The sequence below is a fragment of the Massilia sp. MP_M2 genome, assembly GCF_039123635.1.
Taxonomy (GTDB): Bacteria; Pseudomonadota; Gammaproteobacteria; order Burkholderiales; family Burkholderiaceae_D; genus Telluria.
The window spans coordinates 227,013-284,420 of record NZ_JBCHJF010000004.1 but is presented as its reverse complement, the minus strand read 5'-3'; the positions used below and the strand labels follow the sequence as shown (position 1 = coordinate 284,420).

The following is a 57,408-nucleotide window of genomic DNA, read 5'->3' as shown; positions in this document are numbered from 1 at the left end:
TCGACACCCGCGCCCCGGACGCACCCTCCACGCCCGACCTGGATCCGGCGTCGGATACCGGCAGCGCCAACGACGACAACATCACGGGTGACTCGACGCCGACCTTCAGCGGCAGCGCCGAATCCGGCGCCACGGTCCGGCTGTACATCGACGGCAAGGAAGCCGGCGCCGGCGTGGCGGTGGACGGCAAGTGGAGCATCACCAGCGATGCGCTCGCCGCGGGTGCGCATATGGTGACCGCACGCGCAGTCGATGCTGCCGGCAACACCGGGGAGGCTTCGGGCGCACTGACGATCGACATCGTCGACGGCGCACCGTCGACCCAGGTGGCGACCATCATGCTCTCGGCCGACACGGGCGCCTCGAGCAGCGACTTCGTCACCCGGACCCAGACCCAGACCATCAGCGGGACCTTGAGCACGGCGCTGGCCGTCGGCGAGGTGGTAAAGGTGTCGGTCGACGGCGGATTGCTCTGGAGCCTGGCCAGCCTGGATTCGGCCACCTCATGGTCGGTACAGGCCGAGCTGGCCGACGGCGCGAACACGATCCTGGCCCGCGTCGAGAGCGACTTCGGCGTTGCCGGACAATCGATGAGCCAGGCCTATATGCTCGACCGCGTGGCGCCCGGCGTGACGATCAGCAGCAATGTCGACATGCTCAGGAGCGGCCAGAGCGCCACCGTGACCTTCACCTTCAGCGAAGACCCGGGCGCGTCGTTCACCTGGAATGGCAAGAGCGGCGACGTTCTCGTCGACGGCGGCACGCTGTCGGCGCTCTCGGGCAGCGGCGTGACGCGCAGCGCGCTCTTCACGCCGACGGCCGGCGTCGATGCCGGCACGGCCAGCATCACGGTCGCTGACAGCAGCTATCAGGACCTGGCCGGCAACTTCGGTGGCGCCGGCATCACACCGACCGTGCGCTTCGATACGCAGGCGCCGCCGGCGCCTTCTGCGCCGGCACTGGCCGCGGCCAGCGATACGGGCACCGTCGGCGACGGCATCACCATCAACACCACGCAGGTCATCGAAGGCAGCGGCGCGCTCGCCAATGCCACCGTGCGCCTCTACGACGGCGAGCGCCTGGTGAGCAGCGGGCAGGCCGACGCCAACGGTCACTGGAGCATCACCGCCAGCCTGGCCGTGGGTAACCATGCGCTCAGCGTGACCCAGGACGATGCGGCCGGCAACACGTCCGCCGCCAGCACGGCCTTCGCGCTGACGGTCAGCCGCCCGGCCAGCCCGAACCCGGCGCCGACGCCGACGCCGACCCCGACGCCGCCGACCGTGGTCGATGGCGTGCCAGTGGTCTCCACGCCGGTGGTCCTGCCGGGCGGCACGACCGGCACCGCGGTCTCCATCCCGATCGTCACGCCAGGGCGCAGCGAGACCGATGGTTCGGCCGCGCTGGCCGACATTCCGTTGGTGTCCAGCGGTGGCCAGACTCTGCTGCTGGGCCAACTCCCGGTGGGCTTCGGCCTGTCCTCGAGCGGCGCCGTGGTGGGCGCGTCCGGCGCGCTCGAACTATTGCTCGGCTCGATCCGCGCCGCGACGCCGGGGCATGCGCCGGGCGACCAGGGGCATCTGCTGGAGAATGGCGCGCAATTCCTGGATCAACTTGCCGTCAGCCAGCTCGTCGTGAACACGGTGCGCCCGGTGGGCACGGCTGGCGCCGATGGCGCCCTGGTCCTGACCGGGCTGAATCCGTCGGGAACGCAAGGCACGTCGCTGGTTATCGACACCAGCGGCCTGCCGTCCGGCAGCACGCTCGAGTTGCGCGAGATCGACTTCGCCGCCATCGTCGGCGCGGCCAAGGTCAACGGCCACGGCAGCGGTACGATCCTGGCCGGCGACGCCGCCAGCCAGCACCTGACGGTCGATGCGGGCAGCAACAGCCGGGTGTTCGCCGGCGGCGGCGCCGACGTGCTCGGCTTCGCGTCCGCAGCGGTCGACGCCGGTTCGGCCGATGGCCGCGCCAGCGCGCTGGTGGTGCCGGTTGCCGATGTCACGCTCCTGCACGGCGGGCTAGCGGGCGACACGGCCTCGTTTACCGGCGCACGCGCCGACTTCGACATCGCTTTCCACAATGGCTACGTCGTGGTGGCCAGCAAGGCCGCGCCGGACGCGAAGGCGCTCGTGGTCAACGTCGAAGCGCTGCAATTCGACGATGGTCTGGTGGCAGTCGACAACGCCGCGGGCCTGACCACGCTCGCCGGCATGTACGCGACCGTGTTCGGACGCCAGGCCGACCTGGGCGGGTTCGAATTCTGGGCCGACCACCGCGACGACGGTGTCAGCTGGGGCACGATCGCGCTCGGGATGATCGGATCGAGCGAGCATGCGGCGGACGGCGCCGGCTTCAATGGCGACGCTGCCAGCGACATCGGGCTGTTGTACCAGGCGCTGTTCGACCGCGCCGCCGATGCTCAAGGGCTGGCCTTCTGGCAGGATGCTCTGGCACGCGGCGTGACCCTCGAACAGGTCGCCAGCAGCTTCGTCGAGTCGGCCGAGATGGTGGGTCACCAGCGCGCGGCCGTGGACTGGGACTTCTTTATCTAGGGAAGCACTGATTAATTCATGGAGGCGCACTTGGCGCGGAAAATAGCCACCCTGCGGCGTTGCAAATTCTCGCAATAGCTCGCTATTGCTGCGATTTGCGCCTTGCATGGCGGCTTTTTCCGCAGCCAATTCCATCCCCCAGAATAAATCAGTGCTTCCCTAGCAAGCGGACCCGTTCAGCGCTGTTCGGGCGCGCGGATGTAATCGACCATGCCGGCGCTGGCGCGACTTGGTCGCGGCGTGAGCAGGCTCACCACGATCACGGTGAGCAGCCCGGCCGGCACGCCGAACACGCCGGCGGCCATCGGCAGGATGCCGAACCAGGTCTCGGCTGCGCTCCCGCCCAGGCCCGGGCTGGCGCGCAGCATGTAGTACAGGCACACGGCAAACCCGGTGACCATGCCGGTGATGGCGCCGATGTGGTTGGCACGCTTCCAGAACACGCCCAGCACCAGTACCGGGAACAGCGTGGAACCGGCCAGCGAGAACGCCGCCGCCACCAGCGACAGGATGTCGGCCGGCTTTTGCGACGCCACATACGCCGCGATGAAGGCCACCGCCAGCAGCAGCAGCTTCGAGATCGTCACCCGCTTCTGCGTCGATGCGCCCGGTTCCACCATCTTGTAATACACGTCGTGCGACAGCGCGTTGGAAATGGCCAGCAGCAGGCCGTCGGCCGTGGACAGCGCCGCCGCCAGGCCGCCAGCCGCGACCAGGCCCGAGATCACATACGGCAGGCCGCCGATTTCGGGCGTGGCCAGCACCAGCACGTCGGCGTCAATGGCAAATTCGGCCAGTTGCACGATGCCGTCGCCGTTGATGTCGGCCACGCTGATCAGGGGATTGGCCTTGTCGACATTGGCCCAGTACGAAATCCAGGTGGGCAGCGACGAAAAATCGCTGCCCACGAGCGACGTATAGATGTCGTACTTGGCCAGCACGGCCAGCGCCGGAATCGTCAGGTAGATCAGCAGGATGAAGAACAGCGTCCAGAACACCGACACGCGCGTCTCGTGCACCGACGGCGTCGTGTAGGCCCGCATCAGGATGTGGGGCAGGGCGGCGGTGCCGAACATCAGGCAAAACACCACCGCCAGAAAATTGTTGCGGCGCGCGTCCGAGGCTTCTGGCGTCGCGCCAGGGAAGGGCTGCGCATGCGGCTCGGGCGGGCTGGCCCGTTCCAGGTTGGCGTCACGCCGTTCGAGCCACAAGGCGCGCGCATCGTCGACCGAATTGGGATACGTGGTCAGCGCGCGTTCGGCCTGGCGCACTTCGGTCAGCGACGCGTTGCGCGCCCGCGCTGCGGCCAGCTGGCGCTGGGCGTCGAGCTTGCCGGCTTCCCACGATTCGGGCAGGGCCGCCACGCGCGCGGCGTAGCCATCGGCGCGGCGCAGGAACTCGGCGCGCACCTGGGCTTCGCGCGGGTCCCTGGCCAGTTCGGCTTCGCGCGCGGTGAGCTTGGGCAGCAGCGATCCGTACGCCACCTGCGGGATCGGGTTGTCGGCGTGTTTCACCGACAGCCACATGGTCGGGATCAGAAAGGCGACCAGCAGGATGATGTACTGCGCCACCTGGGTCCAGGTAATGGCGCGCATCCCGCCCAGGAACGAGCAGACCAGGATGCTGGCCAGGCCCAGGAAAATCCCGACCGAAAAATCCACGCCAGTAAAGCGCGACGCGATCAGGCCGACCGCATAGATTTGCGCCACGACGTAGGTGAACGAGACGAGGATGGTCGCGCTCACGGCCAGTGCCCGCACCGGGCCACCACGCCCGCCCGCGCCGCCGCCGTAGCGCGCTGCCAGGAAATCGGGCACCGTGTACTGCGCAAACTTGCGCAGGTAGGGCGCGATCAGCAGCGCGACCAGCACGAAGCCGCCGGTCCAGCCCATGATGAAGGCCAGCCCGTCGAAGCCCTGCAAATACAGGCCGCCGGCCAGGCTGATGAAGCTGGCCGCCGAGATCCAGTCGGCCGCCGTGGCCATGCCGTTGAACATGGCCGGCACGCGCCGTCCGGCGACGTAGTATTCGGTGACGTTCGAGGTGCGGCAGATCACGCCGATGATCGCGTACAGCGCGATCGTGGCGAACATGAACAGGTAGCCGATCCACAGGCGCGGCATGCCTTCCTGTTCGAGCAGGGCGAGGGCTGCCAGGAACAACCCGAAGGCGCCGGTGTACCACAGGTAGTAGCGCGAGAGCTTCTTGAAATAGCCGTGCTTGACGCCGGGTGCGGGGTTCGTGCTCATGCGCGCGGCGCCAGCGCGGCGTGGTAGTCGCGGTCGAGCCGGCGCATGCGCCAGGCGTAGATGCCGATGATCGTCAGCGACACGAGCGCGGCGCCTTGCGCCGCCATGTAGAACGACAGCGGCCAGCCGAACACCTCGAAGCGCGCCAGTTCGCGCGCGAAGAACACGGTGCCAAAGCCCGTGACCAGCCAGACGGCCAGCAGCAGCAGCGACATGCGGCGCGTGCGATCCCAGTGAATCGCGCGGGCGTGCTCGAGGCGCGCGCGCGCAACGGTCTCGAGGCTTGGTTCAGTGATCGGATCAGTCGGCATGGTCGGGTTCGCCTACAGGCGGAGGGAAGGTCAGGCGAAACAGGCTGCCCGGAAAGCGCGGCGAGACGCTGCGTGGATTATTGAAGATGTCGATGTCGGCGCCGTGCTGCTGCGCGATTTCGCGCACGATCGCCAGCCCCAGACCGCTGCCCTGGGTATTGCTGCCCAGGATGCGGTAGAAGCGTTCGAACACGTGCAGGCGTTCGGTCGGCGCGATGCCCGGGCCGGTGTCTTCGACTTCGAGCAACGCGTGCTCGCCGCTGCTGCGCACGCGCACCGTCACGCTGCCGCCGGGTGGCGTGTAGCGCAGCGCATTGTCGATCAGGTTCGACAGCATCTCGCGCAGCATCAGGGGCTGGCCGGCGATCGTCACCCGCTCGTCGTCATTTGCGGGCGGCTCGAACCCCAGGTCGATCTGGTGGGCGAACGACGCCTGCACCCAATCCTGCACGGTTTCGCGCGCCACCGTGGCCAGGTCGACCTCGTCGAACGCCAGGCCCACCTGCGGCTGGTTCTCGGCGCGCGCCAGGGCCAGCAGCTGGTTCACCAGACGGGTGGCCGATTCCGAGCTCTTGGCCAGTTGCTCGAGCGAGCGGTGGATCTCGGCCGGGTCGACTTCGCGCAGGGCCAGTTCGGACTGCATGCGCATGCCGGCCAGCGGCGTCTTCATCTGGTGCGCGGCGTCGGCGATGAAGCGTTTCTGCATCTCCACCGTCTTGCCCAGGCGTTCGAGCATGTCGTTGAACGAGCCGACCAGCGGCGAGATTTCTTCGGGTACCTGGCGCGGATCGATCGGCGACAGATCGTCCTGCGGCCGCGCGCGGATGCGCTGCTGCAGCTCGGCCAGCGGACTCAGGCCGCGCGAGAGCGCGAACCAGACCAGCGCCAGGATCACCGGCAGGATGATGAACTGGGGCAGGATCACGCCCTTGATGATTTCATTGGCCAGGTGTGCGCGCTTGTCGAGCGTTTCGGCCACCTGCACCAGCGCCAGTGATGGCGTCGGCGAGGCCGTGCGTTCGTGCAGCGGATCGAGATTCACATAGGCATAGGCCACGCGGATCGGCGTGCCGTGGATGGTGTCGTTGCGAAATTCGACCGTCCCGCTGCGGGCCGGCTCGCCGGCGCGGTTGGCGCGCGGGCGCGGCAGGTCACGGTCGCCGTCCAGGTGTTCGCCATCCGGGCCAGCCAGCAGGTAATACACGCTGTCGACGTCGTCGGCGCGCAGGATGTCGCGCCCGGCAGTGCGCAGCTGGCCGACCGTCTTGCCACCCACGCTGCGGATCTGCTGGCCCAGCACCGTGACCCGGTCTTCGAGCGCATCGTCGAACGGTTGGTTGGCAATCGACTTCGCCACCAGGTAGGTGATGGCGATGCTCATCGGCCACAGCAGCAGCAGCGGCGCGAGCATCCAGTCGAGGATTTCACCGAACAGCGAGTGGCGGATATTTTCGTCCGGCTCGGGATTGGGCGGAACATACAACGGCTCGAACGACGTCGGCACGTTCATGTTCGGCTGCGGCTGCGGCTGCGGCTGCGGCTGCGGCTGCGGCTGCGGCTGCGGCTGCGCGGGCTCGGGCCCGGGCGTGAAGCCGGCATTCACTTGTCGGCGGCGGTGGTGGCGATGCGGGCGTCGTTCGCGGCCGCCGCGGCAGCAGCAGCGGCGCTGGCCTCGGAGAATTTCTCGAGGCAATACCCAAGGCCGCGCACGGTGGCGATGCGCACGCCCCCGACCTCGATCTTCTTGCGCAGGCGGTGCACATACACTTCGATGGCGTTGTTGGAGACTTCTTCGCCCCATTCGCACAAGTGGTCGACCAGCTGCTCTTTGGAGACGAGGCGCCCGGTGCGCGCCAGCAGCACTTCGAGCAGGCCCAGTTCGCGCGCCGACAGGTCGAGCATCTGGTCGTTGATATAGGCACTGCGCCCGACCTGGTCATACACCAGCGGGCCATGGCGCACGACCGCTGCGCCGCCGCCGGCGCCGCGCCGGGTCAGCGCGCGCACCCGCGCTTCGAGTTCAACCAGCGCGAACGGCTTGGCCATGTAGTCGTCGGCGCCCAGGTCGAGGCCCTCGACGCGCTTTTCGACCGAATCGGCGGCGGTGAGAATCAAGACCGGCAGCAGCGAAGCGCGGGCGCGCAGGCGGCGCAGCACTTCAAGCCCGGACATTTTCGGCAGGCCCAGGTCGAGAATGAGCAGATCGAATTCCTGCGTGGACAGGGCGGTATCGGCATCCTGGCCGTTCTTGACACAATCGATGGCATAGCCGGATTGGCGCAGGGAGCGCGTCAGGCCGTCGGCAAGTACGCTATCATCTTCGGCGAGCAGAATTCGCATGGGGCACCTCTCATAGACGTTGTCGCGTGTTCATCGAACAGGCGTGATCGAACCGGTTCTCATTGTGTTGGATTTGTCGTCACAATGCGAGCCCCGAGCGATTGTTGGTAAAATAACCACGTCTTTTCGCTTGCAAAAACCACTGGATTTTTATACAGTACTGGCTCTTGAAGTGCGCGTGACCGCCCACACCTTGCCTACTCCACGACAGAAAGTACACCATGGACGACAAAAAAACCGCATTGAACGCCGCTGAAAAGGGCAAGGCGCTGGCTGCCGCCCTGGCACAGATTGAAAAGCAGTTCGGCAAGGGCTCGGTGATGCGCATGGATGCGAACACGCCGGTCGAAGAAGTGCAAACGGTCTCCACCGGTTCGCTGGGCCTGGACATCGCGCTGGGCGTCGGTGGCCTGCCGCGCGGCCGTATCGTCGAAATCTACGGTCCTGAATCGTCGGGCAAAACCACGCTGACGCTGCAAACCATCGCCCAGATGCAAAAGCTGGGTGGCACCTGCGCGTTCATCGATGCCGAGCACGCACTCGACGTCACTTACGCGCAAAAGCTGGGCATCAACCTGAGCGAACTGCTGATCTCGCAGCCCGATACCGGCGAGCAGGCGCTTGAAATCACCGACGCGCTGGTGCGCTCGGGCAGTGTCGACCTGGTCGTGATCGACTCGGTCGCGGCCCTGACGCCACGCGCCGAGATCGAAGGCGACATGGGCGACTCGCTGCCCGGCCTGCAGGCGCGCCTGATGTCGCAAGCGCTGCGCAAGCTCACCGGCTCGATCAACCGCACCAACACGCTGGTGATCTTCATCAACCAGATTCGCATGAAGATCGGCGTCATGTTCGGCAGCCCAGAGACCACCACCGGTGGTAACGCGCTGAAGTTCTACGCATCGGTGCGCCTGGACATCCGTCGTACCGGTTCGATCAAGTCGGGTGACGAAGTAATCGGTAACGAAACCAAGGTCAAGGTCGTCAAAAACAAGATCGCCCCGCCATTTAAAGAAGCGCACTTCGACATTCTTTATGGCGAAGGCACGTCACGTGAAGGCGAAATTCTGGATCTTGGCGCAGATAACAAAATCGTCGAGAAGTCGGGCTCGTGGTACAGCTATAACGGCGAGCGTATCGGTCAGGGTAAAGACAACGCGCGTCAGTTCCTGCGTGACCGTCCAGCCCTGGCGCGCGAGATCGAAAACAAGGTCCGTACCGCACTGGGTGTGCGCGAGCTGCCACCGGCGCCGGTTGGCGCCGACAAGCCGAAAGTGCAGGCGGTTAGTGAATAATCAGCCTGGCGCGGGGCGCGGTGGCAGCAGCTTGCCACCGGCGCCCGGCGCCACGCTGATGGGCTGACGTTATCCATGCGAACACCCGTACTCAGTCTCAAAGGCCGCGCGCTGCGCTATCTGTCGCAGCGCGAGCACAGCCGCTTCGAATTGCGCCGCAAACTGTCCAAGTATGCGGAAGAGGGCGATGACGTCGATGCCCTGCTCGATTTCCTTGAAAAAAATAACTGGTTGTCGCAGGAGCGCTTTGCCGAATCCCTGGTCAACCGTAAAGCGAGCCGTTATGGCGACAGTCGCGTGATGGCCGAATTGAAAAGTCATGGAGTAACGGGCGAGGCGCTGGTCGACATCAAAGCCGGGCTGTCCGACAGCGAAACCGCCCGTGCGGTCGAAGTCTGGCAGCGCAAGTTTGGCACGGTCGCGGTGGATGCCGCAGCGCGCGCCAAGCAGATGCGGTTCTTGCTGCAGCGGGGTTTTTCGCAGCGCGCCGCACGCACAGCGATGCAGGGCACACCCGACGATGACGAGTTTCCTGACTAGTCATCGCTGACCCCGACTAGTTATTGCTATCGTCATCGCATCCAGTCACGACCTGACGCTGTCTCCAGGCGCCAGCGTGGAGCGTCATCCCCGATATGCCAAGGCATATTCCTCAACGGGCGATGGCGCTGCACGCTGGCGCTTTTGTTCGTCGGCAGTGTCCAACGACCAAAACCCATATCCCTCATTCGCTTCATGAATGGCAGCGGTAATTGGCTATCCTCCATGCGCATACCATATGCGGCAAACACGCTGTCAAGCCCCTGCCAAGTCCGTGCATCTCCCGCGACGCAGGCAGTGCTGTGCCCTTTTAGCGATGCGCCGGTCGGGACGCTGTGATAAACTTTACGGGTTTAAGCAGCGCCGCATGAGCGGTTGTCGCCGCAGAAGCTGCGTTGACGTGCACTAGCACACCGGCTGCATCACTAACCGCCGTCTCGACGGCACTGGTATTTATGCCTTTGTCTCTTCCCGTATCGCGCTCGCTCCGGCATACGCGCGCCATCACAGTCGACGCCTATGCGCGCGACGATGGCATGTGGGATCTTGATGCCAGCATCCGCGATGTGAAAACGCGTACTGTTGAACTTGCTTCCGGCGAACGGCCTGGCGGCACGCCAGTGCACGACCTGAAGCTGCGCGTCACGATCGACCGTGACCTGAACATCGTCGATGCCGAAGCCGCATCCGATGCCGTCCCGTATCCGGGCTTTTGCGATACCATCGGCCCTGCCTACAAGAAGTTGATCGGGCTCTCGCTCGTGAACCATTTCCGGTTGCACCTGAAAGACCGCCTATCCGGCGTTCTCGGCTGCACCCATCTGACCGAACTGGCCCAGGTGCTGCCCACCGCAGCGCTGCAAGCCTTTGCTGACGACACTGTCGATGCCCCAGGCGGGCAAGGCGTCACGTCATCCGACCGTCCATTTGAGCTCGACCGTTGCCATGCCCTGCGCAGCGACGGCCCCGCCGTGGCCAAATATTACCCGCGCTGGTCCATCAAGGCCGTGTCGGGTTAAGTCGTCGTTTGTTTTTTTTGTAGTTCAACCGTTTCTAATTCAGTAATAGATAGAAGGGAAGCCAGCATGAAGATCCATGAGTATCAGGGCAAAGAAATCCTCCGAAAATTCGGGGTGACCGTTCCGCGCGGCATTCCGTGCATGTCGGTCGAAGAGGCTGTCAAAGCTGCTGAAGAACTGGGTGGTCCGGTCTGGGTCGTCAAGGCGCAGATCCACGCTGGTGGCCGCGGCAAGGGCGGCGGCGTCAAGGTCGCCAAATCGCTCGAGCAGGTCAAGGAATACGCTGACCAGATCATGGGCATGCAGCTGATCACGCACCAGACCAGCCCGGAAGGCCAGAAAGTCCGTCGCTTGATGGTCGAAGAAGGCGCCGACATCAAACAAGAGCTGTACGTCTCGCTCGTGACCGACCGCGTCAGCCAGAAAGTCGTGCTGATGGCCTCGTCGGAAGGCGGCATGGACATCGAAGAAGTCGCGCACAGCAATCCGGAAAAAATCCACAACCTCGTGATCGACCCGAAAATCGGCCTGACCGATGAGCAGGCTGACGACATCGCCGCCAAAATCGGTGTGCCAGCCGGCTCGATCGCCGACGCACGCGCGAACCTGCAAGGCCTGTACAAAGCCTACTGGGAAACCGATGCATCGCTGGCCGAAATCAACCCGCTGATCGTCACCGGCAGTGGCAAGATCATCGCCCTGGACGCCAAATTCAACTTCGACGCGAACGCACTGTATCGCCGTCCTGAAATCGTCGCTTACCGCGATCTGGACGAAGAAGATCCAGCGGAAGTCGAAGCATCGAAATTCGATCTGGCCTACATCTCGCTCGACGGCAACATCGGCTGCCTGGTCAACGGCGCCGGCCTGGCCATGGCCACCATGGACACCATCAAGCTGTTCGGCGGCGAGCCAGCCAACTTCCTCGACGTCGGCGGTGGCGCCACGGCCGAGAAAGTGACCGAAGCGTTCAAGATCATGCTGAAGAACCCTGACCTGAAAGCCATCCTGGTCAACATCTTCGGCGGCATCATGCGTTGCGACGTCATCGCCGAAGGCGTGATCGCTGCATCGAAAGCCGTGTCGCTGCAAGTGCCGCTGGTCGTGCGCATGAAGGGCACCAACGAAGACCTGGGCAAGAAGATGCTGGCCGAATCGGGCCTGCCAATCATCGCCGCAGACACGATGGAAGACGCAGCGAAGTCGGTCGTCGCCGCCGCTGCCGGTCAAGCCTAATTGCTAAGGAAATAAAAAAATGTCGATTCTGATCAACAAAGATACCAAAGTAGTCACCCAGGGCATCACCGGCAAGACCGGCCAGTTCCACACCCGCATGTGCCGCGAGTACGCAAACGGCAAGGAAGCATTCGTTGCTGGCGTGAACCCGAAGAAAGCCGGCGAAGATTTCGAAGGCATCCCGATTTTCGCAACCGTTGCTGAAGCGAAAAAAGAAACCGGCGCCAACGTGTCGGTGATCTATGTCCCGCCAGCAGGCGCAGCCGCTGCAATCTGGGAAGCCGTCGAAGCCGAGCTGGACCTGGCAATTTGCATCACCGAAGGCATTCCAGTCCGTGACATGATGGAAATCAAGGACCGTATGGCCAAGTCGGGTTCGAAGACCCTGCTGCTGGGCCCTAACTGCCCAGGCCTGATCACCCCTGACGAAATCAAGATCGGCATCATGCCAGGTCACATCCACCGCAAGGGCCGCATCGGCGTCGTCTCGCGCTCGGGCACCCTGACCTATGAAGCAGTTGCACAGCTGACCGCACTGGGCCTGGGCCAGTCGTCGGCAGTCGGCATCGGCGGCGATCCGATCAACGGTCTGAAGCACATCGACATCATGCAGATGTTCAACGACGATCCTGATACCGACGCGGTCATCATGATCGGCGAAATCGGTGGTCCGGACGAAGCCAACGCGGCTTACTGGATCAAGGACAACATGAAGAAGCCAGTCGTCGGCTTCATCGCTGGCGTCACCGCGCCACCAGGCAAGCGCATGGGCCACGCCGGCGCGCTGATCTCGGGCGGTGCGGACACCGCGCAAGCCAAGCTGGAAATCATGGAAGCCTGCGGCATCACCGTCACCAAGAACCCGTCGGAAATGGCGCGTCTGCTGAAGGCCATGCTGTAATCCTGACGATCTGTTGATCGAAAGATAAAACGGGGAGCGCGAGCTTCCCGTTTTTTATTTAGTGCGCCGCTTTTTGTTGATATCGATCGCATGTGACAAAAATTGCCGTAAGGCACTGACAAATTTTGTCATCCAGGGTGCCGTTTTTTGTGCTGGGACAGGCGTTTGTTGGCTTGTTGTTCATAAAATCGACCGTTTTACGCCATTTTTGGGCTGGCACAGCGCTTGCATATAAGAAAGCGTAGCAGTGAGCAGCACAAGATACGTAGGTCCACTTTTTTGAAATACCCACCTGGAGATTTAAAATGAACTTCAAGCAAATGCCAAGCAAAAAAGCCGAAGGCGGCTTCACCCTGATCGAACTGATGATCGTCGTGGCAATTATCGGTATTCTGGCGGCTGTTGCAATTCCACAGTACAGCAACTACACCATCAAGTCGAAGATCGCTGCAGTGCTGGGCTCGGTCGCTTCGCTCAAGACTTCGGTCGGTGTCTGCATCCAGGAAAACGGCGGCGTCAAGAGTGAATGCGATAACGGCAAGCCAGGCATCCCAGCAGCTACCGACTTCAAGGCAACCAAAGAAATCGCCAGCGTTGCAGTGACTGATGGCGCAGTGGCGGTCACGCTGGGTACCGGCATCGGCACCGGCGTCGATGGTCTGATCATCACCATGACACCAGATGAAACGGGCGAATCGGCTGTGACCTGGACCAATACCACTACCGTGACCAACGCTGTGGCTCTCGCGGAAATCCAGAAAAATAATCCACCTGCTGCTGCAGCAGCCGATTAATTTCCCCCAGTAAGCCAAAAAAGCCCGCTTCCCAGCGGGCTTTTCCTATTCCAGGATCACTTCGCTGGCTGCGCTTTCAAAAACCGATCCAACCACCCATTCACCGTGTGATGCCACTGCACCGAATTGGCTGGCTTGAGCACCCAGTGATTCTCATCCGGGAACACGAGCAACTTGCTCTCGACCCCTTGACGCTGCAGCGCCGTGAACGTGCCCAGTGCCTGCGCCGTCGGAATCCGGAAGTCCAGATCGCCCTGGATCACCAGCATCGGCGTCTTCCACTTGGTTACGTGATGAACCGGATTGAAGCGCTCATGGTTCTCCGGCACCTTGTAGTACGGCCCGCCATTTTCCCAATCCGTGAACCACTGCTCCTCGGTCGAGTACGCCATGCCGCGCGTGTCGAACACGCCGTCGTGATTGACGATGCACTTGAACTCATCCGACCAATTACCGGCGATCCAGTTCATCATGTAGCCGCCGTACGATGCACCCAGTGCGCAGTCGCGTGAGCGATCCAGCCACGGGAACTTCTTCAGTGCTGCGTCGTAGCCCTTTTGCAGGTCGACCAGCGGCTTGCCGCCCCAGTCGTTGCTGATCGAATCGGTGAACTTCTGGCCGTAGCCGGTCGAACCGTGGAAGTCGATGAACACGGCGGCGTAACCCGCACCGGCATAGGTCTGCGGATTCCAGCGGTAGCTCCAGCCGTTGCCGAAGCTGCCTTGTGGCCCGCCGTGGACGATGAATGCGACCGGGTATTTCTGGCCCGGCTGCGCATTCCACGGTTTCATCACGTAACCGTACACGGTGTCGCCATTGGCGCCGGCAAACGAGAACTGCTCGGCGTCGCCCCAGCGCACATCTTTCAAGCGCTCGGTGTTCAACGTGGTCAGCTGCTTTGGCTTGGCGCCCAGCTTCATCGAAAACAATTGCGCACCTGCTGACAGGTTCGCATGGGTATAGACCAGCGTATCGCGGCGCAGATCGAACGCGCCCACAGCGCCGGTATCGGTCAGCGGCGTGACCTTGCCACCGGCCACGTCGATGGAGAACAGGCGATGCTGGCCGATGTCTTCCGCATCGACGATGAGCGCCTTGCCATCGGCGCGCCAGACCAGGCTGCCGGCCGAGCGGTCCCAGTTTGCTGCCAGCGGGCGCTTGGCGCCGCTCGCCACATCCATCAGCATGATCTGGTAGCGGTCGGCCTCGAAGCCGGGGCGCGCCATCGCCAGGTAAGCCAATGTGCGGCCATCGGGCGAGAACGTGCCCTTGGTATCCCAGGCCAGATTGTCCGCCGTCAGGTTGCGCGGCGCGGCGCCGCCGGCAGAAGGCACGCTGTACAGGTCGAAGTTGGTCGACCAGGCTTCGGTCTTGCCGGCGATGCGGGCCGAGAACACGACCGTCTTGCCGTCCGGGCTGAAGCGGTATTCTTCGCGGTCGCCAAAGGGCTTCGAGGGCACGTCGCCGTCTAGGGAACCCGACAGGCTGACCGGCTCGCCGGTGATCGCGCCTGCTGCGCCGATCGGCGCCGAGAACAGCACCGCATTGCGGTGGTCGCTCCAGGTATCCCAGTGGCGCGCGAACAGGCGGTCATAGACCTTGCCGGTGGCTTTTTCCTTGTCCTTTGCATCGAGCCGGGCCTTGGTGCAGGCCAGGTCGGCGCAGTCGCGGAACACTGCCAGGCTGAACGCCAGGCGGTCGCCCGTGGGCGCGACGCGGAAGTTGTCGACGTCCAGCGGCAGGTCGGTGACCTTGACGGGCGCGCCGCCGGCCACCGGCTGACGCCATACCTGCGACGAGCCCGAGCGCGCCGACAGGAAATACACGGCGTCGCCCGATGGCGACCATTCCGGATCGGCGCTGCTCGACGCATGGTCGGTCAGGCGCTGCGGCGTCGGCTTGGCGGCGCGCAGGTCGATCATCCAGAGTTGGGTGTTGCCGCGGTTCTTTTCCATGTCGGTGCTGCGCACCGTGTAAATCACGCGCGTGGCGTCGGGCGATACGGCCGGGCTGCCGACCCGCTCCATATTGACCAGGTCTTCTACGGTGAAGCCGCGCGGCGCAGCCATTGCGGTGGTGGCGGCCAAGGTCGCCGCTGCCACCGTCATCAAACGAAATTTCATGCCATCCTCGTCGATCAGTCCCGCGGCCGGGTGCCGCAGGCGAGCCGGGAATGTACCATGCGCGCCGGGCCAGCCCATACGACAACGCCCCCGCCACCGGCAATGCCGGGTGCGGGGGCGTCTCAACGTTCCCTGGCGTACGGGAAGTTTTTATTATTTTGGCATGATGACCGTGTCGATGACGTGGATCACGCCATTGTCGGCCATGATGTCGGTCTTGGTGACGGTAGCCTTGTCGACCATGACTTTGCCGCCGGCGACCTTGACTTTGAAGGCGCTGCCTTCAACGGTCTTGACGTCGCCTGGCTTGACATCGGCTGCCTTCACGGTGCCTGGCACCACGTGATAGGTCAGCACCTTGGTCAGCGCAGCCTTGTCTTTCAGCAGTGCGTCGAGCTTGGCTTTTGGAATCTTGGCAAATGCCGCATCGGTCGGTGCGAACACGGTGAACGGACCCGGACCCTTGAGGGTGTCGGTCAGGCCGGCAGCCTGGACAGCCGTGACCAGCGTGTTGAACGTGCCAGCCGATTTGGCGGTATCAACGATATCTGCTGCGTTGGCGGCGCCGAAGGCGAGGGCGAGTGGCAGTGCGATCAGAAATTTTTTCATCGTGACTCCATGTAGTTTTTGCAGTTCGATATGAACCGCATTGATTCTAATGTAATCCTTTTTTTTTGTCTTGTCGAACGTGTGCACCGTTTCTGTAGCATAATAAAGGTTCAATCAAGGGACGAAATTATGGAAAACTCGCTAAGATCACACCATGAACCGATCATGTACCGGACCGGCGCTGCTGCCCGCCTGGCCGGATTGCCGGTAGAAACGCTTCGGGTGTGGGAGCGTCGCTACAGTCTGTCGGATGCGCAACGCTCGGAGCGCGGCCAGCGCCTGTATTCGGCCGAGCAGGTCGCGCGCCTGGGCCTGCTCAAGCAACTGGTCGATCAAGGGCATTCGATCGGCGTGCTGGCCGGCCTGAACCGTGAGCAGCTGCAATCGATGCTGGGCCTGGATGGGCAGGCGAGGGCCATTGCCACGTCGCCAGCGCGCGTGCTGCTGGTCGGCGCCATGCTGTCGCGGCGTATCGCTGCCACCGGGCAAACGACGCTGGGTCTGGACGTGCGCGGTCATTGCGGCACCCTCGTGCAGGCGCTGGCGTTGCCGCGCGACGTCGGGGCCGACGTGCTGGTGATCGAGCAGTCCGAACTTGACGATACCGGCATCGCGCCGATTGCCGCCGCGCGCGAGGCCAGCGGCGTCGCGGCTGTCGTGGTGTTGTACCGCTTTTGTTCCAGCGCGACGATTCGTGCGTTGCGCGCGCAAGGCTGCCTGGTGGCGCGCATCCCGGCTGACTTGTCCGAACTCGCGTTGTTGTGCCAGTCGGCCCTGACCGGCCACCGGCCACCGCTGCAGGAGCAGCCGCTGCCCCCTGTGGCTCCGCCCCGCTTCGACGAAGAGTCGCTGAGCACCATCATGGCGGCGGCCGCCAATCGCCTCAACTGCGAATGCCCGCGCCACTTGTCCGAGATCCTGATGATGATTTCCAGCTTCGAGCGCTACAGCGACCAGTGCGCCCACCGCAATCCGGACGACGAGATATTGCATGCGCGGCTGAAGATGGCGGCAGGGCGGGCACGCGTCGTGATGGAAGATGCGATGGAACATCTGGCCATCACCGAAGGGTTGCCGTTGCCGAAAGGCTTTGGCTGAATCAGGTCAGAGCGCGGGGAAAGGCGTAAAAGGCTGCCGCGCCCGTCAAGCGTCGATGGCGGCGGTCCAGTCCCCACTCTTGCCGCCATGCTTTTCCATGACCCGGATATTGGTCATGACCATCCCGCGGTCGACCGCCTTGCACATGTCATACACGGTCAGCAGGCCCACCTGCACCGCCGTGAGTGCTTCCATCTCGACGCCGGTCTTACCGATGGTTTCCACCTGCGCCCGGCAATGCACGCTATTGGTGGCGGCATCGATCTCGAAATCGACCGCCACGCGGGTGATCGGCAACGGGTGACATAGCGGCACCAGGTCGCTCGTGCGCTTGGACGCCATGATGGCGGCGATGCGCGCGATGCCGATCACGTCCCCTTTCTTTGCGCTGCCCGACGTGATCAGGGCCAGCGTCGCCGGCTGCATGCGGATGGTGCCGGCCGCGACGGCGATGCGGTGCGTGTCCTCTTTGGCGCCCACATCGACCATATGGGCCTGGCCGGTGGCGTCGAAGTGGGTCAGATGGTCTGCGGTCGGGGTGGAAGGCGTCATGACGGGGTCGGTATCGTTGGGTAACAAAGTGTTCTGGGAGCAGCAGGGTGCGTGCGGATACGGTTATGATAGCACCGTGAAATCTGTCGTCCGACCAGCATCCGTGCGCCGCTGGCGCCCCGTCCTGACTGCCATCGCCCTGTGCACGGCGGCGGCGTGCGCCGTGGCCGCCCAATCCGATCCGCTCAAGCGCGCCGATCACGTGCACCTGCCGACGCTGGGCGACACCGCGCGGGTCGACCTCTCGCCGGTGCTCGAGCGCAAGCTTGGCGAAGAGATCATGCGCGACATCCGGCGCGACCGCGATTACCTCGATGACGAACCGATCGCCGAATACCTGAACAACTTCGGCAATGGCCTGGTTGCCGGGGCGCCGGGCGCGCGTGGCGAAACCAACGCCGACTTTCACTTCTTCGCCGTGCGCGATGCGGCCCTGAACGCGTTTGCGCTGCCGGGCGGCTTCATCGGTGCGCACTCGGGCCTGGTAATCGCGGCCCAGACCGAATCCGAGCTGGCCGGCGTCATGGCGCACGAGATCGGCCACGTCACGCAGCGCCATATCGCGCGCATGCTGGGCCAGCAGCGCCAGGATATCCTGCTGCCGCTGGCGTCGATGATCCTGGCGGCGCTGGCCGCCAAGGCTGGCTCGGACGCGGCGATGGGCGTACTGATGGGCGGGCAGGGCCTGGTGGTCCAGCGCCAGCTGAACTTCAGCCGCGAAGCCGAGCGCGAGGCCGACCGCGTGGGCTTTCAGATCATGGAGGCGGGCGGCTACGACACGACCGGCATCGTCGCGTTTTTCCGGCGCCTGCAAAATGCCTCGAAGCTATACGGCGACCTGCCGGCCGGCTTGAGCAACCTGAGCAGCCACCCGCTGACCCAGGAGCGCATCAGCGACATGCAGGCGCGTATCCGCGAGATGCCCAAAAAGCAGCGCGTCGATGGCCTGGACTTTCACCTGGTGCGCGCACGCATCCGCGTGCTGCAGGAGCCCAGCGAGCAGGGGCAGCGCAACACGCGCAGCGCGTTTCACACCCAGCTGAAGGAAACGCACCGCCAGCAGCAGGCCGGCGCCCAGTATGGCCTGGCCTACCTGGCGCTCAAGCAGGGCAATCTGGCCGACGCGCAGAGCTGGCTCGACAAATCGCGCGAGACGATGAAGCCACGCGACGGCGTGCTGTCGGTGGCGTCGAATGCCGGCGATGGCGCGACCCTGTACGCCGGTCTGGCGATCGAGATCAAGATGGCGCCCGGCCAGCCGCAATCGGTGCTGGCCGAGGCCGTGAAGGAAGCCGAGACGATGCACGGGCGTTTTCCGCTGTCACGTTCGCTGGCGCACCAGTACGCCGACGCCATGATCGCGACCGGTAAGCTCGACGAAGCCACGCGCTTCCTGCGTGACCAGTCGCAGCAATACCGCGAGGAATACAAGCTGCAGGATCTGCTGGCCAAGGCCTATGCGAAGCAGGGCAAGATCGCGCTGCAGCACATGGCGCTGGCCGAATCGTATGTGCTGGCCGGTGCCACGCCGGCCGCGATGGCGCAGCTCGAGCTGGCGCGCAAGGCACGCGACGCGTCGTTCTACGACCAGGCCGTGATCGATGCGCGTGCGCGCGAACTCGAGGCGCAGCAAAAGAAAGACAAGGAAGAGAAGGACGACTGAGGGCCCGCCAGATCAGCCAGCCCCAAAATGGAGCGGGTGACGATCGCAACGGTAGAGTGGACGGGTTCGCCGTCCACGCGGTGATGGTTGGCAGCGAGATCATCCGGCCCGGAAGCGGCGCCGGTAACAATCACCGCGTGGAAGGCAGAGCCTTCCACCCTACGTGGCGCGGGCGGATTGGCAGCCAGATCACCTGGCCACCATCACCTGCTCAGGGCGCCGGCGTCCTGTTGAACCCAAACCGCTTTTCCAATTCGGCGCCCGCTACCCGTTCCACGTCAAACACCTTGCCCTGCCACGGCAACGACAACGTGCCGGCGCCGCCGCCCAGCCACGCCATCACGGCCTCGTCCGATGCGCTGCGGCCATCCAGCGTGAACTGGCCCAGCACCTGCGCCACATCGCGGTCATCGATCTGCGCCACGACCTCGCCGGCCACGAACAGCACGGCGCCTTCATTGCTCAGAACCACGTGCTCGACCGCCGTCAGTGCCTGCCCCGTCTGCAACAGCAAGCCCTGCTGCGGATCGGTGCGTGCAATGAATGGCGCTGCCTCCAGATTCACGTACACGCGCTGCGGCCCGTTCTGGAAATACCAGTTGCCGCGCTCGTCGTGCAGGTAGTTGCGGTTGATGAAGCCCATCAGTTTCTGGTTCTCGAGCCGGTCGCCGGGCAAGTCGGCCTGCTGGGTCGCTTCGTCGCGCATGCGCCAGTGGCCGCGCGCATCGAGCGCGAGCCAGCCGTAGCAGTGCGGCACGTCCGGCCACTTGGCCATTGCCTGTTTTACGATATCGTCCATAGTGTCAGCCAGCATCGCACAGTTCGGCGTCGCTCAGCGCGCGGGTGCCGGACACGCGATCGAAATGCTGCAGGATGCGCTGCGCCAGCCAGTCGATCCGCCCGGGAAACGGCCCGCTCGGAAAGCCCACATGCCCGCCGGTGGCCGGATACTCGAGCGTCACCGCAGCCGATGCCGTCGGCGGCAGGTGGATCCCCGGCAGGAACGGATCGTTGCGCGCATTGAGCACGAGCGTCGGTACGGTGATGGCGTCGAGTACGTGGCGCGCGCTGGCCCGGTGCCAGTAGTCGTCGGTATCGCGGTAGCCGTGCAGCGGCGCGGTGACCACATTGTCGAATGCATACAGGTCGCGCGCGGCGAGCAGCGCGGCGCGGTCGAACAGGCCCGGAAACTGGTCGAGCTTGGCCAGACACTTGGGTTTGAGCGTCTGCAGGAACATCCGGGTGTAAATCATGTTGAAGCCCGACGACAGCGCCGCGCCGCCGCGCGCCAGGTCGAGCGGGGCCGAGACCGCGCACGCCGCATCGACAATCGATGCGTCATGACCCGATTCGCCCAGCCAGCGCAGCAGCGCATTGCCGCCCAGCGACACGCCGGCCGCGTAGAACACACCGGCATGGCGCGCCCGCAGCGAGCGCACGATCCACTCGACTTCGGCAGCGTCGCCCGAATGATAGAAGCGGGGCGCCAGATTCGGCTCGCCCGAGCAGCCGCGAAAATGCGGCACCACGCCCGACCAGCCGCGCGCGGCCAGGGCCGCCATCAGCGCACGTGCGTAATGGCTGTCGGACGAACCTTCCAGGCCGTGAAACAGCACCACCAGCGGCCGGCCCGGCTGGCCGTCGACAAAATCGAGATCGACGAAGTCGCCGTCCGCACTCGTCCAGCGCTCGCGGCGGTAGGCAACGGGCGGCCTGGCGATGCAGGTCGCCGGATAGATGGTCTGGAGATGACCGCCAGGCAGCCAGCGTGGTGCGCGGTAGGGCATGACGAGGTAAGGAGAGGGGAGGGGCGGCAGTTGCGCACGCCCCGAAATATCAATGGTTCTTGAGCACCGTGCCTGGCGCCAGGCGGTAGCCGGTGCCGCAGTACGGGCACTTGGCATCGCCGTGGTGGTCGAAGTCGAGGAAGACGCGCGGGTGCGACGACCACAGCGGCATGGCCGGGTTCGGGCAGTGCGCCGGCAGGTCTTTGGCCGTGAGTTCCACGATCGGCATCGTCTTTTGGGTCATCTGGTGTCTCCGTCTGGCAGGTGGGCAAAGACAGGATTCTAACGGATTCGCTCTATTGTCGAAATGACCGTAAAATAATGCGCTGAACATATTGAGCCCAAGCGCTCCTTTCTCAAGTGGCGTCGACCCATTCCATGCGTTTCATGCCCCACTGTTTCCAGACCACCGCTGTCGTCCCAGCCGTCATGCCGACGCCTGGAAGTTGCATGAACGCCACACCGTCATGTCCGTGAACGCCGGCGAGCCGGCTGGCCAGCTCCCGGTCACCATCGGTGACACGCCCGATCGCGATGCGTTTCGTGACGGCTTCAAGACTGGCCTGCCGACGCTGTTCGGTATCGCCGCCTGGGGCCTGGTGGTGGGTATCGCCATGGTCAAGAGCGGTCTTTCCGTACCGCAGGCGCTGGGCATGACGCTGCTGGTGTTTGCCGGCTCGGCGCAACTGGCGTCCCTGCCATTGATCGCGGCGCAGGCGCCGATCTGGGTCATCTTTGCCACGGCGCTCGTCGTCAATCTGCGCTTCGTGATTTTCTCGGCGCTGCTCGCGCCGCATTTTGCCCACTTGCCGTGGCGCCAGCGCCTGTATCTTGGCTATATCTCGGGCGATATTTCCGTGGCCTTGTTCCTGCAAAAATATCCGAGTCCGACGCCAGCGGTGGGCAAGCTGTCGTATCTGAAGGGCTTGATGTTCCCGAACTGGGGCGCCTGGCAGACCGGCTCGGTGATCGGGGTGTTCCTGGGCAGCACCGTGCCGGCCGAGTGGGGCCTGGGCTTTGCCGGCACACTGGCCATCCTTTGCATCATGGTGCCCCTGATGATCAACCGCGCCGCGCTGTGCGGCGTGCTGGTGGCGGGCACGGTCTCGGTGCTGGCCTACGATTTGCCTTACAAACTGGGCCTGCTGCTGGCGGTGCTGGTCGGGATGGTGACGGCGATGGTCATCGAAGAAACAATGGACAAGATAAAGGCGCGCCGTGGCTGATTGGGAAATCTGGGTCGTGATCGGTGTGCTGTGCGTGGCCACGGCCGCTACGCGCAGTTCGTTCTGGCTGATCGGCCACCGCGTATCGATTCCGCCACGGGTGCAGGAAATGCTGCGCTATGCGCCGGCCTGCGCGCTGGCGGCCATCATCGGGCCCGATTTTTTGATCGATCCGCAGGGCGGGTTGCAGTTCACGCTGGCCAATCCGAAGCTGCTGGCGGGGCTGGCCGCGTTTGCGTTCTATGTGTGGCGCCGTAACATGTTGCTGACGATTTTATTCGGCATGCTTGTGTTTACGGCACTGCGTGTACTCCACGTTTTTGGCGCCGCAGCCTAATGTACAATGACGTTTTTTCACTATTGCCACGCTGACCAATGGACGCTTCCCGCCGTTTCACCCGTTTGCAAGACCTGATCGATCAGAACGCCCTGCAGGGCAAGCGCGTCTTCATTCGCGCCGACCTGAATGTGCCACAAGATGACGCCGGCAACATCACCGAAGACACGCGCATTCGCGCGTCGGTGCCGGCGATCCAGGCCGCCATCAAGGCGGGCGCGGCAGTGATGGTGACGTCGCATCTGGGGCGGCCGACCGAAGGCGCGTTCAAGCCGGAAGACAGCCTGGCGCCCGTCGCCGCGCGCCTGTCCGAGCTGCTCGGCCAGCCGGTCGAACTCAAGCAACACTGGGTCGACGGCGTCGATGTCGCGCCGGGTTCGGTCGTGTTGCTGGAAAATTGCCGCGTGAATGTGGGCGAAAAGAAAAACAACGACGAACTGGCCCAGAAAATGGCCAGGCTGTGCGATGTGTACGTCAACGACGCCTTCGGCACCGCGCACCGCGCCGAAGCCACCACCCACGGCATTGCCAAGTATGCACCAGTCGTCTGCGCTGGCCCTCTCTTGGGCGCCGAACTCGATGCGCTGGGCAAGGCCCTTGGCCAGCCGCAGCGTCCGCTGCTGGCAATCGTCGCCGGCTCGAAAGTCTCGAGCAAGCTCACCATCCTGCAAAGCCTGGCCGACAAGGTCGACAACCTGATCGTCGGCGGCGGTATCGCCAACACGTTCATGAAGGCCGTCGGCCTGAACATCGGCAAGTCGCTGGTCGAAAACGACCTGGTGAACGAAGCCAAAGCGATCATCGACAAGATGGCCGCGCGCGGCGCGCAAGTGCCGATTCCCGTCGACGTCGTGTGCGCCAAGGAATTCGCGCCAACGGCTGCCGCCACCGTCAAGCTGGTGGCGGACGTGGAAGACGACGACATGATCCTCGACATCGGCCCGCAGACCGCCGCCACATTGGCCGCGCAGGTCGCCACGGCCGGCACGATCGTCTGGAACGGTCCGGTCGGCGTCTTTGAATTCGACCAGTTTGCCGAGGGCACCAAGACCCTGGCGCTGGCCATCGCAGGTTCGCCGGGCTTCTCGATCGCCGGTGGCGGCGACACGCTGGCCGCGATTGCAAAATACAAGATTGCCGACCAGATCGGCTACATTTCGACCGGCGGTGGCGCCTTCCTGGAATTCCTGGAAGGAAAAACGCTGCCGGCGGTGGATATCCTGCTGCAACGCAGCGCGCAGTCCGCCCCATAAATGAGACCCTAGCGCAGCCGTGGCTGCGCTTTGTTTTTTACAAGGACACTTCATGTACCGTGGCACCAAGATCGTCGCAACCATCGGCCCAGCATCGACCGACTTCGATATTCTCGTCAAAATGATCCGCGCCGGCGTCGACGTCGTACGCCTGAACTTTTCGCACGGGAAGGCCCAGGATCACATCGACCGGGCCACCTTGGTACGCCGCGCCGCCGCCGAGTGCGGCCGTGAAGTGGCCATCATGGCCGACATGCAGGGTCCGAAGATCCGCGTCGGCAAGTTTGAAGAAGGCAAGATCTTCCTGACCAATGGCGACCGGTTCATCCTGGACGCCAAGTGGGGCGAGAACGGCGAACTGGGCAACCTGGAGCGCGTGGGCCTGGACTACAAGGCGCTGCCGCGCGACGTCAAGCCGGGCGACAAGTTGCTGCTCAACGACGGCCTGATCGTGCTGATCGTCGACCGCGTCGCCGGCCACGAAATCTGCACCACCGTCAAAGTTGGCGGCGAGCTGTCGAACAACAAGGGCATCAACCGCCAGGGCGGCGGCCTGACCGCGCCGGCCCTGACCTCGAAGGACATGGAAGACATCAAGACCGCGATGAGCTTCCAGGCCGACTACCTGGCCATTTCGTTCCCGAAAAGCGCGACCGACATGGAAATGGCGCGCCAGCTGGCCAATATCGCCGGTGAGCCGTACGGCCACAAGCCGATGATGATCGCCAAGATCGAGCGCGCCGAAGCGATTCCGCTGCTGCAAGAGATCCTGGACGCTTCCGACGGCATCATGGTCGCCCGTGGCGATCTGGCCGTTGAAGTGGGCAACGCCGCCGTGCCGGCGCTGCAAAAGCGCATGATCCGCATGGCACGCGATTCGAACAAGCTGGCCATCACGGCGACCCAGATGATGGAGTCGATGATCGTCAACGCCGTGCCGACCCGCGCCGAAGTCTCGGACGTTGCCAACGCCGTGCTGGACGGCACCGACGCCGTCATGACCTCGGCCGAGACTGCATCGGGCAAGTACCCGATCGAAACGGTCGAGATGATGGCGGCAGTCTGCCTCGAAGCCGAGATGTCCGAATACAACAAGATCGACGTCGACTTCCTCAACAAACAGTTCACCCGCATCGACCAGACCATCGCTTACGGTACGCTGTTTACTGCGCACCACTTGCGTGTGAAAGCGATCGTGGCGCTGACCGAATCGGGCTCGACCGCGTTGTGGATGAGCCGTCACAGCATCGACACGCCGATCCTGGCGCTCACCCCGCTCAAGACGACCGAGCGCAAGGCAGCGCTGTACCGCAACGTGCGCGCCTTCCACCTCGAGCAGGAAGGCGGCAGCCAGGCCGTGCTGCGCAAGGCCGAAGAGCTGTTGATGAGCGAAGGTTATGTGCGCAAGGGCGACCTGATCGTGGTGACGTGGGGCTCGCCAATGGGCGAAGCCGGCGGCACCAATGCGCTCAAGATCGTCCGTGTGGGCGAATATGATTAACGGGACACGGCGCCGCGCCTGATGCGTTCACGGCATGCTGACTGTTCGGCATGCCGCGCTCGGTGCGCACCGCGTCCCGACAAGTTTCTTTATTGTTTTGGAGTACTACCATGGCACTCGTATCACTGCGTCAGTTGCTGGACCACGCCGCCGAAAACGGCTATGGCCTGCCGGCATTTAACGTCAACAACCTCGAACAGGTGCAGGCCATCATGGCTGCCGCCGACGCTGTCAACAGCCCGGTGATCATGCAGGCATCGGCCGGCGCGCGCAAGTATGCGGGCGAAGCCTTCCTGCGTCACCTGATCGACGCTGCCGTCGAAGCCTATCCGCACATCCCGGTCGTCATGCACCAGGATCACGGCCAGTCGCCGGCAGTCTGCATGGCCGCGATCCGTTCGGGCTTTTCGTCGGTGATGATGGACGGTTCGCTCGAGGCCGATGGCAAGAGCGTCGCCAGCTACGAATACAACGTCGCCGTCTCGCAAGAAGTCGTCAAGTTCGCGCACTCGATCGGCGTGACCGTCGAAGCCGAACTGGGCGTACTCGGTTCGCTCGAGACGATGATGGGCGACAAGGAAGACGGCCACGGCGCCGATGGCGCCATGACCCGCGAGCAGCTGCTGACCGACGTCGACCAGGCGGCCGACTTCGTCAAGCGCACCGGCTGCGACGCCCTGGCGATCGCCATTGGCACCTCGCACGGCGCGTACAAGTTCACGCGCAAGCCAACCGGCGACATCCTGGCGATCGACCGCATCAAAGAGATTCACGCACGCATCCCGAACACGCACCTGGTGATGCACGGTTCGTCGTCGGTGCCGCAAGAGCTGCTGGCAATGATCCGCGAATTCGGCGGCGACATGAAAGAGACCTACGGCGTGCCGGTCGAAGAGATTCAAGAGGGCATCAAGCACGGCGTTCGCAAGATCAACATTGACACCGACATTCGCCTGGCGATGACGGCAGCGATTCGCAAGTACATGTTCCAGAATCCGTCGAAGTTCGATCCACGCGACTACCTGAAGCCGGCGCGCGAAGCGGCAATGGACGTGTGCAAGGCGCGCTTCCTGTCGTTCGGCTGCGAAGGCCAGGCCGGCAAGATCAAGCCGATCCCGCTGGACAAGATGGCCGAGCGCTACAAGGCCGGCGAGCTGACGCAGATCGTTCAGTAGGGTGGACGGGTTTCCCGTCCACGCGTTCGACCTGTGCCTGCGTTGTAATGACATCTGGTGCTGTTGGACGCGTGGACGGCGAAGCCGTCCACGCTACGTCTGATCGTTGGCTGCATCGCCTTTTGATAGGCCGCCTGCACCAGATTTTGACGTAAAATATCGCATTGGCCAGGCCTGCATTGCCTGACTTTCTCAACCGGCGGCCCGTTCCGCCGGTTCCGCTTTCCTGATACCCCATCTATGAACAGCCTCTACCAATCCTCCATTCAGTCCCTGCCACTGCTCGGTCACGGCAAGGTGCGCGATAACTACGCCGTTGGCGACGACAAGATCCTGATCGTCACCACCGACCGCCTGTCGGCCTTCGACGTGGTCATGAACGAGCCGATCCCCGGCAAGGGCAAGGTACTGAACCAGATGAGCGATTTCTGGTTCGAGAAGCTCGGTCACATCGTGCCGAACCACCTGACCGGCGTCGCGCCGGAAAGCGTGGTCGCGCCGAACGAGGTCGAGCAGGTGACCGGCCGCGCAGTCGTGGCCAAGCGTCTCAAGCCGATCATGGTCGAAGCCGTCGTGCGCGGCTACATCATCGGTTCGGGCTGGAAGGATTATCAGCAAAGCGGCGCCATCTGCGGCATTTCGCTGCCGGCCGGTCTTCAGCAGGCTGAAAAGCTGCCGGAGCCGATCTTCACCCCGGCTGCCAAGGCCGACCTGGGCGAGCACGACGAAAACATCTCGTTTGCCCAGATGGAAGAAAAAATCGGCGCCGAGCTGGCCGCCAGGATGCGTGACATCAGCATCAAGCTGTACAAGACCGCCGCCGAATACGCGGCCACGCGCGGCATCATCATTGCCGACACCAAGTTCGAATTCGGCCTGGACGACAACAACGTGCTGCACCTGATGGACGAAGTGCTGACCGCCGATTCGTCGCGCTTCTGGCCAGCCGACTCGTACGCGCCGGGCATGTCGCCGCCATCGTTCGACAAGCAGTTCGTGCGCGACTATCTCGAAACGCTGACCGACTGGCCAAAGACCGCACCAGCGCCAAGCCTGCCGCAAGACGTCATCGACAAAACCCAGGCCAAGTATTTCGAGGCCATCGAACGCCTGACCGGCGAAAAGCTGAAGGCATAAGCGATGACCGAGCAATCCAAACCGCTCGTCGGCGTCATCATGGGTTCGTCGTCCGATTGGGACGTGATGCAGAACGCGGTCGCGATCCTGAAGCAGTTCGGCGTGCCGTTCGAAGCCTCGGTGATCTCGGCCCACCGCATGCCCGACGAAATGTTCACCTACGCCGAAACAGCCCGCGCGCGCGGGCTGCGCGCGATCATCGCTGGCGCCGGCGGCGCGGCGCACCTGCCTGGCATGGTGGCCGCCAAGACCATCGTGCCGGTGCTGGGCGTGCCCGTGCCATCAAAGTACCTGCGTGGCGAAGATTCGCTGCTGTCGATCGTGCAGATGCCCAAAGGCGTGCCAGTGGCGACGTTCGCCATCGGTGAAGCGGGCGCCGCCAACGCGGCCCTGACCGCCGTGGCGATCCTCGCCGCTGGCGACGACGCATTGGCCGACAAACTGGAGCAGTTCCGCCGCGACCAGACCGCCGCCGCCCAGGCCATGACCTTACCTGTTTGATCCGATGACCCAAGCGCAGCAGACTTCTTCTCCAATCCTTCCATCAGCCGATCCGTCCACCTGGCTCGGCGTGATGGGCGGCGGCCAGTTGGGCCGCATGTTCGCGCACGCGGCGCAAAGCATGGGCTACAAGGTCGCCGTGCTCGAACCGAGCGCCGATTGTCCGGCCGGGCAGGTTGCCGACCGCACCATCGAAGGCAATTACGATGATGCGGCGGCGCTGGCCGAACTGCGCGCGCTGTGCGCCGCCGTGACGACCGAGTTCGAGAACGTGCCGGCCGACAGCCTGCAACTGCTGGCCGAAGGCAGCTTTGTCGCACCGGGCGCGTCGTGCGTGTCGATCGCCCAGGACCGCATCGCCGAAAAGCGCTTCTTTGTCGAGTGCGCGCCAACCTCGAAGGTGATGCCGGCGCCGCACAAGACGATCGCCTCGCACGCCGACATCGACGCCATCGATGACGACCTGCTGCCGGGCATCCTGAAAACCGTGCGCATGGGCTACGACGGCAAGGGCCAGGTGCGCGTGCGCACGCGCGACGACGTGCGCGCGGCGTTCGACGGCATGGACGGCGTGACCTGCATGCTCGAAAAGATGCTGCCGCTGGCCTATGAAGTGTCGGTGCTGACCGCGCGCGGCCATGACGGCGCCTCGGTCGTGTACCCGATCGCCGAAAACGTCCACCGCGACGGCATTCTGTTTACCACCACCGTGCCGGGCCCGAACGTGTCGCCCGCATGCGCGCGCCAGGCCCAGGATGCAGCGCGCGCCATCGTCGCCCAACTGGGTTACGTCGGCGTGCTGTGCATCGAGTTCTTCGTGCTCGACGACGGCACGCTGGTCGTCAACGAGATGGCGCCGCGCCCGCATAACAGCGGGCACTACACGATTGACGCCTGCATCACGAGCCAGTTCGCGCAGCAGGTGCGCGCGATGGCGCGCCTGCCGCTGGGCGACGTGCGCCAGCATTCGCCGAGCGTCATGCTCAATATCCTGGGCGATGTCTGGTTCGAAGATGACGGCGACAGCGTACGCGAACCGGCCTGGGACCGCGTGCTGGCGCTGCCGGGCGCCAACCTGCACCTGTACGGCAAGGACGATCCGCGCCGCGCGCGCAAGATGGGCCACGTGACGTTCGTCGCGCCCACGCTCGGCGAAGCGCAGGCCAATCTGCGCGCCGCCTGCGTCATCCTCGGGATCGACGCGTAGCCATGATCGACCTGCAGATCGACCAGTCGGTCATCGACACCGCCGCCCGCCTGCTCGAAGCGGGCGAGCTGGTCGCGTTCCCGACCGAGACCGTGTACGGCCTGGGCGCCGACGCCGAAAACCCGGCCGCGGTGGCCGCCATCTACGCCGCCAAGGGCCGTCCGCAAGACCATCCCGTGATCGTCCACCTGGCGCCGGAAGCCCCGCTCGACTACTGGGCCTGCGATATCCCGCCCGAGGCCGCGGCGCTGGCTGCTGCCTTCTGGCCCGGCCCGCTGACGATGATCCTGCGACGCGCGCCGAACATTCCCGATGCCGTCAGCGGCGGCCAGGACACGGTCGGCCTGCGCTGCCCGTCGCACCCGGTGGCGCTGGCGCTGCTGCGCGCGTTCAAGGGCGGCAAGGGCGGCATCGCCGCGCCGTCGGCCAACAAGTTCGGGCACGTCAGCCCGACCCTTGCCGATCACGTCATCGACGAATTCGCGATGGATGACACGGTGGCCATGGTGCTCGATGGCGGAGCGTCGCAGGTCGGCATCGAATCGACCATTGTCGATTTGTCGCGTCTGGACACGCTTGGCCCGGTGCTGCTGCGTCCTGGCCACATCAGCGCCGAGGCGATCGCGGCCGTGATCGACCGCTTGCCGGGCGCGGCCGATGCGGCCGCGCCGCGCGCCTCGGGCACGCTCGAATCGCATTACGCGCCGCACACGCCGGTTGCGATGCAGGAGCGCGCCGTAGTGCTTGAGACGATCGCGCAATTGCACGCAGCCGGGCGCAAGGTCGCGCTGATCCACGTCAGCACCATGCCGCAAACCCACGCCGCGCAGCGCCTGCCGCCGCAGCCTGCCGGCTTCGCCCACGCGCTGTACGCCGCGCTGCGCGCGATGGACGGGCAGGGCGCCGACGTCATCCTGGTCGAATCACCGCCGCAGCAGGGCGAATGGCTGGGCGTCAACGACCGCCTGCGCCGTGCTGCGCATGGATCGACGGGCATCGTCCACGGGCTTCTTAACAGCCAGCCTGACGTCTGATTTATATCAACCAGTCGATGCTGGGGCATCCGCTCCCCAGCATCGTGCCGCCGCAGTTACAAATTCCCCACTTTCTGCGGGGAACATGCTGGTTATAATCCGACCCCGACAGCCAGACCTATCGGACCTACTAGGTACGAATCGCAATAGCCATTAAGCAATGGATTTTGCTATACATGGGAAATGAACGCTGGCATAGTAATGAAGCGGCGAATAGCACGAGCGTTCGTTTAGAAAAAATTCAACTCAGGAGACACAATGCGTCAAACCAAATTTGCGCTGGCCGTGCTGACGGCAGCGCTGCTGACCGCGTGCGGCGGCGGCACGAGCCCGGCGGGCGGCGACCAGGCGACCAAGGTCACGTTCACCAACCAGGTCTCGTTCGGCGACAGCCTGTCGGACGTCGGCACGTACCGTGTCGGCGCCGTGGCAGCGGCCGGTGGCGGCAAGTTCACCATCAACGGTGACAGCACCGCCAAGAACGAAGACCTGAACGGCAAGATCTGGCTTGACTTCATGGCTGCCCAGCTCAAACTGCCGGCGCCATGCGCTGCGCAGACCGGCCTGCAAGGTGACGCGTCGCTTGGCTTCTCGGTTCCGATCGTCAACAATCCGAATTGCTTCAACTACGCCCAGGGCGGTTCGCGCGTGACCAATCCCGTCGGTCCGGGCAATGCCGCGACCGGCTCGCCGATCGGCGAAATGACCACGCCGCTGGTCACCCAGATCGCCAACCACCTGGCCAGGTCCGGCAACAAGTTCACCGGCACCGAGCTGGTGACGGTCCTGTCGGGCGGCAATGACGTGCTGATGCAACTGGCAGCCGTGACCAACGCCGGCACTGCCGCCGGCGCGCAAGCCTTCGCTGGCGCCCTGGCCACCCGCCTGGGCGCAACTGCCACGAACCCACAAACCGCCACGCAGGCGATCCTGGCGGCGATCGCCACCGAGAATGCCCGTCCAGGCAAGACCGATGCAACGCTGGTCGCGGCTGCCGTGCGCGCTGCCGCCACCCAGCCAGGCAACTCGGCTGTTGCCGCACCTGCCGTGAATGGTCCGATCGTGATCGCCGCGCAAGCAGACGGCACCGCTGCCGGCACCGCCGCCGCCGGCGCCTACGCCGCTGCCAACGGTACTGCGATGGTGACGGCGCTGGGTACCGCCGGTGCGCAGATGGCTGGCCTGGTCAAGACCGAGCTGCTGGCCAAGGGCGCGAAGTACGTCATCGTCGCCAACCTGCCTGACGTGGCCAGCACGCCGACCGCGAAATCGCGTCCGGCCGCGATCCAGTCGCTGGTCGCCGCGATGGTCAATGCCTTCAACACGCAGCTCAAGGCCGGCCTGGGCGCCGACGATGCGCGCGTGCTGTACTCGGATCTGTACTCGGTCAGCAACGACCAGGTGAAAAATCCTGGCCCGTATGGTTTGACCAACACCAGTACCCCGGCGTGCGCCAACAACGCGCTGGGTGGGACTTCGCTGATCTGCACCGCCAACAACACGGTGGCCGGTGATGTGAGCCGCTACATGTTCGCCGACGGGATCCACCCGACCCCGTTCGAGAACGACCTTATCGCCCGCTACGTCTTCAAGGACATGGCCATCAAGGGCTGGCTGTAAGCAGGTTCTCAGCAATCAGCGGCGGGCCTGCCCTGGTGGCGGGCCCTCACACACCTATCAGGAGAAGTCATGAAAGTTCGTTTTAGCAGTATCGCCAAGGTCGCGGGTGTGGCTGCCGCACTGGCGTTCGCCACCGGCGCGTCGGCGCAATCGGCCGGCCAGATCACCGCCAAGGTCGGTTTCAACCGCCTGATGCCGAAAGTCGAAAGCGGCGACATCAGCGCGCCGGCTCTGCCAGGCACCAAGGCCGACGTCGGCAACGACATGCAGCCAGTGGTCATCCTGTCGTACAGCTTCACCGACAATCTGTCGGTCGAGGGCGCGCTTGGTACGCCATACAAGCACCAGATCTACGGTGCGGACGCGATCGCCGGCGTGGGTTCGGTGGGCACGGTCGAAGCACTGCCGCCGACCGCGTTCTTCCAGTACCGTTTCTTCGCGCCGACCGCAGCCTTCCGTCCGTTCATCGGCGTGGGCCCGACCTACGCGTACTTCATGAAGGAACGCGGTACGGGCAAGCTGACCTCGATCACCAACCCTGGCAGCAACGTGCCGACCACGTTCAAGATCGACAACAAGCTGACCTACAGCGCGCAAGTGGGTATCGCGATGAACTTCGACGAGCGCTGGTTTGCCGATGCGACGGTCATCAAGACGCGCCTGCGCACCGACGTGCACTTCTCGACCGGCCAGACCCAGTTCATGAAACTGGATCCGGTGGCGATCGTGCTGGCGGTGGGTTACAAGTTTTAAGCACGGCGCAAGCCGGTTGACGAGAGCCCGCCGCGTGCGGGCTTTTTTTATGGCGCGCCGGCGCTTGGGTTGCCCGTTATACTTGCTGATCGCCATTGCCAACGCTTCCAATGACACGATTTCACTGTATCGCTATCTGGCCGGTACTGGCCGCGTTAGCGTTGCCGGTTGCCGCTGCAACGACCGGCAACGCGCACCGCATCGCCAACATCGAGCGGGGCCTGCGGCCTGCTCAGGCACTGACCGGCGCCCCGGTGACGCTGAGCACGCTCGAGGCTGAGATGCGTCGTCTTCACGTACCTGGCTTGAGCATCGCAGTCATCGATGATGGTCGACTGGCCTGGGCGAAGGGTTACGGCGTGGTTGGTCCGGGCGGCGGGTCTGTGACGCCGGAAACGTTGTTTCAGGCGGCATCGATCAGTAAGCCCGTTGCAGCGTTTGGCGCCATGACGCTGGTTCAGTCAGGAAAGCTGGACCTGCATGCCGATATCAATACGCAGCTGCGCAGCTGGAAATTGCCTGCGGCATTTGGCGGCGCACCAGTGAGTCTTTTGCAACTGCTGTCGCATACCGGCGGCCTGAATGTCAGTGGTTTTCCCGGGGTATGCGCCAGGCATGCCCGTGCCAACCGTGTTGCAGGTTCTGGACGGCGCGGCGCCTGCCATCACGGCGTTGGTACGCATGGCCTCGCCACCAGGCGGCGCGTGGCAGTATTCGGGAGGCGGTTACACGGTGTTGCAGCAGATGATGATGGATGTCTCAGGCCAACCTTTCGAGACGATCATGCAAGCGCGTGTGCTCGCCCCGTTGGGAATGACATCCAGCCATTTCAGTCAGCCAGCCAGCGCCGCCACCCTCGGGAAGGCCGCGTTGCCGCATGATAGCGCCGGCAAACCGTATGCCGGTGGCCCGTCCACCTATCCAGAGCTCGCTGCGGCCGGCATGTGGACGACGCCAAGCGATCTGGCCCGGTTCGTCATCGGTGTTCAGGCGTCTGCGGCTGGGCGCAGCCAGGTGCTGCAACAACAGAACGCGCGCAGGATGCTCGCCGCGGTCCGTAACGATTACGCCCTCGGCTTCGAGACCGCCGGCAGCGGCGCCGCCGCGTCGTTCGCCCATGGCGGCAGTAACCGCGGGTATCAGAACTATCTATTGGGCTACGTCGATGGCGGCCGTGGCGCGGTGGTGATGACAAACGGCGACGCTGGCGACGAAGTGGCCCGCGCGACCATGCGTGCCATCGCCGCCGAGTACGGCTGGCCCAGCTATCAAACCGTGCTGCGCGCAGCAGTGCCGATCGATGCCCTGATGGCGCAACAGATGACCGGGAAATACGCTATCCCCGGGTTGGGTGACTTCGATATCACCGTGCAGGACGGACAGCCGATGTTCTGGATCAAGGCGGGCCAGGGTGAGCGCCTGTACCGCCAATCTGAAACGAGTTTTTTCGTGCTGTCGCAACAACTTGAATTGCGCTTCGATGCGCTGCCTGGCGATACGGGCCAGATCGTCGCCGGGCCTTTCGATGTACGTTTCAAGCGCGTACCGTAACCAGGGGCGACTTTTGTGGCAAATTCGGGCGACAATTTTGGGCGCGTTGGAACGCACGGGGACATGCACGGCGCTCTCAGTGCACGTCTGTCGCGTACTGCGTGAATGTGTCGCCACTCACCGCCCGCTGGTACAGGAAGCCCTGATAGAGATGGCAGCCTGCGTTGGCCAAAAACTGGCGCTGCCCCGCTGTTTCCACGCCTTCGGCAATCACCTGCAGGCCCAGGCTGTCGCCCAGCGCGATGATCGAGCGCACGATCGAGGCGTCGTTCTGGTCGGTGAGGACGTCGCGCATGAACGAGCGGTCGATCTTGAGCTGGTCGAGTGGCAGCTTGCGCAGGTAGGCCAGCGACGAGTAGCCGGTGCCGAAGTCGTCCAGCGAAAACGAGAGACCCTGCCGTTTGAGCGTGGCCATTGTCTGCGCGGTCAGCGTGAAATCGGTCACCACCAGGCTTTCGGTCAGCTCCAGTCGCAGCCCTGACGGCTGCACGTCCGTCTCGGCAAAAATCGTCGCCAGCAGCGTGACGAAATCCGGTTCGGTGAACTGGCTCGCGCTGACGTTCACCGACAGCGTGAGGCCGGCCGTTGCGGGCTGGCGCTGCCAGCGCGCCAGCTCGTGGCAGGCGGTGCGCATGACCCAGGCGCCGATCTCGATGATGAGTCCGCTTTCTTCGGCGATGCGGATGAACTCGGCCGGTAGCAGGACCTTGCCATCGGGCTGGCGCCAGCGCAGCAGCGCTTCGGCCCCGATCACGTGCCCCGAGCCGTCGAGTTGCGGCTGGTAGTGCAGCATGAATTCGTGGTGCTGCAGCGCGCGCCGCAAGCCGCTTTCGAGTTCGGCGCGCGCCAGCCACGCGGCCTGCACCGCCGGATCGTGAAAGCGAAACGTGTTGCGCCCGGCCGCCTTGGCCTGGTACATCGCGGCGTCGGCCTGGCGCAAGGTCGATTCGACCGTGTCGTGCAAGCCGCACAGCGTGACCACGCCAACGCTGACCGACAGCGTGTAATGCAGCTCGCCCAACTGGAACGGCGCCGCCAGCGCCGCGACCACTTTTTTGGCAATCGTCTCGGCCTGCGCCGCAGCCACAGCGCGCGAATCCTCGACGGGCCGGATCAGCACCACGAACTCGTCGCCGCCCAGGCGCGCCACCATGTCGGTGTCGCGCACGCAGCCTTCGAGCCGGCGCGCCACTGCCTGCAGCAGCAGGTCGCCAGCGGCGTGGCCCTGGCTGTCGTTGAGGTACTTGAAGTTGTCGAGGTCGCAGAACATCAGCGCGCCGCACTTGCCGTTGCGGGCGCTGCCGAGCAGCGCGCGGCGCAGCTGGTCGAGCAGGTTGGCGCGGTTGGGCAGGTCGGTGAGATGGTCGAAGAACGCCAGCCGGAAGATCCGCGCTTCGCTGGATTTGCGCTCGCTGATGTCGGTGCCGATCACCAGGATCTTCTGGCTCGTGCCCGGCACGGCATCGGGCGCCAGCAAGGTCCAGCGGGTGTCGGTATCGACCGTCGAGCCGTCGCGCCGCACATGCGCCAGTTCGCCAGACCATTCCCCATTGGCCAGTGTGTGCGCAAAGGCGGTTTCGTAGTGCGCCTGTTCGTCGCACAGCAGCTCGCCAAACCGCTTGCCGACCGCTTCCTGTGCACTCCAGCCGTACAGGCGCTCGGCGCCATGGTTCCAGTAGCTGATGCGCGAGAGCATGTCCATCGCGATGATCGCGTCGCGCGCCCGCTGCAGAAACGACGCCTGCTCGAGCATGACCAGATCGGCGTGCTTGACCCGTGTGAAATCGGCCAGGAAGCCTTCGAGCATCCCGGCCTGCCGGTTCAGCGCCCCTTGTTCCCAGATCCAGCGAATGTGCCCCTCGGCAGTGCGAATCCGGTAAGTGACTTGGAACGGCTGGTTCTGGGCCAGTGCGATCGCCACTGCCGCATGCATCTGGTCGCGGTCTTCCGGCAGGATGATGCTCGCAAACGACAGGCCCGGTTGACCGGTGAACGCTGCAGCCGAATAGCCGCTCACTTTTTCGATGCCGTCGCTGATGAACACCATGCTCCACTCGCTGTCATTGCGACAGCGGTACGCCGCGCCCGGCAGATTACTCAGCAGCAGGTCGAGCGACAAGGCATCGCTGCGAGTGGATGCGGACGGATCGGATATGGGTTGCGTCAAGCTCATCATGCCTCTGCCGTGAATCGCGCCGGCCCGTGCAGGCCATGCGACATGCAACATGCATTCGATGGTAGCGCAAATCGGGCCGGTAGGAAGTGCCAAGTACGAACGGCAAGACGAATCGTCATCAGATGCATTCGGTTTGCCACGGAACGTGAAGCCACCTTGCCAGATTCTCACAATCGAGGGGCGCAGTTGACCATGGGAACGCAGCATCCGCTGCCCAAAAAGTGTTCTCTTTGGCAAGCCGCATGCTAGACTTGTCGGCTCCCTTTTACGGCGCCACGCATGTCTCCCGCCTCGTTTGCCTGTCTCGGTCTGTTCCTCTGTGCTGCCCTGTATGCGCGCGATGCGCATGGTGGCGGCCTGCGCGCGCTGCGCATTGCTGCCGGCGACACGCCGACGATCAACGGCGCCCTGGATGACCCCGCATGGCGCGGCGCGCCCGTCTACCAGGACTTCCACAAGCACCAGCCGCGCGACGGCACGCCTGCGCCTGGCGCATTGAAGACCAGTGTGCAATTGCTGGTCGACGACACCGCGCTGGTGTTCGGTATCCGCGCTTGGGACGACGCGCCGCACCTGCGCCGGGGTCTGCTGGCGCGGCGTGACAAGGTCGCCGCCGACCAGGATTTCATCGGTATCTGGATCGACCCGGCCGGCCATGGCCGTAATGCCCAGTTCGTGCGCATCAACACGGCCGGTGTGGTCAGCGACGGCATCCATCGCGCCGAGGATGACGAATCCGATCTGGGGCCGGATTTTCCGGTCGAGACGGCCGTGACCATCCTGCCCGACGGCTACAGCATGGAAGTGCGCTGGCCGCTGTCGAGCCTGCGCTTTCCCTACGCCGATGGTCGCAACTGGCGCCTGATGGTCGAGCGCAGCATCCCGCATGCCGACGGCATGCTGCTCGTGACGGCGCCATTTCGCATCGACGCGCTCAGCCACCTGAGCTTCCTGCAGGAGATCGACGGCATGGAGACCACCGTGCAAGCGGTGCGCGACCGCAGCTTCCTCGAGCTGCGCCCCGAACTGACGGTGCGCAGCGAACGTGCCGCCATGCCGGGGACGCGCACGCGCGGCAGCCAGGCCGAACTGGGCCTGGAGATCAACGCCCGTCCGCGCGCCGACTGGGTCTTCAATGCCACCATCAATCCTGATTATTCGCAGGTCGAGATCGACGAGCCGGTGTCGCAGGGCGCCGGCAATATCGCGCTCTCGCTGCCCGAGAAGCGCGGGTTCTTTCTGGAGAGCGCGGACGTGCTTGGCCTTCCGCTGCCGGCCTTTTATTCGCGCACGGTGAACGATCCCGAATACGGCCTGCGCGCAACCTGGCGCGCGGCGCAGGCCGACGCCACGGCGATGAGCCTGCGCGACGAGCCGGGTGGCCTGATCCTGCGCGGCAAGCCGTATGAAACACTGGAATACGGCCAGACCATGCGGACGGTCGCGAGCCTGGTGCGCGCGCGCTGGCACGGGGAAGGCTTGCTGCTGGGCGCGTTTGCCTCGCAGCGCGATTACCACCGCTTCGGCGGCAATGATGTCGTCGGCGTTGATGCGCAGTGGCGCGGCGAGGGGGACGATGGCGTACAGCGGCAACTGTCCGGCGTGGCGATGGTGTCGCGCACGACGGCGGGCTTTGTCGACGCCGATGTGGCGGCGCGGGTGGCGGGGCGCTCGGGCGGCTACCTGTGGGGCAAATCCCTGCGCAAGTCCGAGCGCTGGTGGTACGAGGCCGAGGTCGAAGCGATCGCGCCCGGCTTCGTCAATGACAACGGCTTCGTGCCGCAGGCGGGCATCGCCCGCGCCACCGGTTCGATCAACCGCATCCTCGGGCCGCAATCCTTGGGCGGGATCGAGCTGTACGAGTTCGAGACCTACCTGGTCCTGCACGAGATGCGCACGCTGGCCGATCGGGTGACGGGCCAGGCCGGGGGCGAGACGGTTGAGCGCAAGCTGCGTCCCGGCGTCTGGCTGGCCGCGACCCGACGCACGAATCTATGGGCCGAGCTGGGCTTCGACCGCCAGCGCGCGCGGCCCCTGGGGCGCCTGCACGATACGCGCGTCATCAATGTCGGCATCGAAACGACGCCCGCACCATGGATCTCGAAGATCGCGCTGGAAGCGGCGCTGGGGCGCCAGCTGGACGCCGATGCCGACCGCGTGGGACCGGGCGGGAACGTGATCCTGGACGTGGGCTTGCGCTTTCCCTTGCCGCGCGGCTGGTCCCTCGAGCTCGACAACCACGTCAACCGCGCCTGGGTCCAGGGCACACTGGGCCAGCCGGCGTTTTCCGACACGGCCTGGCGCGCGCTGGCCATCGTCCATTTCAGCCCGCGCGATTCGGTGCGGCTGCTGGCGCAGAACACCTGGGCCGCACGGCGCGACGATGGCGTGACGCAGCTCGAGGCATGGAACGACCGCCAGGTACACCGCTCGCTGCTCTACCGCTACCAGTGGCGGCACGGCCGCACGGTGTCACTGGGAATCGTCGATGACAAACTGCCGCTGGTGGACGAGCGCAGCCGCTCGCTGACCTTCAAGCTGCAATGGGAAGTGTAACCAGGCAAGGAGCTGGTCGTGATTCTGACGTGCGCTACGCAACCCGTGGCTCGGTGCTATGCTTTCACCATGACTACTGATACCGATATTGAACTGTCCGGCGCCTTCCAGGCCAAGGACAGCAACGGCCGTACCCTCGACGTCAAGGCGATCCGCATTTTCGACGAGGGTTACGGGATCATCGATGTGTACGTGGAGTTCGCCGCCAAGCTCGACCCGGATGCCTACAAGGACACCGTCCTGGTGCGTCAACTCGTCGAGCGCCTGCGCACGCTTGGGTATGTGGGGCCTGATTTTGGCCACAGCGACCCGGGCCTGCAGGAGAGCCGACTGATCGTGCTCGAGGCGCCGGAAGAATTTTCCGCGTTTGCCAAGAGCCGTGGCTGGAAGAATCTGGCGGAAGAGTTCGACGAATAAGCTGCAGCAATAACGTGGCGAAAAAATGGGGCCGGGTTCGTCATCGAACCCGGCCCCATTGTCGTAGAACCTGCGCCGTGCTTATGAACCCAGGCGCAGTTGCAGTCCCGTGTCGGTGTAGGTCGGCGTCACGCTAAAGCCGTCAACCGTGATGGTCTCGAACTTGCCCTTCAGGCTTGCCGCACTGATGACGGTGAGCGTGTCGCCCACGGCCGGCTTGACGCCGTCCTGGAACTTGATGCGCAGCGTGCCGCCGCCGATGGTGGCAGCGCCCGTGACGCTCAGGCGCCCGCCCTGGGCCGCGCCCAGGCGCAGTTCCAGCGCCGCGCCGGTCAGCTGCGTGTACTTGCCGCCCACGACCAGCGTGGCCGGTGCGTTGCTGATCACGGTGCCGCCGCCGGCCACATACACGTCACCCGTGCCGAAGGCCGTCGTCGACAGCGCTTCGAGGCTACCGGCGTCCACTTGCGTGCCGCCGGTCCAGGCATTCTTGCCGCCCAGTTTCAACGTGCCCGTGCCTTGCTTGACCAGCTTGCCTGCGCCGGTGATGTCGTTGCGCCAGCGGTCCGCTGCGTGGAAGCCACCCTTGGTCGCGTCCATGTTCAGCACGACGTTGCCGGCGAAGACTGCGTAACCCTCGGCCGCAGCGAACAGATTCAGACGGCCCCAGCCTTCAGCATCGTCCAGCGTCGGATAACCCGAGCCGATCGCGGTGGTTTTCAGCACCACGCGGCGCTGCGCGTCGGTCAGGTATGGCAGGCGCGTTTCGAGCAGCACTTCGGCACCTTTCGGCACGACGGCCGGCGCGGTGGTCGAGCCGATCAGCGGCAGGCCGTAGGTCATGCGGCGCAGGTAGTTGGCTTTGCTGGTCGCGTAGTCGGCAAAGCGGTCGTTCGCCGGCGTGCCCGAGATGGCGTAGCTCGGGAAGGTGCTGGCGGTCGTGCCGGTCAGCTTTATCAGCGTGCTCTGGGCCTGCTCGCGGGCGGCAGCGCGCGTGGCGGCACCGGCAGCGACCAGGTTCGCGGCGGCGACGGCTTGCGCCTGCACGCGGCCACTGATCACGTCCAGCGGTGAGTGCATGCCGGCGTAGATGCGGCTCTCGCCCAGTTCCAGGCCACGGCCGACCAGTTCCTGGTAGCGTTCCGGCAGCACATAGGCCATCGCGACAGCGTTGCGCACCGCCTCGGCCGAGTGGCCGCTGGTAAAGCCGCCATCGGTGCCCGGTGTCGTGCTCTTGGCCGGTTCGAGTTGCGGCACGACCTGCACCGCGCTGCTCCAGCGGTAAGGGCGCGCGTACTTGTAGAAGCGCTTGGCCGGCTCGGTCGAACCGTTGCCGCCCATCGCATTGACCAGGTCGACGACCTTGCCGAATTCGGCATTGGCGGCGCCGCCGACGCCGTTGTTGTTGCCGCCATCTTCGTACTTGACCTTGGTGGCATCGGCCGGCATATCGTTGATGGTGGTGGTCGCGCGGGAAGCGCTGCGCCACGCATCGGTCAGCGGGCCCATGCCGCCGGTCACGCTGTAGCCCTTGCCGCGGCGGTCGTCCAGATACGCCAGCAGAGCCTGCTCGGCCGTGCGGCTGGCGGTGGCCTTGACCACGTAATCGATGTTGGCATTGTGCACGGCGGCGTTGACGATCGTGCCGCCATTGGTGCCATCGTTCGGCACGCCGGTCCAGCTCGATGCGGCGACGGCCGGGAAGCCGTCAACGGCCGGGGCCGTCTGACCTGCATCGACGAGTTCGGTCGAAGGCTTCCAGATGGCAAGCATGCCGCCCAGCACGCGCACGCCGGCATTGGTGGCCAATGTGGCGTAGCGCGCGTCGCCGCGCTGGTTGGTGGCAGCGGTGTCGACAAAGGCAAGCGCTGTCGGCACCGGCGCCGTGTCGGCCGCGCCCTGGTCGGCTGGCGCGGCCGGGATGACGATGGCGACATCGGCGGGAGCGTCGTCATGGTGGTCGGAACCACCGCACGCGGACAGCGCAAGGGCGGCGCCGATGGCAGCGGCGAGCGGAAGACGGCGAAGAACGACGTGGTGCATGCAAGACCCTTCAATGGTGGTGAGGCGAAAAATTGAAGGGATGATAAGAAGTGCATGTGACGTCATGATGACGTGCGGCCGGTGGCGCCCGCTCACCGGCGACGGGCCCGTCCAGGCGCCCGCCCGGCGTCAATCGACCGTCACCCCCGCGTCCTTGACCACTTTGCCCAGCTTGACCGATTCGGTGCGCATCAGGGTGCCGAACGCTTCCGGCGTACCGCCGACGACCGGCGTGCCCAAGTCTTCCCATTTCTTGCGGAAGACCGGATCGGCGAAGATCTCGTTGAGCGCCTGGTTCAGGCGCATCACCACCGGCTTGGGCGTGGCGGCAGGCGCCACGATGCCGTGCCAGCCCGTGACGTTGTAACCGGTCAAGCCCGCTTCGGCCAGGGTCGGCACGTCCGGCAAGCTCGGGACGCGCGTGGCCGTCGTCACGGCGATGGGATGCAGCTTGCCCGTCTTGATATATTGGACCGAGCTGCCCAGGATGTCGAACATGACGTTGACGTGCCCGCCGAGGACATCGTTCAGCGCCGGGCCGGCGCCCTTGTACGGGACGTGCTGCAGCCTGGTGCCCACCGCAGTGTTGAACAGTTCGCCCGCCAGGTGCTGCGGGGTGCCGTTGCCGGCCGAGGCAAAGCTCAGCATCTCCGGATGCTCTTTTGCCATGGCAATGAACTGCTTGACGTTCTTGACCGTGACCGAAGGGTGCACTTCGAGTACCAGCGGAAACGCCGAGATCTGGATCACCGGGGCGAAATCCTTCTCCGGGTCGAACGGAATCGATTTGTACAGCGTCTTGTTCACTGCCATCGGCCCGCTTGCCGCCAGCAGGATCGTGTAGCCGTCCGGCGTCGACTTGGCCACCATGCCGGTCCCGATATTGCCGCCGGCGCCGCCCCGGTTGTCGATAATGACCGGGACCTTGAACTTCGCCTGCAGCGGCCCCTGGATCAGGCGCGCCATGGCATCGGTCGGCCCGCCTGGCGGGTAGGGCACGACGAAGCGGATTGGTTTGGACGGATACACGTCGGCGGCCCCGGCGGCGAGCGCCTGGGTCATGAACAGCGTTGCGAGAAATACCTTCTTGAGCATGCTTTGTCTCCGGTTTGTCTTGTTTTGTTTTGGTGGGGTGGTACGTTGTCGCTCAGAGCGCCTGCTGCGCCAGGCGCCGTTTCAGTTCATGCACGGCGCTGTGCACGGTGGTCAGCACCGGCGCACCGGCTGCACGGACACAGGCGTCATGCGCGCGCGCCATGCTGAATTGCGCCAGTGCGATCGTCGCGCAGCCGTCGTCGATCAGCCGGCGTGCGCTGTCTGCGATGAGCTCGTCATGCAGTTCGACGTCGCCCCGGTTGAGCGCATCGAGCGCGCCTTCGGCCAGCGCGCAGCGCAGTGCCACGCGCGCCGGAAATTCCGGGGGCATCGAGGCCAGCGTGGGGCCGAACGTTGCGATCAGACCCACCGGGCCGGCCGCCTGACCGGCGTCGGCATCGGCAATCATGGCCTGGTTCGGCTTGAGCACGGGAATATGCGGATAGCGCTGCGCCACCGCTTCGATGCAAGGGCCAAAGGCGGAACAGGTAAACAGGATCGCTTCGGCGCCGCTGCCAAGCGCGTAATCGGCCAGATCGGCGAAGCGCTTGTGCATCGCAGCGTCGAGGCCACGCCCGGATCGTGCCAGGTCGGCCGACAGCGAATCGTCGAGCAGATTCATGCGCGTGGCCTCGGGCCATTGCTCGGCCATGAAGGCGTTGATCGGCTCGACCGAATGGCTCAGGGCGTGGATCAGGGCGATGCGCGGTGCCGGGCGGTTCGTCGCTGAAGGGGGGGCAGACATGATCATTGGTCCTCGATCTGTGGCAGTTCAGGCGCCAGCAGGCGCAACCCGGCCATCAACAGGCCATCGTAACGCGCGCGCTCGGCGGCAATGGTTTCCGGCGTCCAGCGATAAAAACCTTCGCCCGTCTTCATCCCGTAGTGGCCGGCGTCGTAGCGCTGCGCCAGCACGCGGGCCGGCGTGGTGTTGGCCGCCAGCGACGGGTACATGGTAGCGGCTGCCGGGAAGTGCACGTCAATGCCGGCATGGTCGCGCTGCAGCACGGGGCCGGCCGCAAGGTAGCGAAAGCCGAAGCCGAAGCGCACCGCGGCGTCGACGTCTTCGGCCGTTGCAATGCCGGCGTCGATCAGCGCAAATGCTTCGCGCGCGAGGGCGTGCTGCAGGCGGTTCGCCAGGAAGCCCGGCAGATCCTTGCGTACCAGCACCGGCACCATGCCGCAGGCACGCATGAAGGCCATCAACGCCTCGGCCAGCTCGCCCGACGAATTCGCACCGAGCACCACCTCGACCAGCGGCACCAGATGCGCTGGCATGAAGAAATGCAGGCCCAGCATGCGCTCGGTGCTTTCCAGGTGTTCGCCGATGGCCGAAATCGGAAAGCTCGAGCTGTTGCTGCACAGCAGGGTATCGGGGCGCGCGCGCTGGACCAGCTCGGCAAACAGTGCCTGCTTGAGTGCCAGCTTTTCTGGAATGCACTCGATCACCAGGTCGATTGCTTGCCAGTCGAGTTCGTCGAGGCTGGCGCAGGTCGTGATGCGCTCGCGCTTGTGTTCCAGTCCCAGCTTGCGCAGGTTGTCACCAAAATAGGTATCGAGCGCGTCGCGGCGCGTGGCGCCAGGTTCGAGCACGATCGCGCGGCAGCCGGCACGCGCCAGCACGATGGCCACGTCGGCGCCCATCGTGCCGCCACCTGCGACGAGGGCCAGCGCTTGCGCTGGCTTGGGAAGTGTCGAGTTTTCCATCATCATTTTTTTGAGAAGAGAATGAACTTAGTTTGCGCTTCATCAAATTATCTGGGAAACGCATTTTTTCTATAAACTTATCGATTATGGAGATAAATCTATCAGCACGTGAATTGCGGGCCTTCCTTGCCCTGGCGGACACGCTCAGCTTCAGCAAGGCGGCGCAGCAGGTCTGCCTGTCACAGTCGGCCCTCTCGACACTCATCGGTCGTCTCGAGGAAGGCTTTGGCAGTCGCCTGTTTTCGCGCACCACGCGCTCGGTCGCCTTGAGTGCTGCCGGCGAGGTGCTGGTTCTGCACGCCCAGCAATTGCTGGCCGATATCGAGCGCTCGGCCGCGGCCGTGCGCGACGTGACGGCGCTGCATCGTGGGCGGGTGGCATTGGCCGCGATGCCGTCGCTGGCAGCGCGGCTCGTGCCGCGCCTGTTCCGTGTCTTTCATGCGCGCCATCCCGACATCGCGCTGTCGCTTGCCGACACACTGTCGGAACCGGCGTTCGAGCTGGTGCGCCAGGGGCGCGTCGATTTCGCCATCACCGCCGCCAATCCGGCCTACCAGGATCTGGAGTACATCCCGCTGACAACGGATGAATTCGTCCTGCTGGCGGCGCCAGGGCATCCGCTGGGCCGCGACAGTGGCCCGATCCGCCTGCCCGAGACGCTGCCGTATCCGCATATTTCGATGTCGCGCCATACCAGCGTGCGGCAATACGTGGACGCGGCCGCGCTGCAGGCGGGAATCAATTTTTATCCGGCCTTTGAAGTCGATCACCTGGCCACGATTGGCGCGATGGTGGTCGAGGAACTGGGTGTGGCGGCCTTGCCGAGCCTGGCGGCCGATGTGATTGCCAGCGCCGGGCTGGTGCGGCGTGAGCTGGTCGATCCCGTCATTCGCCGCTCGATCGGCGTGGTCCGGCGCAGCGAAGGCGTGCTGACGCCAGCGGCGCAGGCGATGCTGGCGCTGTTGCAGGAGCAGATTGCGGATGGTTCTTGAGCGGCGCGGCGATTGCCGCGCCGTGGGAGACTACATGATCAGAACGCGGCGATGCCGGTCTGTGCGCGGCCGAGAATCAGCGCGTGGATGTCGTGCGTGCCCTCGTAGGTGTTGACCACCTCGAGGTTGACCATGTGGCGAATGATGCCGAACTCATCCGAAATGCCGTTACCACCCAGCATGTCGCGCGCCACGCGGGCGATATCGAGCGACTTGCCGCACGAGTTGCGCTTCATGATCGACGTGATTTCCGGCGCCGCCGTGCCTTCGTCCTTCATGCGGCCCAGGCGCAGGCAGCCCTGCAGGCCGAGCGTGATTTCGGTCTGCATGTCGGCCAGTTTCTTTTGCACCAGCTGGTTCGCCGCCAGCGGTTTGCCGAACTGCTGGCGATCCATCGTGTACTGGCGCGCCGTGTGCCAGCAATCTTCGGCCGCGCCCAGCGCGCCCCAGGCGATGCCGTAGCGGGCCGAATTCAGGCAGGTGAACGGGCCTTTCAGGCCGCGCACGTCGGGGAACGCATTTTCTTCGGGGCAGAACACATTGTCCATGACGATTTCGCCGGTGACCGACGCGCGCAGGCCAAATTTGCCGTGGATCGCCGGGGCCGACAAACCCTTCCAGCCTTTTTCCAGCACGAAGCCGCGGATCGCGCCTTCGTCGTCCTTCGCCCACACGACGAACACGTCGGCCACGGGCGAGTTGGTGATCCACATCTTGGCGCCGGACAGGCTGTAGCCACCCTCGACCTTGCGCGCGCGCGAAATCATCGAGCCAGGGTCGGAGCCGTGGTTTGGCTCGGTCAAGCCGAAGCAGCCGATCCATTCGCCGGTGGCCAGCTTCGGCAGGTATTTCTGCTTGGTCGCTTCGTTGCCGAATTCGAAGATCGGGACCATGACCAGCGACGACTGCACGCTCATCATCGAGCGGTAGCCGGAATCGACGCGCTCGACTTCGCGCGCGATCAGGCCGTAGGCCACGTACCCCATCGCCGGGCCGCCGTATTCTTCGGGAATGGTCGGACCGAGCAGGCCCAGTTCGCCCATTTCGCGGAAGATCGACACATCCATCGACTCGTGGCGAAACGCCTCGAGCACGCGTGGGCGCAGCTTGTCCTGGCAATAGGCAGCGGTGGCGTCGCGCACCATGCGCTCTTCATCAGTCAGCTGGCTGTTCAGCAGCAGCGGGTCATCCCAATGGAAAGCGGCTTTCTTGGGCGAGTCGGTACGGGTCATCGGAAATCCTGTCTCTGAATTCTGGTTAGAAGTTACCTGACCATTATAGAAACGTGGCGCAGCCCGATCTATTCAAACTGCGACAAGCATTTTCATTTTTGACTGGCGGTGCTGCCGAACTTGCCGCCGTGGAAGATCAACGCCGGCTGCGCTTGCAACTGGCATTCTTCGACCTCGCCGACAAAGATGACGTGGTCGCCTTCTGGGTAGCGGCTGCGGTTGTGGCATTCGAACCAGGCCGACACGCCCTTGAGGATCGGCAGGCCGGTGCGCGAGAGTTCGTAGTCGACGCCCTCGAACGGGTTTTCGCCGCGACGCGCAAAGCGCATGGCAAGGTCTTCCTGGCCGGCGGACAGCACATTGATCACATAGTGCGAGTTGCCGCTGAAGATCGGCATGCTGTTGGCCGCGGCGCCCAGGCTCCACAGCACCAGCGGCGGATCGAGCGAGACCGAGTTGAACGAGCTGGCCGTCAGGCCACGGAAGGTGCCATCGGCCAGGCGGGTGGTAATCACGGTGACGCCAGTCGCAAACTGCGACAGCGCCTGGCGGAAATGGGTCGTATCGAAGCCGCGTGTGGTGGCGCGGTCAGAAAGTGTATTCATGGTGTTCCTGGAACTGTGGCGCTTATTATGCCACCGTCCCGTCCAAGCCTGCGGCGGGATGCTGATTGTGGACATCGGCAGCGGGTCAATACAGCGAAAAGCCATGCTTTGCGCTACATTAAGCTTATCGAAATTTTAAGAATGCAAGGTCCATCATGAGTGAGCAAACAGCGGGCGACGTCGCCATCCTCGGGGGCGGCTGCTTCTGGTGTATCGAGGCAGTGTTTCTCGAAGCACGCGGCGTCACGCGCGTGGAATCGGGCTATATGGGCGGCCATGCCGATCAACCGACCTACGAGGCCGTCTGCAACGGCACCACCGGCCACGCCGAGGTCGTGCGCCTGGAATTTGATCCGTCGGTCATCAGCTATCACGACATTCTCGAGATCTTTTTCACGATCCACGATCCGACGACCTTGAATCGTCAGGGCAATGACGTCGGCACGCAATACCGGTCGGTGATTTTCACCACGTCGCCGGCGCAGGACGCCGTCGCGCACACCGTGATGGCCGAGATGGCCATGGTGTGGGATGCGCCGCTGGTGACGCAAGTGTTGCCGCAGCAAACCTGGTTCAAGGCCGAGGACTACCACCAGAATTACTTCGCGCAACACCCGCTGCAGGGCTATTGCGCGTTCGTCGTGGCGCCGAAAGTGGCGAAGTTTCGTACTACGTTTGCTGAACGACTCCGGTAGCGTGGATGGCTTCGCCATCCACGCGGTGATCGATACCGGTGCCGATCAAGCACCGGATGATCTCGCTGCCAACCATCACCGCGTGGGAGGCCTAGCCTCCCACCCTACGGCTGAAGACGGCTACGCGTCCAGCTGCCGTCCGGGTGGCGCTGGTAGACGATCCGGTCATGAAAGCGCGAGCGCCGGCCTTGCCAGAACTCGATGCGCTCCGGCACCAGGCGGAAACCACCCCAGTTGGCAGGGCGCGCCGGATCGTCGCCGGCAACCTGCGCCACGGCGTCGTAATTTGCTTCGAGCGCGGCGCGGCTTGCAATCGGGCTGCTCTGCTGTGAAGCGATGGCCGCCACCCGGCTCTTGAGCGGGCGACTGCGGAAATAATGGTCGCTTTCTTCGCTCGAGGTCATTTCGACGCGGCCTTCGATGCGGATCTGGCGTTCGAGTTCGCTCCAGAAGAACAGCAGGGCAGCCTGGTTGTTGGCGCCCAGTTCCTGCGCCTTCTGGCTGTCGTAATTGGTGTACCAGGTAAAGCCGCGCGGATCGAATTGCTTGATCAGCACGATGCGCGAGCTCGGCCGGTTGCCCGGGCCGACGGTTGCCAGCGTCATCGCATTCGGCTCGTTCACTTGCGCTGCCAGTGCCTGCTCGAACCATGCCGTGAACTGCGCGATCGGGTCGTCCAGCACATCGTCTTCGTTCAGGCTGGCCTGGCCGTAATCCTGGCGCAGGTCGGCCACTGCCTGGCCGACGCCGGCTGTCTTGGCCGATGTTGTGGCCGATGCCGTGGCCGATGCCACCGGCTGGTCAAACGCCTCGGGTGCCAGCAGGCCACGGCGGCGCTGCATTGCCTGGCCCAGTTGCGCCATCTGTTCAAGCGAGAACAGGCGCAGCGCCATCGGCGCCAGCGTGCTTTCTTCGCGCGCCATGTGCGCCGTGTAGCGGGCCACGAAATGCTCGACCGCCGTGCTGGAGAGCATGGTTCCAGTGCCGGCTTCGATTGCCCTCAGTTGCTCGTGCAGGTCTTGCCACAGGGCGTCCATCTCGTTGTGGTCCTGCACGATCGTCGGCGCCAGCGCCTGCAGCGTGGCGGCGTCGTCACCCTGCGCGGTGGCGCGCAGCATCGGGATCAGGTCCTGCTCTTCGTCGTCGTGGTGCATGTGCGCGGCCTTGTCGAAGTAGCGCAGCACGGCGCCGGCGGCGTCGCGCGCCTGCTTGTCGACGCCGTGTTCGGCCAGGTGCGGCAGCAGCTTTTCGAGAGTGGACAGTTGTTTGCGGATGCGGTCATGGCAATGCTTGAGCACGGCGATCGGCTGGGAGAAATCGGGGGCGGTGTCGGGCAGGAGAGAGGTCATTGGGCTGTGGGAGACACGCAGGTTATTTGGTTGACGAACGATTATTCTAGTGTAGTCGCGAAAGACCTGTCCGCTACAATATCGGGATGAATCAATTACTTGAGCAAGGGGCGGCGGCGACGCCCACGGAGGATGGCGACTTTGCGCGCCGCTTCGGCGGCATCGGGCGCCTGTATGGTGAGCCTGCGCTGGAACGTTTCCGCGCGGCGCACGTTTGCGTGATCGGCGTGGGCGGCGTCGGTTCGTGGGTGGTGGAAGCGCTGGCGCGCAGCGCCATCGGCCACCTGACCCTGATCGATCTCGACAACGTGGCCGAATCGAACATCAACCGCCAGATCCAGGCCCTGACGTCGACCATTGGCATGCCGAAGATCGAAGCGCTGCGCCAGCGCATCGCCGAGATCAATCCGTTTTGCCAGGTGACGCTGGTCGAGGACTTCATCGACCTGGAGAACATCGAAACGCTGGTGGCCAATCAGGGCTTCGACTACGTGGTCGATGCGATTGACAGCGTCAAGCCGAAAGCGGCGCTGATCGCCTGGTGCAGCGCCAACCAGATGCCGCTCGTGGTCGTGGGCGGCGCGGGCGGCCAGATCGATCCGACCAAGGTCGAGATCCGCGATCTGGCGCGCACCGAGCAGGAGCCGCTGCTGAAAAAAGTGCGCAAGCTGCTGCGCGCGCAATACGGTTTTTCGCGCGGCGAAAAGCAGAAGTACCACATCGACGCCGTGTTTTCGATGGAGCCGCTGCAGTATCCGGAGACGGGCGACGCCTGCGAGATCGATGACAGCGGCATCACGGGGCTGAACTGCGCCGGCTTCGGTTCGTGCATGGTGGTAACCGCCACCTTCGGCATGGTGACGGCCGGACAGGTGCTGCGCCGGCTGGCCGAGGCGGCCAATGCCCGGGCTGCGGCAGCTGCCACGGCCGGGCAAACTGTGCAAGCTGAGGCTGCCTTGCTATCATAGGTGCAGATGCAACCTCCCGGTTGCGACCTTTTGATGGAAGAGCACACATGATTCGTCGATCCGCAGTCATCGCCCTGCTCCTGGTTGCAGGCAGCGCCCAGGCCCAGGAAGGCGCACAGGACGCCAGCAAGCCCGCGACCCAGCCGCCGGAAGCGCAGCAGCCAGCTACTGCGCCTGCCGTTGCCCCGGTCACGCCGCCGGTTGCCGCTGAAACCCAGGCGCCGCAGGTCGAGATCGTCGATCGCGTGGTCGGCACGGGCAAGGAAGCCTCGCTGGGCAGCAATGTCGTCGTCAACTACACCGGCTGGTTCCACAAGCCGCTGGCCAAGCAGCAGCGCGGCCGCAAATTCGATTCGTCGCTCGACAACGGGCGCGATCCGCTGGAATTCCAGCTGGGCGCGGGCCGCGTGATCAAGGGCTGGGAGCAGGGCGTGGCTGGCATGAAAGTCGGCGGCAAGCGCACGTTGATCATCCCGAGCGCGCTGGCCTACGGCAAGCGTGGCGCGGGCGGCGGAATGATTCCGCCGGACTCGGATCTGATCTTCGACGTCGAACTGCTCAACGTGAAGTAATGCGGTCCTGGCGTGGCCCGGTTCCGCGCCACACCCGTCTTTCAGTGCGCAGGCCCGTGCAGCGTGCAGTGATGATGGGTCGTGCCTTCCTCGACCTGCAGCGTGCAGTGATGAATCGCGAACTGCGCGCTTAACCCGTCCACCATCGCATCGATCGCCGCGTCGCCCGGATACCCGGCGGGCATCACGACGTGCGCCGTCAGCGCCGTCTCGGTCGTGCTCAGCGCCCAGATGTGCAGGTCGTGCAGGTCGGCCACGCCGGGCTGCGCGAGCAGGAAGGCGCGTACCTTGTCGGCATCCACGCCGGGCGGCACGGCCGCCATCGACAGCTGCACCGATTCGCGCAGCAGCGACCAGGTACCCAGCACGATCACCACCACGATCACCAGGCTGACGGCCGGATCGATCCAGGTCCAGCCCGAGAACAGGATGACCAGGCCCGAGATCGCCACGCCCAGCGACAGCGCCGCATCGGCCGCCATGTGCAGGTAGGCGCCGCGGATGTTCAGGTCGCCCTTGCTGCCGGCCAGGAACAGCCAGGCCGAAAAGCCGTTGATCAGGACGCCGATGGCGGCAACGATCGACACCGTGGCCCCGGCCACCGGCGCCGGTTCGGCGAAGCGCTGCACGGCTTCCCAGGCGATGGCACCGCACGCCACCATCAACAGCAGGCCGTTGCCCATTGCCGCAAGGATTGACGAGCCGCGCAGGCCGTAGGTGTAGCGGCCGGTGGGCACGCTTTTGGTCAGCACGGCCGCGCCCCACGCCAGCACCAGGCCCAGCACGTCGGACAGGTTGTGGCCGGCGTCGGCCATCAGCGCCGTCGAATGCGCGATGAAGCCGTAGGTGAATTCGATGATGACGAAGGCCATGTTCAGGCCGATCGCCAGCGCGAAAGCGCGCCCGTTGCCTTCGGGGGACGGCATGTGGTGATGGTGATGACCGAAGCCGTGGCCATGATCGTGGTCGTCATGGCTCTCTTGCTTGTGATCGTGCTTGTGCTCGTGACCATGGTCGTGGTCGTGGTCGTGGCCGTGGTCGTGCTTGTGGTCTTGGCTCATGCGTCCATTCCGGTGGCGGGTTCGGCAATGTGCTCGAACATGGTGGAAAGCAGGCTGCTGATGTGGGCATCGGCAGCCGCGTAAAAGACTTGCTTGCCCTGACGCTCGGCCTTGACGATGCGGGCCGCGCGCAGCAGCCGCAGGTGGTGGCTGACCAGTGAACTGGACAGCGACAGCGCGCTGGCGATGTCGCCCACGGCCGTCGGCTGCGTCAGGCAAGCCAGCACGATGCGCAGACGCGTTGCATCACCCAGCAGGTGGAACAGGTCGGCCAGCTGGCCGATCGCTTCTTCGGGCGGCGGGGCGATCGGCTCGGCGGCCGGGTGGGTGCTTTCGTGCATGCCACTCTAACATGTGAATAGGTGTTCATATGTTAGAGCAAAGAACTGTGCCGGGCAAGCACGGCGTGGCGCGACACGTGTTTAGTGAGGAGGCTTGTCGCGCACCTGCCCATCGGCGTCGCGAATCTCAGGCTGCCCCAGCCCAAGCTTCTGCAACTGCGGCAGGATCTTGCGCCGTTCACCCACTGCCACCACGATCATCCGGTCCGGATCGAGCCAGCGGCGCGCGACCGCCTGCACGTCGTCGACACCGACATTGGCCAGGTGCGTGGCCAGGCTGTCGTAGTAATCCGCCGGCAAACCATAGACGAACAACTCCGTCAGACTCGCGCCGATGTCGGCGTTGGTCTCGAACTGCCCCGGCAGCGACAGCAGTTGCGCATTGCGCGCCGCGGTCAGTTCGTCGCTGGAGATCGGCTGCTCGCGCAGCAGCGCGACTTCGCGCAGGATTTCGCGCACCGCTTCGCCGGTCGCGTTCTGCTGCACGCTCGTTTCCACCGAAAACGGCGCCGGCTGGCGGTCGTAGTCGAAGTGCGAGTGGATGCCGTAGGTCAGCCCGCGCGTCTCGCGCAGGTTGTTATTGAGCCGGCTCGAGAACATCCCGCCCAGCACACCGTTCATGATTTGCAGCGCCGGGAAGTCGGGCGTGTCGCGCGCCGGGCCCATGGTCGCCACCTGCAGCGCCGTCTGGCCGGCGTCCGGCTGATCGATCACGACCAGGCGCGCAGCCGTCGGCTTGGCCGGGACGGGCAGGGCAGGCGGCGCATCAACCGCCGTCCAGTCGCCGAACTGCGCCTGCGCCAGCGCTTCGAGTTCGGCGCGCGTGATGTCGCCCGTGACCACCAGTGCCGCGTTCGACGGCACGTAATGGCGGCGCCAGAAGCCCGCGATGTCGTCGCGCGTCGTGCGCCGGATGGCCGGCTCCAAGCCAAGCTGGCCATAGCCTTTCGGATGGCCGGCGCCGAACAGCGCGCCCGCCGCCGCCAGTGCGGCCACGGTTTCCGGGTCGTCGCGCTGCTGCGTGAGCGCGCCGAGGCGGTCCTGGCGCTGGCGTTCGATCTCGGCGGCCGGGAACGCCGGGTGCTGGACGATGTCGGCGACGATGGCCAGCGCGCGCGCGAACGTGGCTTTGAGCGCCAGCAGCGACACGGTGGACACATCGTCGCTGCTGCCCGTGTCCATGAAGGCGCCCAGCTGCGCGATGTCGTCGGCAATGGCCGGCGCGCTGCGCGTGGCCGTGCCTTCTTCCAGCATCTGCGCGGTGAACCCGGCCAGGCCGGGCAGGTCGGGCGGATTGGCGGCCCCGCCGCTGCGCACCACGAGCTGGCTCGACACGAGCGGCAGCGCTTTGTTCTGGTAATGGATCACGGTCAGGCCATTGGCCAGCGTGAAGGTCTCGCCACGCGGCTGCTTGAAGCGCGGCGTCGGGCCTGCTTTCGGCGGCGTTGCGCGCCACGCTTCGGCCACGTTGACCGGGGCCACCGGCGTCGGCGCAGCCGCGGTGCGGGCGGCCTTGCCAATGCGGGGATCGTCCACCTTCGGCTTGCCCGGCACGCCCGTGACGACGGCGCGTGCCTGCTGCGGCAGCCAGGTCTGCACCGCGCGCTGGACGGCGGCGGCGTCGATGCGGCGCAGGCGCGCCAGGTCCTGGTCCAGGTAGCCCGGATCGCCCGTGTACAGATTGTAGTGATTGAGCTGCTCGGCCAGGCCATCGCCGCCCAGCTTTTCGAGCGATGCCAGCAGCGACGTTTCCAGGCTGTTGCGGGCGCGTTCGACTTCGCGCGCGGTCGGGCCTTCGGTGCGCAGCAGGGCGAGCTCGGCGTCGATCGCCGCTTCGATTTCTTGCGGCGTGTGGCCGGCGCGCGCCGTCACGTCGATGACGAAAGTGGAGGCCAGGCCCAGCGAGCCTTGCGTGGCCGACACGTCCTGCGCGATCTGGCGTTCGTAGACGAGCGACTTGTACAGGCGGCTCGACTTGCCGCCGCCGAGGATCGTCGCCGCCACCATCAGTTCGGCGTCCCCCGGTTGATACGCCGGTGGTGTGAGCCAGCCCATGAACACGCGCGGCAGTTCGACGCGGTCGCGCACGACGACGCGGCGCTCGGCCGTGATGGGGGGCGTGACCACGTGCGGGCGCACCACGCCCGGCCCACGGCGCAGGCCGCCGAAGTAGCGCGTGACCAGGTCGCGCACGGTCTGCTTGTCGATATCGCCGGCGATCACCAGGCTGGCATTGTTGGGGCCATAGTATTGGGTGAAGAAGGCGCGCACGTCTTCCAGGCGCGCGCTCTGGATGTCGGCGTGCGAACCGATGATCGAGGCCGCGTACGGGTGCCCTTGCGGGAACAGCGTGCGCGCCAGCGCTTCCTCGACGATGCCGTACGGCTCGCCCTCGACGGTCTGGCGCCGCTCGTTGCGCACCACGTCCTGCTGGTTGGTCAGCGCCTGCTGGTCGAGCACGTCGAGCAGGTAGCCCATGCGGTCGGCGTGCACCCACAGCGCCAGTTCGAGCTGGTTCGACGGCACGGTGTCGTAGTAGCTGGTGCTGTCGTACCCCGTGCCGCCATTGCTGTCGGTCGCGCCGGCGCCTTCGAGCAGGCGGTCGGCCATGCCGCGCGGGATGTGCGCGGTGGCGGCGAACATCATGTGCTCGAACAGGTGGGCAAAGCCCGTCAGACCGGGCGCCTCGTTGGCCGGGCCGACGTGGTACCACAGGTTCACGGCCACGATGGGCAGCCGCTTGTCTTCGACCAGGATCACTTGCAGGCCGTTGGGCAGCACCAGTTTGTCAAAGGCGATCGCCGGCACGGGCGCGGATGCCGATGACGACACAGGTGCGGGGGGCTGCGCCTGGGCCGGGCCGGAGGCCGGCGCAGCGGCCAGCATCAGCGGGACCATCAGGGTAGGAATATTCAAGCATTCTCCAGACAATTCATTGGCAACGACCCTGGCGTCGGCCAGGCGACGCCCCCGACCAGCCGGCAGGGTGGGCTGCAGGAGGCCGGCGATACTGGCCCCGCGCAACGCGCTATTATCGCGGATACGCAGGAAAGGCGTGGGCAGGCGTCGCCATTGCCTGGCTATTCGACGAAGCGCAGCAGCCCGCGCAGCGCATGCGCCACGGCCTGCGCCCGCACGGCCTGGCGGTCGCCCTGGAACACCAGGCGCTCGGTCTGAACGCGGTCGCCCTGCGCCCAGCCAAAGCACACGGTGCCAATCGGCTTGCCTGGTACGGCGCCGGTCGGGCCGGCAATGCCGGTGGTCGAGACGGTCACATCGGCGCTGCTGTTGGCAACCGCGCCCAAGGCCATGGCGGCGGCCACTTCTTCGCTGACAGCGCCGAACTGGGCGATGACGGCGTCGGACACGTCGAGCATGTCGTTCTTGGCCGTGTTCGAATAGGTGACGAAGCCGCGCTCGAACCAGTCGCTCGAGCCGGGAATATCGGTGAGCGCCTGGGCGATGCCGCCGCCGGTGCAGGATTCGGCCGTGGCCAGCATCAGTTTTTTGGCGCCAAGCGTCTGGCTGACCTGATTTGCAAGATCGGTAAGTGCATGCGTCACGTGCGTCTCCTTGGGCGGTCGGCGGACGGGCTTGTCCGTGTGATGCCATTCTAGCGCGCAGTGCACCGGCACGGCATCCTGGCTGTAGAGAGGTCTCCCTTCGATATTGCCATATGTAAAGACGATATACTTTCCACATCGACACATCAAGGTGAAGTCGTTGTCGAGACCTGATAGATGTTCCGTGCGACATGTGGCTTGCCCGGGCTGCTATGCTGGAAAGCAGCTGGCCTTTGTGACCAGATGGCTCTTTTTTGTTTCACATAAATTTTACAATGCCGTACGGACGCATCGCATGTGGCCAGCCAGGGTTGGCCCGATCGTGAAGACGCCAGCCCAGCCGGGCCAGCGCCCAGCGCACGTGCGTCGCCGTTTCGTAAAACGATTCGTGGAGGAAGCATGAGCCGCCAGCGCTCGATCCGCAAGAAGCTGGTAGCCATGGTGATGACGACCACACTCGTCGCACTGCTGGTCTCGATCGCCCTGGTGGTGGCCTACGACCTGCGCAGCTATCACCGGACGCTCATGGACGACCTGTCGACCAACGCCGAACTGGTCGGCCACATGACGTCCGCCGCGCTTACCTTCGACGATCCACGCCTTGCCAATGAAGACCTGCTGCTGCTGCGCGCCAGTCCGCTGGTGCGCGGCGCGGCCATCTACGATGCGCGTGGCCAGCTGTTCGCCTCGTATTCTGCCGCTGGTGAAAAGCGGCCCGTGCCCAAGCGCCTCGAAGCGATCGACCAGAGCGGCAACGGCATCATGGTGGTCAGCCAGCCGATCGTCGAAAATGGCGAGACGGTCGGCACCGTCGTGATGCGGGCCGAGAACCGCATGCTGGCGCGCTTCGTCGATTACCTCGCCATCGCTGCCGGCGTGACCCTGATCGCGATGGCGATCGCCTACCTGCTCATGCGCCGCTTCGGGCGCGTGCTCACCTCGCCGATCATCGCGATCACCGAAGTGGCGCGCGACGTGGTGGCCACGCGCGACTATTCGCGCCGCGCGCCGCGCATCGGCGACGACGAGGCGGCCGCGCTGGCCGACTCGTTCAACGCCATGCTCACCGAAATCGAAGGCCGCACGCGCGAACTCGAAGATTCGCACAACGCCACCTTGCGCACGGCCAACGAACGCTCGCACGCCCAGCAGGAGGTGATGCGCCTGAACGAGAAGCTCGAGCAGCGCGTCGATGAACGCACCCTGCAACTGGCGCTGGCCAACGCCGAACTGGCCAACGCCAACGAAGAAGCGCGCAGCGCCAACCAGGCCAAGTCGGCTTTCCTGTCGTCGATGAGCCACGAGCTGCGCACGCCGCTCAATGCGATTCTGGGCTTTGCCCAGATCCTGACCTCCAACACGCTGCCATCGACACTCGAGCAAAAGAAGGAATTTGCCAACCACATCCTCAAGTCGGGCCGTCACCTGCTCACCCTGATCAACGAGATCCTCGACCTGGCCAAGGTCGAATCGGGCACGATCACGCTGTCGATGGAGCCGGTCGCGCTGGCCGACATCCTGCTTGAGTGCCGCACGATGATGGAGCCGATCGCCGCCACGCGCAAGGTGCGGGTGCTGTTCCCGGACGTCGACGGCGCCTTGGTGATGGCCGACCGCACGCGCCTGAAGCAGGTCATGCTCAACCTGCTGTCGAACGCCGTCAAGTACA

General features: G+C 64.8%; 50 protein-coding genes and 1 pseudogene (2 of these 51 running past the window's edge). 29 read left to right on the top strand and 22 right to left on the bottom strand.

Features of this window, described 5'->3' with window-relative positions; all coding sequences use genetic code 11:
* Window positions 1–2,555: the 3' portion of an Ig-like domain-containing protein gene (locus RCH14_RS11590; protein ID WP_343026263.1), read on the top strand. Its footprint begins 3,298 nt before the window's first position; 2,555 of the gene's 5,853 nt are visible here — the last part of the coding sequence; its start codon lies beyond the left edge, outside the window; it ends in the stop codon at window positions 2,553–2,555.
* Window positions 2,556–2,731: 176 nt separating this feature from the next.
* Here the strand turns inward: RCH14_RS11590 and RCH14_RS11585 are convergent, their stop codons facing one another.
* From RCH14_RS11585 to RCH14_RS11570, 4 genes are all read right to left on the bottom strand, one after another.
* A complete protein-coding gene (locus RCH14_RS11585; protein ID WP_343026262.1) occupies window positions 2,732–4,804 on the bottom strand; it encodes a sodium:solute symporter family protein in 2,073 nt (690 codons plus the stop codon).
* Window positions 4,801–5,115, bottom strand: a complete 315-nt coding sequence (locus tag RCH14_RS11580) for a DUF4212 domain-containing protein (protein ID WP_343026261.1) — start codon at window positions 5,113–5,115, stop codon at window positions 4,801–4,803. Before RCH14_RS11580 ends, RCH14_RS11585 begins: the two co-directional genes overlap by 4 nt.
* Window positions 5,105–6,625 carry a sensor histidine kinase N-terminal domain-containing protein gene (locus RCH14_RS11575; protein WP_343026435.1) on the bottom strand — a complete coding sequence of 507 codons (1,521 nt, stop codon included), beginning with the start codon at window positions 6,623–6,625 and terminating at the stop codon, window positions 5,105–5,107. Before RCH14_RS11575 ends, RCH14_RS11580 begins: the two co-directional genes overlap by 11 nt.
* Window positions 6,626–6,714: 89 nt before the next feature.
* Window positions 6,715–7,455 (bottom strand): response regulator transcription factor, encoded by a 741-nt coding sequence (locus tag RCH14_RS11570; RefSeq protein WP_343026260.1) that lies wholly within the window; start codon window positions 7,453–7,455, stop codon window positions 6,715–6,717.
* 221 nt (window positions 7,456–7,676) lie between these two features.
* Between RCH14_RS11570 and recA the strand changes: the two genes are divergently transcribed.
* From recA to RCH14_RS11540, 6 genes are all read left to right on the top strand, one after another.
* Window positions 7,677–8,750 carry a recombinase RecA gene (gene recA / locus RCH14_RS11565; RefSeq protein WP_343026259.1) on the top strand — a complete coding sequence of 358 codons (1,074 nt, stop codon included), beginning with the start codon at window positions 7,677–7,679 and terminating at the stop codon, window positions 8,748–8,750.
* 75 nt (window positions 8,751–8,825) lie between these two features.
* The gene (recX, locus tag RCH14_RS11560; RefSeq protein WP_343026258.1) at window positions 8,826–9,290 is read left to right on the top strand and encodes a recombination regulator RecX; all 465 of its coding nucleotides are present in this window, start codon (window positions 8,826–8,828) and stop codon (window positions 9,288–9,290) included.
* Between the two features lie 455 nt (window positions 9,291–9,745).
* Window positions 9,746–10,309 (top strand): DUF2889 domain-containing protein, encoded by a 564-nt coding sequence (locus tag RCH14_RS11555; protein ID WP_183556130.1) that lies wholly within the window; start codon window positions 9,746–9,748, stop codon window positions 10,307–10,309.
* A 66-nt stretch (window positions 10,310–10,375) separates the two neighbouring features.
* Complete coding sequence (sucC, locus tag RCH14_RS11550; RefSeq protein ID WP_343026257.1) at window positions 10,376–11,545, top strand: ADP-forming succinate--CoA ligase subunit beta; 1,170 nt, start codon at window positions 10,376–10,378, stop codon at window positions 11,543–11,545.
* A 19-nt stretch (window positions 11,546–11,564) separates the two neighbouring features.
* Window positions 11,565–12,446 (top strand): succinate--CoA ligase subunit alpha, encoded by an 882-nt coding sequence (gene sucD / locus RCH14_RS11545; protein ID WP_343026256.1) that lies wholly within the window; start codon window positions 11,565–11,567, stop codon window positions 12,444–12,446.
* Between the two features lie 305 nt (window positions 12,447–12,751).
* Window positions 12,752–13,240, top strand: coding sequence for a pilin (locus RCH14_RS11540; RefSeq protein ID WP_343026255.1), 489 nt, complete (start codon window positions 12,752–12,754; stop codon window positions 13,238–13,240).
* Between the two features lie 56 nt (window positions 13,241–13,296).
* Here RCH14_RS11540 and RCH14_RS11535 read toward each other — a convergent pair whose 3' ends face one another.
* Entirely contained in the window at window positions 13,297–15,363 is a 2,067-nt protein-coding gene (locus RCH14_RS11535; protein ID WP_343026254.1) for a S9 family peptidase, read from the bottom strand.
* Window positions 15,364–15,516: 153 nt separating this feature from the next.
* Complete coding sequence (locus RCH14_RS11530; RefSeq protein ID WP_343026253.1) at window positions 15,517–15,972, bottom strand: fasciclin domain-containing protein; 456 nt, start codon at window positions 15,970–15,972, stop codon at window positions 15,517–15,519.
* A gap of 165 nt (window positions 15,973–16,137) precedes the next feature.
* Between RCH14_RS11530 and RCH14_RS11525 the strand changes: the two genes are divergently transcribed.
* Entirely contained in the window at window positions 16,138–17,070 is a 933-nt protein-coding gene (locus RCH14_RS11525; protein ID WP_343026252.1) for a MerR family transcriptional regulator, read from the top strand.
* A gap of 45 nt (window positions 17,071–17,115) precedes the next feature.
* On the opposite strand, the gene moaC is transcribed toward RCH14_RS11525, so the two are convergent.
* A complete protein-coding gene (gene moaC, locus RCH14_RS11520; RefSeq protein WP_343026251.1) occupies window positions 17,116–17,622 on the bottom strand; it encodes a cyclic pyranopterin monophosphate synthase MoaC in 507 nt (168 codons plus the stop codon).
* A 124-nt stretch (window positions 17,623–17,746) separates the two neighbouring features.
* On the opposite strand from moaC, the gene RCH14_RS11515 reads away from it, so the two are divergent.
* Window positions 17,747–19,285, top strand: coding sequence for a M48 family metalloprotease (locus tag RCH14_RS11515; RefSeq protein WP_407070074.1), 1,539 nt, complete (start codon window positions 17,747–17,749; stop codon window positions 19,283–19,285).
* A 211-nt stretch (window positions 19,286–19,496) separates the two neighbouring features.
* Here RCH14_RS11515 and RCH14_RS11510 read toward each other — a convergent pair whose 3' ends face one another.
* The 3 genes from RCH14_RS11510 to RCH14_RS11500 are packed head-to-tail and all read right to left on the bottom strand — an operon-like array spanning window position 19,497 to window position 21,316.
* On the bottom strand, window positions 19,497–20,084 hold the full coding sequence (locus tag RCH14_RS11510) for a DUF2946 family protein (RefSeq protein ID WP_343026434.1): 588 nt from the start codon (window positions 20,082–20,084) through the stop codon (window positions 19,497–19,499).
* A gap of 4 nt (window positions 20,085–20,088) precedes the next feature.
* Window positions 20,089–21,072 (bottom strand): alpha/beta fold hydrolase, encoded by a 984-nt coding sequence (locus RCH14_RS11505; RefSeq protein WP_343026249.1) that lies wholly within the window; start codon window positions 21,070–21,072, stop codon window positions 20,089–20,091.
* A gap of 49 nt (window positions 21,073–21,121) precedes the next feature.
* Window positions 21,122–21,316, bottom strand: coding sequence for a zinc-finger domain-containing protein (locus RCH14_RS11500; RefSeq protein WP_343026248.1), 195 nt, complete (start codon window positions 21,314–21,316; stop codon window positions 21,122–21,124).
* 223 nt (window positions 21,317–21,539) lie between these two features.
* On the opposite strand from RCH14_RS11500, the gene RCH14_RS11495 reads away from it, so the two are divergent.
* From RCH14_RS11495 to RCH14_RS11440, 13 genes and pseudogenes are all read left to right on the top strand, one after another.
* Window positions 21,540–22,298 carry an AzlC family ABC transporter permease gene (locus tag RCH14_RS11495; protein ID WP_407070071.1) on the top strand — a complete coding sequence of 253 codons (759 nt, stop codon included), beginning with the start codon at window positions 21,540–21,542 and terminating at the stop codon, window positions 22,296–22,298.
* A complete protein-coding gene (locus RCH14_RS11490; protein ID WP_258835807.1) occupies window positions 22,291–22,635 on the top strand; it encodes an AzlD domain-containing protein in 345 nt (114 codons plus the stop codon). The genes RCH14_RS11495 and RCH14_RS11490 overlap by 8 nt, the downstream gene beginning before the upstream one ends.
* 38 nt (window positions 22,636–22,673) lie before the next feature.
* Complete coding sequence (locus RCH14_RS11485; protein WP_343026247.1) at window positions 22,674–23,888, top strand: phosphoglycerate kinase; 1,215 nt, start codon at window positions 22,674–22,676, stop codon at window positions 23,886–23,888.
* 52 nt (window positions 23,889–23,940) lie between these two features.
* On the top strand, window positions 23,941–25,389 hold the full coding sequence (pyk, locus tag RCH14_RS11480) for a pyruvate kinase (protein ID WP_343026246.1): 1,449 nt from the start codon (window positions 23,941–23,943) through the stop codon (window positions 25,387–25,389).
* 110 nt (window positions 25,390–25,499) lie between these two features.
* A complete protein-coding gene (fba, locus tag RCH14_RS11475) occupies window positions 25,500–26,564 on the top strand; it encodes a class II fructose-bisphosphate aldolase (RefSeq protein ID WP_343026245.1) in 1,065 nt (354 codons plus the stop codon).
* 240 nt (window positions 26,565–26,804) lie between these two features.
* Window positions 26,805–27,701, top strand: coding sequence for a phosphoribosylaminoimidazolesuccinocarboxamide synthase (locus RCH14_RS11470; RefSeq protein ID WP_343026244.1), 897 nt, complete (start codon window positions 26,805–26,807; stop codon window positions 27,699–27,701).
* Window positions 27,702–27,704: 3 nt separating this feature from the next.
* Window positions 27,705–28,202: a 5-(carboxyamino)imidazole ribonucleotide mutase gene (gene purE, locus RCH14_RS11465; RefSeq protein WP_343026243.1), complete on the top strand. Its 498-nt coding sequence runs from the start codon at window positions 27,705–27,707 to the stop codon at window positions 28,200–28,202.
* Window positions 28,203–28,206: 4 nt separating this feature from the next.
* Window positions 28,207–29,409: a 5-(carboxyamino)imidazole ribonucleotide synthase gene (locus RCH14_RS11460; protein ID WP_343026242.1), complete on the top strand. Its 1,203-nt coding sequence runs from the start codon at window positions 28,207–28,209 to the stop codon at window positions 29,407–29,409.
* Window positions 29,410–29,411: 2 nt separating this feature from the next.
* Entirely contained in the window at window positions 29,412–30,443 is a 1,032-nt protein-coding gene (locus RCH14_RS11455; RefSeq protein ID WP_343026241.1) for an L-threonylcarbamoyladenylate synthase, read from the top strand.
* Window positions 30,444–30,701: 258 nt separating this feature from the next.
* Entirely contained in the window at window positions 30,702–32,063 is a 1,362-nt protein-coding gene (locus tag RCH14_RS11450; RefSeq protein WP_343026240.1) for an SGNH/GDSL hydrolase family protein, read from the top strand.
* A 69-nt stretch (window positions 32,064–32,132) separates the two neighbouring features.
* A complete protein-coding gene (locus tag RCH14_RS11445) occupies window positions 32,133–32,816 on the top strand; it encodes an OmpW family outer membrane protein (protein WP_343026239.1) in 684 nt (227 codons plus the stop codon).
* A gap of 110 nt (window positions 32,817–32,926) precedes the next feature.
* Window positions 32,927–33,391: pseudogene (locus tag RCH14_RS24050) on the top strand (serine hydrolase domain-containing protein); the annotation flags it as partial.
* Between the two features lie 40 nt (window positions 33,392–33,431).
* Window positions 33,432–34,367 carry a serine hydrolase domain-containing protein gene (locus tag RCH14_RS11440; RefSeq protein WP_343026238.1) on the top strand — a complete coding sequence of 312 codons (936 nt, stop codon included), beginning with the start codon at window positions 33,432–33,434 and terminating at the stop codon, window positions 34,365–34,367.
* Window positions 34,368–34,443: 76 nt separating this feature from the next.
* Here the strand turns inward: RCH14_RS11440 and RCH14_RS11435 are convergent, their stop codons facing one another.
* A complete protein-coding gene (locus RCH14_RS11435; RefSeq protein ID WP_343026432.1) occupies window positions 34,444–36,540 on the bottom strand; it encodes an EAL domain-containing protein in 2,097 nt (698 codons plus the stop codon).
* Between the two features lie 282 nt (window positions 36,541–36,822).
* Between RCH14_RS11435 and RCH14_RS11430 the strand changes: the two genes are divergently transcribed.
* Window positions 36,823–39,099, top strand: a complete 2,277-nt coding sequence (locus RCH14_RS11430; protein WP_343026237.1) for a hypothetical protein — start codon at window positions 36,823–36,825, stop codon at window positions 39,097–39,099.
* A 69-nt stretch (window positions 39,100–39,168) separates the two neighbouring features.
* Entirely contained in the window at window positions 39,169–39,516 is a 348-nt protein-coding gene (locus RCH14_RS11425; protein ID WP_343026236.1) for a hypothetical protein, read from the top strand.
* Between the two features lie 81 nt (window positions 39,517–39,597).
* Here the strand turns inward: RCH14_RS11425 and RCH14_RS11420 are convergent, their stop codons facing one another.
* The 4 genes from RCH14_RS11420 to RCH14_RS11405 all read right to left on the bottom strand — a co-directional run bounded on the left by RCH14_RS11420 (window position 39,598) and on the right by RCH14_RS11405 (window position 44,367).
* Entirely contained in the window at window positions 39,598–41,559 is a 1,962-nt protein-coding gene (locus tag RCH14_RS11420) for a phosphatase PAP2 family protein (protein ID WP_343026235.1), read from the bottom strand.
* A 129-nt stretch (window positions 41,560–41,688) separates the two neighbouring features.
* Window positions 41,689–42,654 carry a tripartite tricarboxylate transporter substrate binding protein gene (locus tag RCH14_RS11415; protein ID WP_343026234.1) on the bottom strand — a complete coding sequence of 322 codons (966 nt, stop codon included), beginning with the start codon at window positions 42,652–42,654 and terminating at the stop codon, window positions 41,689–41,691.
* Between the two features lie 52 nt (window positions 42,655–42,706).
* Window positions 42,707–43,399 carry an aspartate/glutamate racemase family protein gene (locus tag RCH14_RS11410; protein WP_343026233.1) on the bottom strand — a complete coding sequence of 231 codons (693 nt, stop codon included), beginning with the start codon at window positions 43,397–43,399 and terminating at the stop codon, window positions 42,707–42,709.
* A 2-nt stretch (window positions 43,400–43,401) separates the two neighbouring features.
* Window positions 43,402–44,367 carry a 3-hydroxyacyl-CoA dehydrogenase family protein gene (locus tag RCH14_RS11405; protein ID WP_407070070.1) on the bottom strand — a complete coding sequence of 322 codons (966 nt, stop codon included), beginning with the start codon at window positions 44,365–44,367 and terminating at the stop codon, window positions 43,402–43,404.
* Window positions 44,368–44,474: 107 nt separating this feature from the next.
* Between RCH14_RS11405 and RCH14_RS11400 the strand changes: the two genes are divergently transcribed.
* Complete coding sequence (locus tag RCH14_RS11400; RefSeq protein ID WP_343026232.1) at window positions 44,475–45,353, top strand: LysR family transcriptional regulator; 879 nt, start codon at window positions 44,475–44,477, stop codon at window positions 45,351–45,353.
* A gap of 38 nt (window positions 45,354–45,391) precedes the next feature.
* Here the strand turns inward: RCH14_RS11400 and RCH14_RS11395 are convergent, their stop codons facing one another.
* Window positions 45,392–46,585 carry an acyl-CoA dehydrogenase gene (locus RCH14_RS11395; protein WP_343026231.1) on the bottom strand — a complete coding sequence of 398 codons (1,194 nt, stop codon included), beginning with the start codon at window positions 46,583–46,585 and terminating at the stop codon, window positions 45,392–45,394.
* A 92-nt stretch (window positions 46,586–46,677) separates the two neighbouring features.
* Entirely contained in the window at window positions 46,678–47,190 is a 513-nt protein-coding gene (locus RCH14_RS11390; protein ID WP_343026230.1) for a flavin reductase family protein, read from the bottom strand.
* Between the two features lie 155 nt (window positions 47,191–47,345).
* Here RCH14_RS11390 and msrA point away from each other — a divergent pair, with 155 nt between their 5' ends.
* Window positions 47,346–47,885, top strand: a complete 540-nt coding sequence (gene msrA / locus RCH14_RS11385) for a peptide-methionine (S)-S-oxide reductase MsrA (protein WP_343026229.1) — start codon at window positions 47,346–47,348, stop codon at window positions 47,883–47,885.
* Between the two features lie 104 nt (window positions 47,886–47,989).
* Here the strand turns inward: msrA and pdxH are convergent, their stop codons facing one another.
* A complete protein-coding gene (pdxH, locus tag RCH14_RS11380) occupies window positions 47,990–49,234 on the bottom strand; it encodes a pyridoxamine 5'-phosphate oxidase (protein ID WP_343026228.1) in 1,245 nt (414 codons plus the stop codon).
* An 86-nt stretch (window positions 49,235–49,320) separates the two neighbouring features.
* On the opposite strand from pdxH, the gene tcdA reads away from it, so the two are divergent.
* Entirely contained in the window at window positions 49,321–50,202 is an 882-nt protein-coding gene (tcdA, locus tag RCH14_RS11375) for a tRNA cyclic N6-threonylcarbamoyladenosine(37) synthase TcdA (protein WP_343026227.1), read from the top strand.
* Window positions 50,203–50,249: 47 nt separating this feature from the next.
* Window positions 50,250–50,774: an FKBP-type peptidyl-prolyl cis-trans isomerase gene (locus tag RCH14_RS11370; RefSeq protein WP_343026226.1), complete on the top strand. Its 525-nt coding sequence runs from the start codon at window positions 50,250–50,252 to the stop codon at window positions 50,772–50,774.
* 41 nt (window positions 50,775–50,815) lie between these two features.
* On the opposite strand, the gene RCH14_RS11365 is transcribed toward RCH14_RS11370, so the two are convergent.
* The 4 genes from RCH14_RS11365 to RCH14_RS11350 form a co-directional block, all read right to left on the bottom strand.
* The gene (locus tag RCH14_RS11365; protein ID WP_343026225.1) at window positions 50,816–51,835 is read right to left on the bottom strand and encodes a cation diffusion facilitator family transporter; all 1,020 of its coding nucleotides are present in this window, start codon (window positions 51,833–51,835) and stop codon (window positions 50,816–50,818) included.
* Entirely contained in the window at window positions 51,832–52,176 is a 345-nt protein-coding gene (locus RCH14_RS11360) for a metalloregulator ArsR/SmtB family transcription factor (RefSeq protein ID WP_343026224.1), read from the bottom strand. Before RCH14_RS11360 ends, RCH14_RS11365 begins: the two co-directional genes overlap by 4 nt.
* A gap of 81 nt (window positions 52,177–52,257) precedes the next feature.
* Entirely contained in the window at window positions 52,258–55,092 is a 2,835-nt protein-coding gene (locus tag RCH14_RS11355) for a pitrilysin family protein (protein ID WP_343026223.1), read from the bottom strand.
* A gap of 164 nt (window positions 55,093–55,256) precedes the next feature.
* The gene (locus RCH14_RS11350; protein WP_343026222.1) at window positions 55,257–55,739 is read right to left on the bottom strand and encodes a CinA family protein; all 483 of its coding nucleotides are present in this window, start codon (window positions 55,737–55,739) and stop codon (window positions 55,257–55,259) included.
* Between the two features lie 399 nt (window positions 55,740–56,138).
* Between RCH14_RS11350 and RCH14_RS11345 the strand changes: the two genes are divergently transcribed.
* Window positions 56,139–57,408 carry the 5' portion of an ATP-binding protein gene (locus RCH14_RS11345; protein ID WP_343026221.1) on the top strand. It continues 767 nt past the right edge of the window, so only the first 1,270 of its 2,037 coding nucleotides appear in the window; it begins with the start codon at window positions 56,139–56,141; the stop codon falls past the right edge of the window.

Bases quoted from the DNA above. Each gene is read 5' to 3' on its own strand.
- RCH14_RS11585 (WP_343026262.1), bottom strand. From the start codon at position 4,804: ATGAGCACGAACCCCGCACCCGGCGTCAAGCACGGCTATTTCAAGAAG.
- RCH14_RS11580 (WP_343026261.1), bottom strand. From the start codon at position 5,115: ATGCCGACTGATCCGATCACTGAACCAAGCCTCGAGACCGTTGCGCGC.
- RCH14_RS11575 (WP_343026435.1), bottom strand. From the start codon at position 6,625: ATGAACGTGCCGACGTCGTTCGAGCCGTTGTATGTTCCGCCCAATCCC.
- RCH14_RS11570 (WP_343026260.1), bottom strand. From the start codon at position 7,455: ATGCGAATTCTGCTCGCCGAAGATGATAGCGTACTTGCCGACGGCCTG.
- recA (WP_343026259.1), top strand. From the start codon at position 7,677: ATGGACGACAAAAAAACCGCATTGAACGCCGCTGAAAAGGGCAAGGCG.
- recX (WP_343026258.1), top strand. From the start codon at position 8,826: ATGCGAACACCCGTACTCAGTCTCAAAGGCCGCGCGCTGCGCTATCTG.
- RCH14_RS11555 (WP_183556130.1), top strand. From the start codon at position 9,746: ATGCCTTTGTCTCTTCCCGTATCGCGCTCGCTCCGGCATACGCGCGCC.
- sucC (WP_343026257.1), top strand. From the start codon at position 10,376: ATGAAGATCCATGAGTATCAGGGCAAAGAAATCCTCCGAAAATTCGGG.
- sucD (WP_343026256.1), top strand. From the start codon at position 11,565: ATGTCGATTCTGATCAACAAAGATACCAAAGTAGTCACCCAGGGCATC.
- RCH14_RS11540 (WP_343026255.1), top strand. From the start codon at position 12,752: ATGAACTTCAAGCAAATGCCAAGCAAAAAAGCCGAAGGCGGCTTCACC.
- RCH14_RS11535 (WP_343026254.1), bottom strand. From the start codon at position 15,363: ATGAAATTTCGTTTGATGACGGTGGCAGCGGCGACCTTGGCCGCCACC.
- RCH14_RS11530 (WP_343026253.1), bottom strand. From the start codon at position 15,972: ATGAAAAAATTTCTGATCGCACTGCCACTCGCCCTCGCCTTCGGCGCC.
- RCH14_RS11525 (WP_343026252.1), top strand. From the start codon at position 16,138: ATGTACCGGACCGGCGCTGCTGCCCGCCTGGCCGGATTGCCGGTAGAA.
- moaC (WP_343026251.1), bottom strand. From the start codon at position 17,622: ATGACGCCTTCCACCCCGACCGCAGACCATCTGACCCACTTCGACGCC.
- RCH14_RS11510 (WP_343026434.1), bottom strand. From the start codon at position 20,084: ATGGACGATATCGTAAAACAGGCAATGGCCAAGTGGCCGGACGTGCCG.
- RCH14_RS11505 (WP_343026249.1), bottom strand. From the start codon at position 21,072: ATGCCCTACCGCGCACCACGCTGGCTGCCTGGCGGTCATCTCCAGACC.
- RCH14_RS11500 (WP_343026248.1), bottom strand. From the start codon at position 21,316: ATGACCCAAAAGACGATGCCGATCGTGGAACTCACGGCCAAAGACCTG.
- RCH14_RS11495 (WP_407070071.1), top strand. From the start codon at position 21,540: ATGTCCGTGAACGCCGGCGAGCCGGCTGGCCAGCTCCCGGTCACCATC.
- RCH14_RS11485 (WP_343026247.1), top strand. From the start codon at position 22,674: ATGGACGCTTCCCGCCGTTTCACCCGTTTGCAAGACCTGATCGATCAG.
- pyk (WP_343026246.1), top strand. From the start codon at position 23,941: ATGTACCGTGGCACCAAGATCGTCGCAACCATCGGCCCAGCATCGACC.
- fba (WP_343026245.1), top strand. From the start codon at position 25,500: ATGGCACTCGTATCACTGCGTCAGTTGCTGGACCACGCCGCCGAAAAC.
- RCH14_RS11470 (WP_343026244.1), top strand. From the start codon at position 26,805: ATGAACAGCCTCTACCAATCCTCCATTCAGTCCCTGCCACTGCTCGGT.
- purE (WP_343026243.1), top strand. From the start codon at position 27,705: ATGACCGAGCAATCCAAACCGCTCGTCGGCGTCATCATGGGTTCGTCG.
- RCH14_RS11460 (WP_343026242.1), top strand. From the start codon at position 28,207: ATGACCCAAGCGCAGCAGACTTCTTCTCCAATCCTTCCATCAGCCGAT.
- RCH14_RS11455 (WP_343026241.1), top strand. From the start codon at position 29,412: ATGATCGACCTGCAGATCGACCAGTCGGTCATCGACACCGCCGCCCGC.
- RCH14_RS11450 (WP_343026240.1), top strand. From the start codon at position 30,702: ATGCGTCAAACCAAATTTGCGCTGGCCGTGCTGACGGCAGCGCTGCTG.
- RCH14_RS11445 (WP_343026239.1), top strand. From the start codon at position 32,133: ATGAAAGTTCGTTTTAGCAGTATCGCCAAGGTCGCGGGTGTGGCTGCC.
- RCH14_RS11440 (WP_343026238.1), top strand. From the start codon at position 33,432: ATGCCCGTGCCAACCGTGTTGCAGGTTCTGGACGGCGCGGCGCCTGCC.
- RCH14_RS11435 (WP_343026432.1), bottom strand. From the start codon at position 36,540: ATGAGCTTGACGCAACCCATATCCGATCCGTCCGCATCCACTCGCAGC.
- RCH14_RS11430 (WP_343026237.1), top strand. From the start codon at position 36,823: ATGTCTCCCGCCTCGTTTGCCTGTCTCGGTCTGTTCCTCTGTGCTGCC.
- RCH14_RS11425 (WP_343026236.1), top strand. From the start codon at position 39,169: ATGACTACTGATACCGATATTGAACTGTCCGGCGCCTTCCAGGCCAAG.
- RCH14_RS11420 (WP_343026235.1), bottom strand. From the start codon at position 41,559: ATGCACCACGTCGTTCTTCGCCGTCTTCCGCTCGCCGCTGCCATCGGC.
- RCH14_RS11415 (WP_343026234.1), bottom strand. From the start codon at position 42,654: ATGCTCAAGAAGGTATTTCTCGCAACGCTGTTCATGACCCAGGCGCTC.
- RCH14_RS11410 (WP_343026233.1), bottom strand. From the start codon at position 43,399: ATGTCTGCCCCCCCTTCAGCGACGAACCGCCCGGCACCGCGCATCGCC.
- RCH14_RS11405 (WP_407070070.1), bottom strand. From the start codon at position 44,367: ATGATGATGGAAAACTCGACACTTCCCAAGCCAGCGCAAGCGCTGGCC.
- RCH14_RS11395 (WP_343026231.1), bottom strand. From the start codon at position 46,585: ATGACCCGTACCGACTCGCCCAAGAAAGCCGCTTTCCATTGGGATGAC.
- RCH14_RS11390 (WP_343026230.1), bottom strand. From the start codon at position 47,190: ATGAATACACTTTCTGACCGCGCCACCACACGCGGCTTCGATACGACC.
- msrA (WP_343026229.1), top strand. From the start codon at position 47,346: ATGAGTGAGCAAACAGCGGGCGACGTCGCCATCCTCGGGGGCGGCTGC.
- pdxH (WP_343026228.1), bottom strand. From the start codon at position 49,234: ATGACCTCTCTCCTGCCCGACACCGCCCCCGATTTCTCCCAGCCGATC.
- tcdA (WP_343026227.1), top strand. From the start codon at position 49,321: ATGAATCAATTACTTGAGCAAGGGGCGGCGGCGACGCCCACGGAGGAT.
- RCH14_RS11370 (WP_343026226.1), top strand. From the start codon at position 50,250: ATGATTCGTCGATCCGCAGTCATCGCCCTGCTCCTGGTTGCAGGCAGC.
- RCH14_RS11365 (WP_343026225.1), bottom strand. From the start codon at position 51,835: ATGAGCCAAGACCACAAGCACGACCACGGCCACGACCACGACCACGAC.
- RCH14_RS11360 (WP_343026224.1), bottom strand. From the start codon at position 52,176: ATGCACGAAAGCACCCACCCGGCCGCCGAGCCGATCGCCCCGCCGCCC.